56 protein-coding genes (1 of these 56 running past the window's edge) are annotated in these 55,139 nt (G+C 69.1%); 29 read left to right on the forward strand and 27 right to left on the reverse strand.

The window, feature by feature from the left end:
• A partial coding sequence (locus Pth03_RS35160) for an HNH endonuclease signature motif containing protein (protein WP_203948799.1) occupies positions 1–1,093 on the forward strand: 1,093 nt, incomplete at its 5' end.
• A gap of 213 nt (positions 1,094–1,306) precedes the next feature.
• Here Pth03_RS35160 and Pth03_RS35165 read toward each other — a convergent pair.
• Both Pth03_RS35165 and Pth03_RS35170 read right to left on the reverse strand, forming a co-directional pair.
• Positions 1,307–1,837 (reverse strand): hemerythrin domain-containing protein, encoded by a 531-nt coding sequence (locus Pth03_RS35165; protein ID WP_203948800.1) that lies wholly within the window; start codon positions 1,835–1,837, stop codon positions 1,307–1,309.
• A 115-nt stretch (positions 1,838–1,952) separates the two neighbouring features.
• Positions 1,953–3,152 (reverse strand): cysteine desulfurase-like protein, encoded by a 1,200-nt coding sequence (locus Pth03_RS35170; protein ID WP_203948801.1) that lies wholly within the window; start codon positions 3,150–3,152, stop codon positions 1,953–1,955.
• Positions 3,153–3,238: 86 nt separating this feature from the next.
• On the opposite strand from Pth03_RS35170, the gene Pth03_RS35175 reads away from it, so the two are divergent.
• The 3 genes from Pth03_RS35175 (at position 3,239) to Pth03_RS35185 (ending at position 5,704) form a co-directional block, all read left to right on the forward strand.
• Positions 3,239–3,985 carry an SDR family NAD(P)-dependent oxidoreductase gene (locus Pth03_RS35175; RefSeq protein WP_203948802.1) on the forward strand — a complete coding sequence of 249 codons (747 nt, stop codon included), beginning with the start codon at positions 3,239–3,241 and terminating at the stop codon, positions 3,983–3,985.
• Between the two features lie 235 nt (positions 3,986–4,220).
• The gene (gene nicT, locus Pth03_RS35180; protein WP_203948803.1) at positions 4,221–5,324 is read left to right on the forward strand and encodes a Nickel transporter NicT; all 1,104 of its coding nucleotides are present in this window, start codon (positions 4,221–4,223) and stop codon (positions 5,322–5,324) included.
• Positions 5,324–5,704: a DUF302 domain-containing protein gene (locus tag Pth03_RS35185; protein ID WP_203948804.1), complete on the forward strand. Its 381-nt coding sequence runs from the start codon at positions 5,324–5,326 to the stop codon at positions 5,702–5,704. The genes nicT and Pth03_RS35185 overlap by 1 nt, the downstream gene beginning before the upstream one ends.
• Here the strand turns inward: Pth03_RS35185 and Pth03_RS35190 are convergent.
• The 4 genes from Pth03_RS35190 to Pth03_RS35205 all read right to left on the reverse strand — a co-directional run bounded on the left by Pth03_RS35190 (position 5,694) and on the right by Pth03_RS35205 (position 8,980).
• Positions 5,694–6,695 carry a DUF2278 family protein gene (locus Pth03_RS35190; protein WP_203948805.1) on the reverse strand — a complete coding sequence of 334 codons (1,002 nt, stop codon included), beginning with the start codon at positions 6,693–6,695 and terminating at the stop codon, positions 5,694–5,696. The genes Pth03_RS35185 and Pth03_RS35190 overlap by 11 nt on opposite strands.
• A 190-nt stretch (positions 6,696–6,885) precedes the next feature.
• Positions 6,886–7,401, reverse strand: coding sequence for a winged helix-turn-helix transcriptional regulator (locus Pth03_RS35195; protein WP_203948806.1), 516 nt, complete (start codon positions 7,399–7,401; stop codon positions 6,886–6,888).
• A gap of 4 nt (positions 7,402–7,405) precedes the next feature.
• Positions 7,406–8,461, reverse strand: a complete 1,056-nt coding sequence (locus Pth03_RS35200; protein ID WP_203948807.1) for an aldo/keto reductase — start codon at positions 8,459–8,461, stop codon at positions 7,406–7,408.
• A 117-nt stretch (positions 8,462–8,578) separates the two neighbouring features.
• Positions 8,579–8,980: a VOC family protein gene (locus Pth03_RS35205; RefSeq protein WP_203948808.1), complete on the reverse strand. Its 402-nt coding sequence runs from the start codon at positions 8,978–8,980 to the stop codon at positions 8,579–8,581.
• A gap of 219 nt (positions 8,981–9,199) precedes the next feature.
• Here Pth03_RS35205 and Pth03_RS35210 point away from each other — a divergent pair, with 219 nt between their 5' ends.
• The 7 genes from Pth03_RS35210 (at position 9,200) to Pth03_RS35240 (ending at position 16,452) form a co-directional block, all read left to right on the forward strand.
• Positions 9,200–10,366 carry an EfeM/EfeO family lipoprotein gene (locus Pth03_RS35210; RefSeq protein WP_203948809.1) on the forward strand — a complete coding sequence of 389 codons (1,167 nt, stop codon included), beginning with the start codon at positions 9,200–9,202 and terminating at the stop codon, positions 10,364–10,366.
• A complete protein-coding gene (locus Pth03_RS35215; protein WP_203948810.1) occupies positions 10,363–11,583 on the forward strand; it encodes a Dyp-type peroxidase in 1,221 nt (406 codons plus the stop codon). Before Pth03_RS35210 ends, Pth03_RS35215 begins: the two co-directional genes overlap by 4 nt.
• Before the next feature lie 155 nt (positions 11,584–11,738).
• Entirely contained in the window at positions 11,739–13,391 is a 1,653-nt protein-coding gene (locus Pth03_RS35220; RefSeq protein WP_239119612.1) for a phospholipase C, read from the forward strand.
• Positions 13,392–13,543: 152 nt separating this feature from the next.
• Positions 13,544–14,788 (forward strand): sensor histidine kinase, encoded by a 1,245-nt coding sequence (locus Pth03_RS35225; protein WP_203948812.1) that lies wholly within the window; start codon positions 13,544–13,546, stop codon positions 14,786–14,788.
• The gene (locus tag Pth03_RS35230) at positions 14,779–15,420 is read left to right on the forward strand and encodes a response regulator (RefSeq protein WP_203948813.1); all 642 of its coding nucleotides are present in this window, start codon (positions 14,779–14,781) and stop codon (positions 15,418–15,420) included. Before Pth03_RS35225 ends, Pth03_RS35230 begins: the two co-directional genes overlap by 10 nt.
• A gap of 10 nt (positions 15,421–15,430) precedes the next feature.
• Positions 15,431–15,943 carry a hypothetical protein gene (locus Pth03_RS35235; protein ID WP_203948814.1) on the forward strand — a complete coding sequence of 171 codons (513 nt, stop codon included), beginning with the start codon at positions 15,431–15,433 and terminating at the stop codon, positions 15,941–15,943.
• Positions 15,944–16,047: 104 nt separating this feature from the next.
• Complete coding sequence (locus Pth03_RS35240; protein ID WP_203948815.1) at positions 16,048–16,452, forward strand: SRPBCC family protein; 405 nt, start codon at positions 16,048–16,050, stop codon at positions 16,450–16,452.
• Positions 16,453–16,486: 34 nt separating this feature from the next.
• On the opposite strand, the gene Pth03_RS35245 is transcribed toward Pth03_RS35240, so the two are convergent.
• The 3 genes from Pth03_RS35245 to Pth03_RS35255 form a co-directional block, all read right to left on the reverse strand.
• Complete coding sequence (locus Pth03_RS35245) at positions 16,487–16,705, reverse strand: hypothetical protein (RefSeq protein ID WP_203948816.1); 219 nt, start codon at positions 16,703–16,705, stop codon at positions 16,487–16,489.
• Positions 16,706–16,709: 4 nt separating this feature from the next.
• Positions 16,710–17,627, reverse strand: coding sequence for a TIGR03620 family F420-dependent LLM class oxidoreductase (locus Pth03_RS35250; protein WP_203948817.1), 918 nt, complete (start codon positions 17,625–17,627; stop codon positions 16,710–16,712).
• A 180-nt stretch (positions 17,628–17,807) separates the two neighbouring features.
• Entirely contained in the window at positions 17,808–18,674 is an 867-nt protein-coding gene (locus Pth03_RS35255; RefSeq protein WP_308442407.1) for an aldo/keto reductase, read from the reverse strand.
• Positions 18,675–18,838: 164 nt separating this feature from the next.
• On the opposite strand from Pth03_RS35255, the gene Pth03_RS35260 reads away from it, so the two are divergent.
• From Pth03_RS35260 to Pth03_RS35290, 7 genes are all read left to right on the forward strand, one after another.
• Complete coding sequence (locus Pth03_RS35260; protein ID WP_203948818.1) at positions 18,839–19,411, forward strand: COG4315 family predicted lipoprotein; 573 nt, start codon at positions 18,839–18,841, stop codon at positions 19,409–19,411.
• Between the two features lie 236 nt (positions 19,412–19,647).
• Positions 19,648–19,968 carry a GAF domain-containing protein gene (locus tag Pth03_RS35265; RefSeq protein ID WP_203948819.1) on the forward strand — a complete coding sequence of 107 codons (321 nt, stop codon included), beginning with the start codon at positions 19,648–19,650 and terminating at the stop codon, positions 19,966–19,968.
• Positions 19,969–20,033: 65 nt separating this feature from the next.
• The gene (locus Pth03_RS35270; protein ID WP_203948820.1) at positions 20,034–20,762 is read left to right on the forward strand and encodes a GAF and ANTAR domain-containing protein; all 729 of its coding nucleotides are present in this window, start codon (positions 20,034–20,036) and stop codon (positions 20,760–20,762) included.
• Positions 20,734–21,108 carry an STAS domain-containing protein gene (locus Pth03_RS35275; protein ID WP_203948821.1) on the forward strand — a complete coding sequence of 125 codons (375 nt, stop codon included), beginning with the start codon at positions 20,734–20,736 and terminating at the stop codon, positions 21,106–21,108. The genes Pth03_RS35270 and Pth03_RS35275 overlap by 29 nt, the downstream gene beginning before the upstream one ends.
• 10 nt (positions 21,109–21,118) lie before the next feature.
• Positions 21,119–22,171 (forward strand): quinone-dependent dihydroorotate dehydrogenase, encoded by a 1,053-nt coding sequence (locus Pth03_RS35280; RefSeq protein WP_203948822.1) that lies wholly within the window; start codon positions 21,119–21,121, stop codon positions 22,169–22,171.
• A gap of 43 nt (positions 22,172–22,214) precedes the next feature.
• Positions 22,215–22,421 carry a heavy-metal-associated domain-containing protein gene (locus Pth03_RS35285; RefSeq protein ID WP_203948823.1) on the forward strand — a complete coding sequence of 69 codons (207 nt, stop codon included), beginning with the start codon at positions 22,215–22,217 and terminating at the stop codon, positions 22,419–22,421.
• On the forward strand, positions 22,418–24,550 hold the full coding sequence (locus Pth03_RS35290) for a heavy metal translocating P-type ATPase (RefSeq protein ID WP_373318652.1): 2,133 nt from the start codon (positions 22,418–22,420) through the stop codon (positions 24,548–24,550). The genes Pth03_RS35285 and Pth03_RS35290 overlap by 4 nt, the downstream gene beginning before the upstream one ends.
• A 270-nt stretch (positions 24,551–24,820) precedes the next feature.
• Here the strand turns inward: Pth03_RS35290 and Pth03_RS35295 are convergent, their stop codons facing one another.
• The 4 genes from Pth03_RS35295 to Pth03_RS35310 all read right to left on the reverse strand — a co-directional run bounded on the left by Pth03_RS35295 (position 24,821) and on the right by Pth03_RS35310 (position 29,125).
• The gene (locus tag Pth03_RS35295) at positions 24,821–26,455 is read right to left on the reverse strand and encodes a beta-N-acetylhexosaminidase (protein ID WP_203948824.1); all 1,635 of its coding nucleotides are present in this window, start codon (positions 26,453–26,455) and stop codon (positions 24,821–24,823) included.
• A gap of 252 nt (positions 26,456–26,707) precedes the next feature.
• The gene (locus Pth03_RS35300) at positions 26,708–27,457 is read right to left on the reverse strand and encodes an N-acetylmuramoyl-L-alanine amidase (protein ID WP_239119605.1); all 750 of its coding nucleotides are present in this window, start codon (positions 27,455–27,457) and stop codon (positions 26,708–26,710) included.
• A gap of 187 nt (positions 27,458–27,644) precedes the next feature.
• Positions 27,645–27,893 (reverse strand): hypothetical protein, encoded by a 249-nt coding sequence (locus tag Pth03_RS35305; RefSeq protein WP_203948825.1) that lies wholly within the window; start codon positions 27,891–27,893, stop codon positions 27,645–27,647.
• Between the two features lie 128 nt (positions 27,894–28,021).
• Positions 28,022–29,125 (reverse strand): LacI family DNA-binding transcriptional regulator, encoded by a 1,104-nt coding sequence (locus tag Pth03_RS35310; protein WP_203948826.1) that lies wholly within the window; start codon positions 29,123–29,125, stop codon positions 28,022–28,024.
• A 239-nt stretch (positions 29,126–29,364) separates the two neighbouring features.
• Here Pth03_RS35310 and Pth03_RS35315 point away from each other — a divergent pair, with 239 nt between their 5' ends.
• The gene (locus Pth03_RS35315) at positions 29,365–30,033 is read left to right on the forward strand and encodes a TetR/AcrR family transcriptional regulator (protein WP_203948827.1); all 669 of its coding nucleotides are present in this window, start codon (positions 29,365–29,367) and stop codon (positions 30,031–30,033) included.
• A gap of 194 nt (positions 30,034–30,227) precedes the next feature.
• On the opposite strand, the gene bldC is transcribed toward Pth03_RS35315, so the two are convergent.
• Together bldC and Pth03_RS35325 are read right to left on the reverse strand one after the other, a co-directional pair.
• Entirely contained in the window at positions 30,228–30,431 is a 204-nt protein-coding gene (gene bldC / locus Pth03_RS35320; protein WP_013133571.1) for a developmental transcriptional regulator BldC, read from the reverse strand.
• 319 nt (positions 30,432–30,750) lie between these two features.
• Positions 30,751–31,623 carry a DUF8083 family protein gene (locus Pth03_RS35325; protein WP_203948828.1) on the reverse strand — a complete coding sequence of 291 codons (873 nt, stop codon included), beginning with the start codon at positions 31,621–31,623 and terminating at the stop codon, positions 30,751–30,753.
• A 135-nt stretch (positions 31,624–31,758) separates the two neighbouring features.
• On the opposite strand from Pth03_RS35325, the gene Pth03_RS35330 reads away from it, so the two are divergent.
• Both Pth03_RS35330 and Pth03_RS35335 read left to right on the forward strand, forming a co-directional pair.
• A complete protein-coding gene (locus tag Pth03_RS35330; RefSeq protein WP_203948829.1) occupies positions 31,759–32,862 on the forward strand; it encodes a Leu/Phe/Val dehydrogenase in 1,104 nt (367 codons plus the stop codon).
• A 151-nt stretch (positions 32,863–33,013) separates the two neighbouring features.
• Positions 33,014–33,250 (forward strand): DUF3073 domain-containing protein, encoded by a 237-nt coding sequence (locus Pth03_RS35335; protein WP_203948830.1) that lies wholly within the window; start codon positions 33,014–33,016, stop codon positions 33,248–33,250.
• Positions 33,251–33,385: 135 nt separating this feature from the next.
• Here the strand turns inward: Pth03_RS35335 and purM are convergent, their stop codons facing one another.
• Positions 33,386–34,411, reverse strand: coding sequence for a phosphoribosylformylglycinamidine cyclo-ligase (purM, locus tag Pth03_RS35340; protein ID WP_203948831.1), 1,026 nt, complete (start codon positions 34,409–34,411; stop codon positions 33,386–33,388).
• Complete coding sequence (gene purF / locus Pth03_RS35345; RefSeq protein ID WP_203948832.1) at positions 34,408–35,886, reverse strand: amidophosphoribosyltransferase; 1,479 nt, start codon at positions 35,884–35,886, stop codon at positions 34,408–34,410. The genes purM and purF overlap by 4 nt, the downstream gene beginning before the upstream one ends.
• A 167-nt stretch (positions 35,887–36,053) precedes the next feature.
• On the opposite strand from purF, the gene Pth03_RS35350 reads away from it, so the two are divergent.
• Positions 36,054–36,734, forward strand: coding sequence for a hypothetical protein (locus tag Pth03_RS35350; RefSeq protein WP_203948833.1), 681 nt, complete (start codon positions 36,054–36,056; stop codon positions 36,732–36,734).
• Positions 36,735–36,741: 7 nt separating this feature from the next.
• Here Pth03_RS35350 and Pth03_RS35355 read toward each other — a convergent pair whose 3' ends face one another.
• Positions 36,742–37,179: a sterol carrier family protein gene (locus tag Pth03_RS35355; protein ID WP_203948834.1), complete on the reverse strand. Its 438-nt coding sequence runs from the start codon at positions 37,177–37,179 to the stop codon at positions 36,742–36,744.
• Positions 37,180–37,212: 33 nt separating this feature from the next.
• On the reverse strand, positions 37,213–38,628 hold the full coding sequence (locus Pth03_RS35360; RefSeq protein ID WP_203948835.1) for an MFS transporter: 1,416 nt from the start codon (positions 38,626–38,628) through the stop codon (positions 37,213–37,215).
• Positions 38,629–38,730: 102 nt separating this feature from the next.
• On the opposite strand from Pth03_RS35360, the gene Pth03_RS35365 reads away from it, so the two are divergent.
• Entirely contained in the window at positions 38,731–39,426 is a 696-nt protein-coding gene (locus tag Pth03_RS35365) for a TetR/AcrR family transcriptional regulator (protein WP_203948836.1), read from the forward strand.
• Here the strand turns inward: Pth03_RS35365 and Pth03_RS35370 are convergent.
• Complete coding sequence (locus Pth03_RS35370) at positions 39,333–40,784, reverse strand: MFS transporter (protein ID WP_203948837.1); 1,452 nt, start codon at positions 40,782–40,784, stop codon at positions 39,333–39,335. The genes Pth03_RS35365 and Pth03_RS35370 overlap by 94 nt on opposite strands.
• Positions 40,785–40,800: 16 nt before the next feature.
• On the reverse strand, positions 40,801–41,943 hold the full coding sequence (locus Pth03_RS35375; RefSeq protein ID WP_203948838.1) for a PucR family transcriptional regulator: 1,143 nt from the start codon (positions 41,941–41,943) through the stop codon (positions 40,801–40,803).
• A gap of 105 nt (positions 41,944–42,048) precedes the next feature.
• Here Pth03_RS35375 and Pth03_RS35380 point away from each other — a divergent pair, with 105 nt between their 5' ends.
• A complete protein-coding gene (locus tag Pth03_RS35380) occupies positions 42,049–44,157 on the forward strand; it encodes a M6 family metalloprotease domain-containing protein (RefSeq protein ID WP_239119606.1) in 2,109 nt (702 codons plus the stop codon).
• Positions 44,158–44,216: 59 nt separating this feature from the next.
• Here Pth03_RS35380 and purL read toward each other — a convergent pair whose 3' ends face one another.
• From purL to purS, 4 genes are all read right to left on the reverse strand, one after another.
• Positions 44,217–46,472 (reverse strand): phosphoribosylformylglycinamidine synthase subunit PurL, encoded by a 2,256-nt coding sequence (purL, locus tag Pth03_RS35385; protein WP_203948840.1) that lies wholly within the window; start codon positions 46,470–46,472, stop codon positions 44,217–44,219.
• Positions 46,469–47,152 (reverse strand): phosphoribosylformylglycinamidine synthase subunit PurQ, encoded by a 684-nt coding sequence (purQ, locus tag Pth03_RS35390; protein ID WP_203948841.1) that lies wholly within the window; start codon positions 47,150–47,152, stop codon positions 46,469–46,471. Before purQ ends, purL begins: the two co-directional genes overlap by 4 nt.
• Before the next feature lie 136 nt (positions 47,153–47,288).
• Positions 47,289–47,738: an ATP-binding protein gene (locus Pth03_RS35395; protein WP_239119607.1), complete on the reverse strand. Its 450-nt coding sequence runs from the start codon at positions 47,736–47,738 to the stop codon at positions 47,289–47,291.
• 172 nt (positions 47,739–47,910) lie between these two features.
• The gene (purS, locus tag Pth03_RS35400) at positions 47,911–48,156 is read right to left on the reverse strand and encodes a phosphoribosylformylglycinamidine synthase subunit PurS (protein WP_203948842.1); all 246 of its coding nucleotides are present in this window, start codon (positions 48,154–48,156) and stop codon (positions 47,911–47,913) included.
• A 293-nt stretch (positions 48,157–48,449) separates the two neighbouring features.
• Here purS and pdhA point away from each other — a divergent pair, with 293 nt between their 5' ends.
• From pdhA to Pth03_RS35420, 4 genes are all read left to right on the forward strand, one after another.
• A complete protein-coding gene (pdhA, locus tag Pth03_RS35405) occupies positions 48,450–49,541 on the forward strand; it encodes a pyruvate dehydrogenase (acetyl-transferring) E1 component subunit alpha (RefSeq protein WP_239119608.1) in 1,092 nt (363 codons plus the stop codon).
• On the forward strand, positions 49,538–50,512 hold the full coding sequence (locus tag Pth03_RS35410) for an alpha-ketoacid dehydrogenase subunit beta (protein ID WP_203948844.1): 975 nt from the start codon (positions 49,538–49,540) through the stop codon (positions 50,510–50,512). The genes pdhA and Pth03_RS35410 overlap by 4 nt, the downstream gene beginning before the upstream one ends.
• Positions 50,513–50,527: 15 nt before the next feature.
• Positions 50,528–51,877 carry a dihydrolipoamide acetyltransferase family protein gene (locus Pth03_RS35415; protein ID WP_203948845.1) on the forward strand — a complete coding sequence of 450 codons (1,350 nt, stop codon included), beginning with the start codon at positions 50,528–50,530 and terminating at the stop codon, positions 51,875–51,877.
• Positions 51,878–52,026: 149 nt separating this feature from the next.
• The gene (locus tag Pth03_RS35420; RefSeq protein ID WP_203948846.1) at positions 52,027–52,320 is read left to right on the forward strand and encodes a Dabb family protein; all 294 of its coding nucleotides are present in this window, start codon (positions 52,027–52,029) and stop codon (positions 52,318–52,320) included.
• On the opposite strand, the gene Pth03_RS35425 is transcribed toward Pth03_RS35420, so the two are convergent.
• Positions 52,317–52,538, reverse strand: a complete 222-nt coding sequence (locus Pth03_RS35425; protein WP_203948847.1) for a hypothetical protein — start codon at positions 52,536–52,538, stop codon at positions 52,317–52,319. The genes Pth03_RS35420 and Pth03_RS35425 overlap by 4 nt on opposite strands.
• 125 nt (positions 52,539–52,663) lie before the next feature.
• Positions 52,664–54,487 carry an acyl-CoA dehydrogenase gene (locus tag Pth03_RS35430; RefSeq protein WP_203948848.1) on the reverse strand — a complete coding sequence of 608 codons (1,824 nt, stop codon included), beginning with the start codon at positions 54,485–54,487 and terminating at the stop codon, positions 52,664–52,666.
• A gap of 146 nt (positions 54,488–54,633) precedes the next feature.
• Between Pth03_RS35430 and Pth03_RS35435 the strand changes: the two genes are divergently transcribed.
• On the forward strand, positions 54,634–55,139 hold the 5' portion of the coding sequence (locus tag Pth03_RS35435) for a class I SAM-dependent methyltransferase (RefSeq protein WP_239119609.1). It continues 286 nt past the right edge of the window; the window shows 506 of its 792 coding nt (coding positions 1–506); its start codon is at positions 54,634–54,636; the stop codon falls past the right edge of the window.

A 55,139-nucleotide genomic window follows, 5' to 3' on the forward strand; every position in this document is an offset into this window, starting at 1 on the left:
AGCGCGGTTGAAGGCCTTGCTGGACGCCTACGCCAAACCCCGGAGTGAGAACGACGACCGGCCACGGCGGCAGCGCAATGCGGACGCGTTCGCGGAACTGCTGGCCAACAAGATCACCACCGAGCTGGTCGTCCTGGTCAACGCCGAATCGCTCCCCACCGACCACCCCACCACCGACCACCCCACCACCGACGACGGCACGGCCAACGACGTGGCCGACGACGCTGCCGACCACGACGGCGGCGACATCGACGGCGGCCCAGACGACGCTGTCGACCCGGACGATGCCGACTGCGCGGACGACCTCATTGACCGTCCCTTTGCCGAGCACGCGGGCGACGCCACCGAGGACGTCGACGCACAGGCCGACAAGACGAACGAGGCTGCTCAAACCGGAGAGGCTGGCCAGGCTGATGAGGCGGACATCGCCGCGACACACGCCGGCGGCATGGACGGTGACGACAACCGCCGGTTCAGCCTGCGTGCTACCGGGAAGCCCAGCGCGAACGGCGGCGACAACAGCGCACGCCGCACCCGGGAGCGATCCGCGCAGGCCACCTCCGCATCACGGACCCACGGGAGGACGGGCACGGGAGAACAGGCGCGAGATCGGTTGTTGCGGTGGAAGGTGCCGGGATTGTTGCTGGCCACCGGCCAACTCCTGTCCCCGACCGACATAGCGCGGCTGGCCCGGACCTCCACGTTGATGCGTCTGGTCATGGACGCCGACGGCCAAGTCCTCGACATGGGCCGTGCCGTACGGTTGGCCACCGGCGCCCAGCGCAAAGCCGTCTTCGCCCGGTACGGCACCTGCTGGATCGACGGCTGCCCGCTCCCGGCCACCTTGTGTCAGATCGACCACGCCGACAACTGGGTAGAAGGCGGGCTCACCAACCTCAAACTCCTCGGCCCCGCCTGCCAGCACCACAACCGCGACCGCTACCGGCACCCCGAACGCTACCTACGCCGCCGGGAAGGCAAAGACCGCTGGGCCTACACCTACACCGGCCCCCGCTACCGAACCCGACGCCGCCGAACACCCACCACCGGAACGACCACCACAGGACCGCCCCGCAGCGGAGACCCACCCTGACAACCACGCGTCTTCCGAAAGAAGACTCCTTGACAAAGGCCACCGCACTCAGCACCGGCGGGTTGCAGGCATGGGCGGGAGCGGCGGAGCGCCAGCACGCACATCCTCGATGGCACGACCGATCAGGTCACCTGTCGTCGTGGCATGATCGCGCACGCGAGCCCAGGCGAGCCGTGATGCCCCACCGCGCGACCTCGTGACGTGCCCAGTGACCTACTGACTCGGATGTGCTTCGCTCGATGGCGGCGTGGTCAGCAGGAAGTCGGGGCGGGAGCCGTCCCACTCAGGCACGATCAGCGAGTTGAGCGCGGCGACGACGCGTTTCTCCTCATAGGTGAAATGCGATTCCAGCAGGGCGGCGAGACCTTCCAGCTCGTTCCGCGTGTCCTTGGTGGCGGCGCGGTCTCCGGTTCCGAAGCGGTCGGCCAGGTCTTCCAGGCGGCGAAGCATCTCGGCCACCAGCCGGTGGTCGCGTTCCAGTTCCTCCAGCACCGGGCGCAGTTGCGGGAACTGCTCCGCCAGCGTGGGGAAGGCCACGCCGTCCTCGCCGTTGTGATGCCGGTCCAGGGCCGAACAGAAGGTCAGGCAATGTGCCCGCAGGTTCCGCGTCCGCTCTCCACCGTCAAGGTGGGAGTCGACGTTCGCGCGGAGCCGGTCGAGCTCCTCGCGGAGCCACATGTGCACTTCGATCAGTTGATTGCCGAACGCCCTCAGGCGGCCGTCCGGCTCGACTGGCGTATCCATGGTGATCCCATGTTCTGGCGCCTCCATGCCCGCGGTCTCCTGGCCGGGTGCACTGCGACGTTGAATGAGAATTCATCATGATCCGGAGACGCCCGTCAAGCCGGACGGTGGTTGCCTACAGGTCTTCGAGGGCGTTGAGCAGGCGGTCGACGTCCGACCGGTCGTTGTAGTGCACGAGCCCCGCACGTACGGCCGAGCCAGAGTCACGGATGCCGAGGGCCTGCGTGAGCTCCCAGGCGTAGCAGTGCCCGTCCCACACGTTGATCTTGCGGGCCGCAAGGTGTTCGGCCACCTCCCGCGGCGTGTGCCCGGCGACGTTGAAGAAGGCGGTGGCCGTACGGCGGGTGGGGGAGCCGATCAGGCTGACACGGGGCAAGGACGACAGGCCCTTCAGCAGGTGGGCGAACTCGGCCTGCTCATGCGCTTCGACGGCCGCCATCGAGGAGAGCAGACGCTCCCGCCGGGTTCCGGTCGCGCGTGGGTTCAGGCCGGCGAGGTGGTCGACCGCCGCCGTCACACCGGCCAGATCGGCGAAGGGGGAGGTGCCGGTCTCGAACCGGTCGGGCACGTCGTCGGAAGAGGAGGCCAGCTTGTCGGGCGAGAGCCGTACGAGCAGGTCGGGCCGGGAGATGACGGCCCCGATGTGGGGACCCGACCACTTGTACGCGCTGGTGGCGTAGAAGTCGGCGCCGAGGGCCGCGACGTCGATCGAGGTGTGGGGGGTGGCGTGCACGCCGTCGACGTAGGTGAGGGCGCCCACGGCGTGGGCCCGCTCGGTGACGCGGGGGACGTCGGGCATGGTGCCCAGGATGTTGCTCGCCGCGGTGACGGCGACGAGCTTCGTGCGGTCGGTGAGGAGTTCGTCGTATTGCGCGGCGGGAAGTTCGCCGCTCGGCACGTCGACGTCCGCCCACTTGATCTGGGCTCCGCCCCGGGTGGCGGCCTGCACCCAGGGCCGCACGTTCGCGTCGTGGTCGAGCCGCGACACCACGATCTCGTCGCCGGGCCCCCAGTCTTTGGCGAGGGCGGTGGCGAACCGGTAGGTCAGGGTGGTCATGTTGGGCCCGAGGACGACGCCGTCGGGGTCGCCGCCCACGAGGTCGGCGACGGCCTGCCTGGCCTGGGAGACGATGGCGTCGGACCGCGCGCTGGCCGGGAACGCTCCGTGGGTGTTGCCGATGCCCTCGGTGTATGCGGCGGAGATGGCATCGATCACGGGCTGGGGCACCTGGGTGCCCGCGGCCGCGTCCAACCAGGCATATCCGTCAGAAAGGGCAGGGTACAGAGCGCGGATTCGCGCGATGTCGAGGCTCATGTCTCCCGAGTTTCGCCGGTCGCGCGGGTGGAGGGAAGGGCGGGCCCCGGGCAGATGGGGCGATTCGGACCTGTTAGTCTCCGCCGGTGAGCGGACGAGCGGTATTGATCACTGGGGCCTCGCGGGGCATCGGACGGGCGATCGCGACGGCGTTCGCGGCCGAGGGCGACCGGGTCGTCATCCACCATCGATCTTCGCCTGAGCTGGCCGAGGCGCTGCGCGCCGAATTGCCGGGCGACGGCCACGCCGTGGTCCAGGCCGACCTCGCCGATCCCGATGAGGTGCGCCTGATGGTCGACGCGGCGGCCGAGGCCCTAGGCGGCATCGACGTGCTGGTCAACAACGCCGGCATCTTTCTGGCCCACCCCATCATGGACGTGTCGTACGAGGAGTGGCAGGCCGCCTGGCACCAGACCCTCGGCGTCAACCTGCTCGGCGCGGCCAACGCCACGTGGTGCGCCGTGCGGCACATGGGCCGGGGCGGAAGGATCGTGAACGTCTCGTCCCGCGGTGCTTTCCGCGGCGAACCGGACAGCCCTGCCTACGGCGCCAGCAAGGCCGGCATGAACGCCCTGGGACAGTCGCTCGCCATCGCGCTCGCTCCGCGCGGCATCACTGTAGGAACGGTTGCGCCGGGCTTCGTGGAGACCGACATGACCAACGAGCACCTGAAGGCGCCGCGCGGCGACGCGATCCGGGCCCAGAGCCCGTTCGGGCGGATCGCCATGCCGGAGGAGATCGCGGCGGCCGTGCTCTATCTGGCCTCGCCCGAGGCCGAATGGGCCAGCGGCACGATCATCGACCTCAACGGAGCGTCCTACCTCCGCTCCTGACCACCCCCCCTTGCGCGTGATCATGCAGAAGTTCGTGATCACGCGCGTCCACCTGCCACGATCCCATTCGTGATCATGCAGAAGTTCGCGGCCATCTGCCCTGACCAGCCGCGATTCCATTCGTGATCATGCAGTGCGCGACTCGCGACTGCCTCGAATACCGGACACCTCTCTGAGAGAGGAGCAGATCTCCCGCGTCGACCACGGCCGGCTCCTCCAGAAAGGGACATACGGCATGCCTTCTCAATCAGCCATCCCTCATGCCCGGCAACGAGGCAGAAGAGAGATCGTGGCCCTGCTCGTCGCGATCGTGCTGATGAACGTCGTCGCGTGGGGTGTCCTGGCCCTCCTGGTCGTGCCGAAGCACCTGCGGATCGGCACCGAGATCTTCGGCCTCGGGCTCGGCGTCACCGCGTACACGCTCGGCGTGCGGCACGCCTTCGACGCCGACCACATCGCCGCGATCGACAACACCACCCGCAAGCTGATCGCCGACGGCAGGCAGCCGGTCTCCGTGGGGTTCTGGTTCGCCCTCGGCCACTCGGGCATCGTGGTCCTCCTCGCGGCGGGCGTCGCGGCGGGAGCCAAGTTCGTCGCCGGGCTCACCCACGACGGGTCGCCCGCCCGGCAGGACCTCGGGGTCGTCAGCACCAGCGCGTCCGGCCTGTTCCTCTACCTCATCGGCATCCTCAACCTGGTGGCCCTGGTGGGCATCGCCCGCGTGTACCGCGGCGCCCGTGCCGGCAGATTCGACCCGCGCCGGCTCGACGAGGCGCTGGCCAAGCGCGGTGTCGTCACCCGGCTGCTGCTCCCGCTGATGCGCACGATCAGCCGGCCGTGGCAGATGCTCCTGGTCGGCCTGCTGTTCGGCATCGGGTTCGACACGGCCACCGAGGTGACGCTGCTCATCCTGGCGGGCAGCGGCGCCTCATCCGGGCTCCCGTGGTACGCCGTGCTCGTCCTCCCGCTGCTGTTCGCCGCCGGGATGAGCCTGTTCGACACCCTCGACGGCGCGTTCATGAACGTCGCCTACCGCTGGGCGTTCGCCCATCCCGTACGGAAGATCTACTACAACCTCACGATCACCGGCCTGTCGGTCGCGGTGGCCCTGCTGATCGGCACGATCGAGCTGGTCGGGGTGTTGCACGACCAGCTGCGCTGGCACGACGGCCTCAGCACGTGGATCTCGGGCCTCGACCTGAACAACGTCGGCTTCCTCATCGTCGGCGTGTTTCTCCTGGTGTGGGCCCTCGCGGTGGCTTACTGGAAGATCGGCAGAGTGGAGCACCGCTGGCCGGCCGACCTGGCCACGGCTTCGACGGACGGAAAGGACATGTGATGTTCGACCTGGAGACACGACCGAGTCCGTACGGCCATGCCGAAACGGTCGCACGGGTGGAGCGCGAGATCGAGCAGCGTGGCGCGACGGTCTATTCCCGGGTCGACCACGCCCGCAACGCCGCCGACGCGGGACTTCAGATGCCGCCCACAGTGGTGCTGACCTTCGGCAATCCGCGTGGCGGCACCCTCGTCATGCTGGAAGCGCCTGAGGCGGCCTACCTCCTGCCCCTGCACGTCCTGATCCGCGAGCACGAGGGGCAGACCCTGGTCCAGTACCGCAGGCCTGACCTGTTCGCCGCCGATTTCGGCATCCAGGATCAGACCGTGGCCCCGCTCCAGGTGATCGACGACATCGTGGCCGCGGCCGTCAGAACGTGATGGTCCAGCCCTCACGGCGGGCCTGATCCTTGGTGTAGGAGACGCCGTGGACCTTGAGGCCGTCGGGGTCGAGCAGGGTGATGGACCCGCCGCCGTTTCCGAGCTGGAGACCGTCGACCGGGAGACGGACGGCGGCTCCCGGCTCGACCGGCCCTGACAGGGTCAGCGTGCGCGAGCCCTGGCCGGCCAGCCGCCACCCGGTGAGGTCGACGGAATGGGGCGAGGCGTTGAGGAGGGTGACGGTCTCCCGTTCGGGGGCCGGGCCCTCGGGGTTGACCAGGGCGGCGACGATGCGCAACGCCTCGACGCCCGGCTGGGAACGCGGCGGCGCGGCGTCGATGGTGTGCCCGGTGGCATCGTCGGTGTGCCAGGCCTGCGACTGGAAGGCCAGGAACACCGCGACCCACCGCTGCTCGCCCGGCAGGTGGACGAGCAGCCCGCCGTCCTGCCAGACGCCGTCGTCCGCACGGAAGCTCTTGCTGTTGCCCTGGTTCATGTGCACGTCGTGCACGCCGTTGCCCGGCAGGAAGCCGAAGACCTTGTCGCGGGTCTTCTTCTCCGGCCCCCACCGCTCCCCGAAGACGTACACCGAGGCGGCAGGGTCGGCGATGGCGCGCTCGACGTAGTGGTCGAGCTTGTCGGCGAGATCGTTGTCCTGGCCGTCCAGGTCGGGTGGGAGCGCCCGCATGAGCGCCGGGTCGAACAGGTTGCCGCGGATGAAGTCGAGGCTCGCTCCGCCCGGGTGGGAGGGCAGCGCCGTCCAGCCGCTCCCAGCCTCGGGCAGCGTCTCGGTCAGCGGGTGCCGGAAGTCCTCGTCGGCGACGTACAGGAGTTCGGAAGGCTCCTGCTGTGACCGGACGTTGACCGCGGCGCGGTAGGCGGTGCCGCCCGAGTCGACCAGGTGGATCTGGTAGTGAGGGGTGTCGGTCGAGCCCTCGCGACGCCGGTCGACAACCCGTCCCGCCAGCACCCCATATGACCGCAACGGCATGGTTCCCCCCATATCTGCGTCGGGCCCTCCGAGCATCACCCACCCCGATAAGTCGCGCAATATCAGGTGAAAATCGGTATGGCCGACAACATCGGCGACACTGGAACTCCCGATTGCGCACACTAGCCGTCACGCGGGCTGATGCCGTGGAGGCGACCGCCGCGCGGCCCCAGATCGCCTGGTGAACGCCCTAGCGCTTGCGTCCGCCGAGCGCCTTGAGGCGTTCCGCCACCCCCGCGAACCGGTGTCGCATCCTCTCCCCGGCCCCCGGACCTGCGGCGAACCGGACGCGGGACGGGTCGATCGGCTCGCCGGTCGTACGGTCGACCAAGACCGGGTCGATCTCGCGCCCGGTCTCCGCGTCGACCACCACGACCGTGCGCTCCCCGGGATCCTTCGCGGCGTTGCCCCAGGAATTCAGGGCCAGCAGCACCGGCAGGAACTGCTCACCGCGCGGGGTGAGCACGTACTCGTACCGCACGGGCCGTTCCTGGTACGGCCGGCGCTCCAGCACGCCCACCGCCACGAGGGCCTTGAGCCGGCGCGTCAACATGTTCGGGACGATGCCCAGGCTGCGCTCGAACTGGTCGAAGCGGCTGAAGCCGTCGAACGCGTCCCGCAGGATGAGCATGCTCCACCAGTCGCCCACCTGGTCCAGGCTTGCGGCCATCGGGCAGTCGGCCCCCGAGAAGCTGGTGCGCTGCATCCGATCACGCTACCGGTACGGCCGGCAGGTCGAAGCGGGCGCGGTCGCCGCCGAGCACCACGTCGAGCATGCTCTCGTCGGTCTCGTACGGAACTCCGAGCGGCACCGCGCTGACCGTGTCGAGCCGGGTGAACTGCTCGTCCGACAGCCGCACGTCGAGCGCGCCGAGGTAGTCGTCGAGCTGCTTCACGGAACGCGGGCCGATGACGGGCACATAGGCGGTCGTTGAACGGCGGCCACGCTCCAGCATCCACGCCACCGACACCTGGGCGGGCGTCGCGCCCGTCTCGCCGGCGATCGCCAGCACCTCGTCGATGACGGCGGTCTTCTGGGCGGTGTCCTCGGCGTGGATGAGCCGCTGCCAGTCGGTCAGCCGGCCTTCGGCGCTCGTGCGGTACTTACCGGTCAGCAGGCCGCCACCGAGCGGAGACCACTGGGCGACGCCGAGCCCGAGCGCATCGGCCATCGGCAGGAGCTCCCGCTCGGGGGTGCGCTGCACCAGGCTGTACTCGATCTGGATTCCGGCGACGGGCGCCCATCCACGCAGTTCGGCGATGGCCGCCGCGTGCGACACCCGCCACGCCGGGAAGTTCGACAGACCCGCGTGCAGAATCTTGCCCTCGGCGACCAGGTCGTCCAGGCCGCGCAGGATCTCCTCGATCGGGGTGACCGCGTCGGGGAAGTGCACCCAGTAGAGGTCGAGGTAGTCGGTGCCGAGCCGCCGCAGGCTCTGCTCGACCGACCGGAACATGTTCTTGCGGTTGTTGCCGGTGAGCGAGACGCCGCCCGCCGCGCCCGCGCCGGAGGTGTACTTCGACGCGACGACGAAGTGCTCCCTGTCGCTCTTGAGGAACTCGCCGAGCATCCGCTCCGATTCCCCCATCTGGTAGCCGTCCGCGGTGTCGAGCAACGTGCCCCCGGCCTCGGCGAACCGGTCGAACATCGCCTTGGCCTCGTCCTGCTCCGCCCCGGTGCCCCATTTGGTGCCGAAGTTGCCGGTCCCCAGGCCGTACTCCGAGACGCGGAGCCCGATTCTCCGGCCGAACGTGGTGTACCTCATCTGGTCCTCCCACCCGAAGTAACTTTCATGATGAAAGTAACCCATGATGCGGAACCTTCATTCCCCGGGGTCCGCGGGTGATGGGCGAACCGACCTACGTGGTCGCGCGGTGACGGGTCAGTCGGAAGGACGTTCCTGGAGCACCCAGCCGTTGCCGTCGGGGTCGCTGAAGAAGGCGAACACGTTCCAGCGATCCCCGGGCCCGTCGGCCAGCACGCCGCCGGAGCCGTAGTGCTGGACGCGGCTGACCTCCACGCCGCGCCCGGCCAGCTCGCCGCGGGCCGCTTCGATGTCGGGCACGACCAGTTGCAGGCCCTGGACGCACCCGGGAGGGGTGCCGACCTCGGCGCCGATGACGATCGAGCACGCCGAGCCAGGCGGCGTCAGCTGGACGATGCGGACGTCGTCGCTCACCCGGGTGTCGTGGTCGACCACGAAGCCGCACTGCTCGCCGTAGAACGCCTTAGCCTTGTCCACGTCGGACACGGGGACGGGGATGACTTCGAGCTTCCAGTCCATCGGTGACCCGCTTCTGCCTCGGGGATCGTGAGATTCACCCTCGCACGCGATCGCCGCCGAGGGAGGCGTTTCCCGGCGGCCCAACCGTGGAGCTGGGGGAACGCCAGATGATGACTCCGTGAACAAAACGGCACCTAAGGCGATATAAGGCCATCTATCGCCTTAGGTGACCCTAAGCTGACTTTGCCCTTTTTGCGCAATTTGATAAGGGGACGATCAGTGCACGTCAGGCGGCTGGGCGTGATGCTTCCGGCATCGCTCCTCCTGGTGGCCGGATGCTCGAGCGCCGCGGTGGTCAAGCCCGCTTCCCCGGGGCAGGACTCCGGCGAAGGCATCCAAATCTCCACCAGTCACTGTGGTCAGGGCTGGACCGATCCGCACGCGGGGCCGCAGGACCTGCGGTTCACCAACACCGACACCGTGTCAGCCGAGGCCTACGTCGTCGATGTGCCGCGCGGCGCGGTCTACGGCGAGATGGAGGGCCTGGCGCCCGGCGTGACCCGCTCCCTGCCGATCACGCTCGGCTCGGGCACCTACGCCATCAAGTGCGCGGTCGAGGACAACGACCCCATCGTCGGACCGTCCGTCCACATCACCGGTTCGTCCCCCGGCGGTCCCGCGCTGGTGCCGGTCAACTACAACGACCTGTACGGCCCTGCCCGCGAGTACCAGAAATACGTCGCCGGGGGCCTGAAGACGCTGGTCGCGAAGACCGCGACTCTGGCGGCCGACGTGGACAGGGGCGACCTCAAGGCCGCGAAGAAGTCGTGGCTGCCCGCGCACCTCGCCTACGAGAGGCTGGGCGCCGCCTACGGCACCTTCGGCGACTTCGACGGCGCGATCGACGGGCGACCGGCAGGGCTGCCGGGGGGTGTGCACGACCCCGACTTCACCGGCTTCCACCGGGTCGAATACGGCCTCTGGCACGGCGAGTCCGCCAAATCGGTGCGCTCGGCCGCCGACCGCCTCCTCAAGGACGTCAAGGCGCTGAAGGCCGACTTCCCCAACGAGGACCTGCCGCCGGAGGATCTGCCCCTGCGCGCCCACGAGATCTTGGAGAACACCCTCCAGTTCGAGCTCACCGGGAAGTCCGACGAGGGCAGCGGCACCAGCCTGGCCACGGCCGAGGCCAACCTGGAGGGCACGCGTCACACCCTCGACGTGCTGCGGGCGCTTTTGAAGCCCCGCTACGCCGCGCTTCCCCAGACCGACGTGCAGCTCGACCGCGTGCAGTCGCTGCTCGACGCACAGAACCACGGGGGCACGTGGACGCCCCTCCAGGACCTCAGCGGCACAGACCGCGAATCCATCGACGGCGCGGTGGGCGACCTGCTCGAGCGCCTCGCCCCCATCGCCACCACCCTTTTCCCCAGGGGGAGCCAATGAGCGGCTACGACCGCAGGTCCTTCCTTCGCGGTGCCCTCGCCGCAGGCATCGCCGGCGCGACCGTGGGCGGGATGGCGGGCGCCGCGTCGGCGGCGCCGCAGGACACGGCCACGCCGCCCGCCCCGCCCTTCCACGGCCGCCATCAGGCGGGAATCCTGGAGACCCCGCGGCGTCGTACGATCATGAGCTCCTTCGACGTCGTCGCGGACGACAAGAACGGCCTCGTCGATCTGCTGCACACCTTGACCGACCGGGCGCGCGTCCTCACCGCGGGCGGGACGCCCCCGCAGAACGGCGTCACCACGCCGCCGTCCGACTCCGGCATCCTGGGGCCGAGCGTTCCGTCCGGCGGGCTGATGGTCACGGTCGGCGTGGGCGCATCCCTCTTCGACGACCGGTACGGCCTGGCCTCGCGCAAGCCGTCCGGGCTGACCGCGATGCCGACGTTCCCCAACGACGACCTCGACCCCGCGTGGTGCCACGGCGACCTCAGCCTGCAACTGTCGGCCGACGACGACGACATCCTGCTGCACGCGCTGCGTGACATCGCCCGCCACACCCGGGGCGGCATGCAGGTCCGCTGGCGGATGAACGGGTTCACCAATCCGCCTCGCCCGACCGGCACGCAGCGCAACTTCCTGGGCTTCAAGGACGGCATCTCCAACCCCGATGTCACGAACGCCGCCGAAATGGACCGGCTCGTCTGGGCGTCCGGCAAGGCGCCCGACCCGGCCTGGACGGCAGGCGGCAGCTATCTGGTCGTGCGGCTGATCCGGATGCTGGTGGAGTTCTGGGATCGGGTCGGCCTCAGTGAGCAGGAGCAGATGTTCGGCCGGTCCAAGGACACCGGAGCACCGCTCGACGGCATGCGTGAGCAGGACGCGCCGAAGTTCCATCTCGACCCCGAGGGCAGGGTCATCCCGCTCACCAGCCACATCCGGGTGGCCAATCCCCGGACGCCGCAGACCGACGCCAGCCGCATCCTGCGGCGGGGCTTCAACTACGACAGGGGCATGGACGAGGTCGGCAACCTCGACGTCGGCCTGATCTTCACCTGCTACCAGCAGAACATCGCGCGCCAGTTCGAGGCGACGCAGAAGCGACTGATAGATGAACCCCTCGTCGACTACATTTCACCGTTCGGCGGGGGATACTTCTTCACACTGCCTGGCGTACAGGATTCATCCAGGACTTATGCAGATTTTATACAGGTTTGACGGTTTTTAAACGCTGTTTATGTCGATGTCACCTTTTCGCGGGTTTCGTGTCCCTCGACATCGATGAGATCTCCTGGGCACCGTGTGGCCTCTTGCCACGGGTGCGCGTTCCGGGCCGAAACTGGCCCGGCATCGTCAGAGGAGGCATCGTGGGCATGCGCCCAGACAAGAAGAAGGCACTTCGCTGGTCCGCGGTCGGTACCAGCGTGGTGGCGGCCGGAGTTCTGGCCATCACGACCATGTCGCCCGGCTCGGCGGCGCCCTTCCACCAGGCTCCCCAGCCCACCACGGCCAAGGGGATCGTCTACACGAACGACGCCAAGACGGCGACCCCGATCAAGCACGTGGTCGTCCTGTTCGACGAGAACGTGTCGTTCGACCACTACTTCGGTACGTACCCGAACGCCACGAACGCGGACGGCACCCCGTTCAAGGCCGCGAAGGGCACTCCGTCGGTCGACGGGCTGACCACCAAGCTGCTCACCAAGAACCCGAACCTGTACCAGCCGAAGCGGCTGACCCCGGCACAGGCCCTCACCTGCAGCCAGGACCACAGCTACGGTCACGAGCAGCTCGCCTACAACGGCGGCAAGATGGACCAGTTCGTCCAGCACACCGAGCACAGCACGTGTGGCGGCGCCAACACGTACCAGGCTCCGGGCCTGGTCATGGACTACTACGACGGCAACACCGTCACCGGTATGTGGAACTACGCTCAGCACTACGCGATGAGCGACAACTCCTACAACACCAACTTCGGTCCGTCGACCCCGGGTGCGCTCAACCTCATCTCGGGCCAGACGCACGGCGTCTACCCGGTCGACCCGGTGACGCACACGGTCGTCAGCGACGCGAGCGTCGTGTCCTCCCCGGACGCCCTGGGCATCGGCACGGTCATCAACGACCCCGACCCCGCGTTCGACGACTGCTCGGACAACAACCACACCTCGAAGAACAACCTCGCGCAGGCGACCGGCCCCAACGTCGGTGACCTGCTCAACCGGAACCACGTCACGTGGGGCTGGTTCCAGGGCGGCTTCCGGCCGACCGACACCTCCGGGACGTACTCGATCTGCGGTGCGACGCACCAGAACGTCGGCGGCAACGCGGTCGTCGACTACAGCCCGCACCACTCGCCGTTCCAGTACTACGCGTCGACCTCGAACCCGAAGCACCTTCCGCCGTCCTCGACCGCGGCCATCGGGCACACCGACCAGGCGAACCACAACTACGACCTGACCGACTTCGACGCCGCCCTGGCTGCGGGCAACCTGCCGGCTGTCAGCTTCCTCAAGGCCGGCGCCTACCAGGACGGTCACCCGGGTAACTCCGACCCGCTGGACGAGCAGACCTTCCTGGTCAACACGATCAACAAGATCCAGAAGTCGAAGGACTGGGCGTCGACGGCGATCGTCATCGCCTACGACGACTCCGACGGTTGGTACGACCACAAGGCTGCCCCGATCGTGAACGGCTCCGCCGACGCGACCCAGGACAGCTCCGCGCTCTGCGGCAAGGCCAAGATCGCCGGCGGTTACGACGACCGCTGCGGCTACGGCCCCCGCACCCCGCTGCTGGTGATCTCGCCCTACAGCAAGGTCAACCACGTCGACCACACCCTGACCGACCAGACCTCGGTTCTGCGCTTCATCGAGGACAACTGGAACCTGGGCCGGATCGGCGACCAGTCCTACGACTCGCGCGCGGGTTCGCTCAAGGGCATGTTCGACTTCCACAAGCCGCAGGCGGAGACCGTCATCCTCAACCCGACCACGGGTGCGGTCGTCTCGGCCTCCCACACCAAGTGATCTTCTAAAGAAGCCCGCTTGTAAAGAGGGCCCGCGCCGTCCCGGCGCGGGCCCTCCTGCATTCGGCAGCCGACATGGTGGGGTTTACCCCACCTCGTTTCCGGATGGACGCGTCATTCCGCCACGCGCGGCCGGTCAATACGGTGGTCGGCATGACGGTCACCGAGCTGAGCACCCCCTGGGACAGGGTCCGTGTGCACTGGTCCGCGCCGACGTGGCTCCGCACCATCCATGTGGCCACCGGGCTGCCGATCACCCTGGCCGGCGGCTTCGTCATCGGCGGGCTGGCGGTCGTCTCCGTGACCTTCTCCTGGACCGTGGTGGCCCCGCTGGCCGGGCTGCCACTGCTCTTCATGTTCGCGCAGGTCTTCACCGGCCTGCAGCGCAGACGATTCGCCGCCTACCTCGGCGTCGAGATCCCCCCGGTTCTTCGCCCGGCCGAGAGAAACCCCCTCAAACGCCTCGTACGGGACGCCCGCTCGAAGGCGGTCTGGCGGCAGGTCGCCTACCACGTCATCGCGCCCGTGATCGGCGTCGCGGGGTTCTTCGCGGTCGTCGTCGCCTGGGCCGCCTGCCTGGTCGCCGGCGTGCTGGCCGTACGGACCTGGGCGGAGGGGGCCAGCGGGTGGCCCGGGCTTTTGCTGGTGCTGCTCGCCTTCGGCCTCTTCGTGGTCGTGCCCTGGGTGGTGCAGGGGGTGACCACCCTCGACGTCATGGTGGCCGAGGCGCTGCTCGGGCCGAGCGTCAACGAGCAGCTCGTCCAGCGGGTCGAGACGCTCCAGGAGAGCCGCGCCGAAGTCGTGGAGGCCGCCGACGCCGAGCGCCGCCGCATCGAGCGCGACCTCCACGACGGAACCCAGCAGCGCCTGCTGGGACTCGCGATGAACCTGGGCATGGCACGTGCGGCCCTCACCGACGTCCCCGAATCGGCCAGGGAGGTGATCGCCCAGGCGCACGAGGAGTCCAAGCTCATCCTCAAGGAGTTGCGCGACGTGGTCCGCGGCATCCACCCCGCCGTGCTCAGCGAGCAGGGCCTCGACGCCGCCCTGTCCGGACTGGCCACCCGGGCCCCCTTCCCCGTACGGCTCAGCGTCGACGTGACCGAGCGGGCCACGCCCACGGTGGAGGCGGTCGCGTTCTTCGTGGTTTCGGAGGCCCTGACCAACGTCGCCAAGCACGCGGAGGCGACCGGCGCCGAGCTCACGGTCGGGCGTGAGGGCGACAGGCTCCGCATCATCGTCAGGGACGACGGGCGCGGGGGAGCGGCTCCCGGCGCGGCCGGCGGCACGGGGCTGCGCGGCCTGGTTCAGCGGGTCGGCTCGGTCGACGGGACCCTCCGCATCGACAGCCCTCCCGGCGGCCCGACGACGATCGAGGCGGAGCTCCCGTGCGCGTAGTCCTGGCGGAGGATTCCGTACTGCTCCGCGAAGGGCTGGTCCGGCTGCTCGCGGCGGGCGGGATGGAGGTCGCGGCGGCGGTCGGCGACGCGGAGGGGCTGCTGCGCGCGGCCGACGAGCACGAGCCCAACCTGGTCGTCACCGACGTCCGCATGCCGCCGTCGCACACCGACGAGGGCCTGCGCGCGGCGCTCGTGTTGCGCCGCCAGCGGCCGGAGCTGGCGATCGTGGTGCTCTCCCAGTGGGTCGAGGAGCGGTACGCGAGCCAGCTGCTGTCCACGGCGACCAGCGGCATCGGCTACCTGCTGAAGGACCGCGTGGCCGACGTCACCGAGTTCCTGGAGGCGCTGCGCCGGGTGGCGGCCGGAGGCACGGCCCTCGATCCCGAGGTGGTCGCCCAGCTTCTGCTGCGTCGCAATAGCGATCCGCTGGAGCGCCTGACCCCGAGGGAGCACCAGGTGCTCGCCCTGATCGCCGAGGGCCGGTCCAACGCGGGGATCGCCGAGGCCCTGGTCGTGACCGAGAGCGCCGTCGGCAAGCACATCAACAACATCTTCACCAAGCTCGACCTGCCCAGCGCCGACAAGGACCACCGTCGCGTCCTGGCCGTCCTCCGCTTTCTGAAGGTCTGAAGGGATGCCGATGCGAAGCAGGGTCAGGGCTGTCTGGATCGCCGTGGGCGGCGTGTTCACCGCCGTCCTGGTGGCCGTCATGGCGATCGCGGCGCTGGCGGAGATCCCTGTGCCGGGCGACTGGAGATCTTCCCGGTCCTACGGGTCGTCGATCATCGGCGCGACGACGGAGACCACCACGGTCACCTACGCGATCACGACACCCCGGATCGTCGTGGACGTCTCGGCGGGCATCGGCGTGCGTGTGTCCACCGGCGAGCCGGGGCGGCTGACGGTGCGCCGCACGCTCGTCTGGGACGGGAGGGGCCGGCGTTTCGACGAGAGCTGGAAGGACGGCGGCACGCTCCAGGCCACGATGACCTGCGGGCCGAGTGTTCCGGGCGCGAGCGGCGGCTGCCAGGCCGAATACTTCCTGACCGTGCCGCCGGACGTCGAGGTGCTGATGGCGACCCACTCCGGGCCGGTGACCTGCCGCCCGTCCGCGGCGGGCGAGGTGACGTGCGTCAGGCCCGGAACAGGCTGATCACCAGCCGTGCGTTTAGGGCAAGTATGGATTCGCTGAGGGCGTGGCTGCCCGGCTTATGGGGGTAAAGGCGGATTAGGGATCCAGCTTAAGGAGGGGAGCCCATGAGCGAGTTCGAGCAATCGAGACGGATGCCCGCCTCTGCCGAGGTGGTTTTCGACGCGGCGTCCGACCTGGAGCGGCTCGACGCCTGGATTCCACGCGACCTGCACGTCCAGGCCGACCGCCTGCCGGCCGTGACCGTGCACGAGGACCGCACCGGGCAGGACGCCCGCGCCCTGCTTCGCAGAAACCGGGACCAGCTCAGAATCGAGTGGGGCACCCGCGACGACAACAGGTACGCCGGATGGCTCCAGGTCGCCGGCATCGGCGAGGAGGGCAGCGAGGCGACGGTGCACCTGTCGTTCTTCGGCCACGTGCCTCCCGCGAGCCTCGTGGAGAAGTCCCTCGATGAGAGCCTTTCCCGGCTGGAGGAGCAGGTCCGCGGCCGGGTGGGCCGGGCCGGCTGAGAATCCGCCCGCCACAGCGGGGAGACGGCGCCGGTCAGGAGGCCGGCGGCCCGTCCTCCTCGCCGGCGGGTTCGGGCGGCGGCATGAAGGACGAGACCCTCGGACCGGCCAGCCGTAACACCTGGCGGATCCAGGCCTCCAGACTCGTCGGATCAGGCGGGATGAGGGTCGGCGCCCCGTCCTGATCGACGTGCGCGTCCAGGCGCGCACTTTGATCGAGGCACGGCGCCGGCCCCTGCTTGGCCGTACTCACCGGGTCAGCCGACGAGGACGGGCGCCAGCAGCCGCAGGTGCTCCAGCTGCTCGGCGAGAGTGCCCGCGAGCGGCTGCACGCAGACGTGGTCGGCCCCCGCCTCGTGGTGTGCCCGGACGTGCGCGCCGATGGTCTCAGGATCGCCCCAGGGGATGATCGCGTCGATGAGGGCGTCGCTGCCGCCGCCTTCGAAGTCGCGGTCGGAGAACCCGAGTTCGCGCAGGTTGTTGACGTAGTTGGGCAGGCCCAGATACAGGGAGGCGTACCTCCTCGCGATCGCCCTGGCCTGCGCCGGGTCGGTGTTCACCACGACGGCCTGCTCGGGGGCGAGCACGGGGTCGGGGCCGAGCACCTCGCGCGCCATGGCGGTGTGCTCTGGCGTGGTGAAGTACGGGTGCGCCCCCTGGGCCTGGGTGGCCGCCAGTTCCAGCATTTTGCGGCGCAGCGCAGCGAGCAGCCGCGGTGGCTCCTCGGCGATGGGCGCGGCGAACGAGGTGGCGTCCATGGCGTCCAGGTAGGCCCGCATGGTGGCGACGGGCTTGCTGTAGTCGTGGCCCCGGGTGGTCACGAGGGGCGCGTGGCTGACCCCGAGACCGAGCGTGAATCGGCCACCCCACGCCTCCGCCAGCGTCCTGGCCCCGTTGGCCGCCGCCACCGCGTCGCGCGCGTAGATGTTGGCGATGCCGGTGGCGACCTGAAGCCGCTGCGTGGCCGACAGCAGGAGGGCGGCGTGGGCCAGAGACTCCCGGCTGGTCGGGGTCTCTCCGAACCACAACGTGGTGTAGCCGAGGCGCTCGATCTCGACCGCGGCCGCCCGCGCCTCGTCCGCGGGCGCAGGAGACAGCGAGCCCAGCCACGCGCCCGCCCTGCCCAGGCGCTGCTTGACTATTGACGGTTCCGGCGGTCGCGGTGCCGTACGCATGCGAAGTGCTCCTCTACCTGGGTGTTCGCCCGTGCGCCCGGCATGGCCCCGCGTCGTGCGAGGTCCCCTTGTCGATGGTGGGACTCAGCCGGTCATCCCATCAACACCGGGCACTCCAGCATCGCACCGTCGCCGCCACTGGCGCGGGGAGGGGTGCCCCATCGAGCCGCGTGTCGGATCTCAGAGCATCTCCAGCGGCCGCCGGGCCGCAGGGGGAGGGAACGCCGCGTCCAACGCCAGCAGGTCCTCCTCGGTCAGCCGGATGCCGAGGGCGGCGTGGTTCTCCCGCACGTGGGAGGGGCTGCCGGCCTTGGGGATGGCGATCACTCCGTCCTCCCTGATCGTCCATGCGAGCGCCACCTGCGCCGGGGTCGCCTCGTGCCGGCGCGCCACGTCCAGCAGCGCCGGCTGCCCCAGCAGGCGACCCTGCTCGATCGGCGAATACGCCATGATCGGGATGCCGTGGTCGTGGCACCAGGGCGCGAGGTCGAACTCCGGTCCGCGGCGGGCGAGGTTGTAGAGCACCTGGTCGGTCTGTACGGCCTGGCCGCCGGTCAGGGACACCAGGTCGCTCATGTCGTTCACGTCGAAGTTGCTCACGCCCCATGCTCGGATCAGCCCCGACTGGACGAGCCTCTCGAAGGCCGCGACGGTCTCCTCCAGCGGGACGCGGCCCCGCCAGTGGAGCAGGTAGAGGTCGATCCAGCCGGTCCCGAGCCGGCGCAGGCTGTCCTCGCAGGCGGCCACGGTGCCCTTGGCCGTGGCGTGGTGCGGCAACACCTTGCCGACCACGAAGACCTCGTTCCGGCGCCCCGCGACGGCCTCCCCGGTCACCCGCTCGGCCTCGCCGTGGGCGTACATCTCGGCGGTGTCGACCAGCGTCATGCCCAGGTCGAAGCCCGCGCGCAGCGCCGCGATCTCCTCGTCCCGCGACGTACGGCTCTCGCCCATGTGCCAGGTGCCTTGGCCCAGAACAGGGACCTGTTCGCCTGAGGGAAACCTGGCCATCCGCATGGTGCCTCTATTGCCGGTTCCGTGGCGCTTCATGCGTTCACGTGTTCCGCACGGTTCCCGTTCAGGACGGTGATTGGGCCAGGCGTGTGCCAAGACCGCGCAAAACTCCGTCGCGACGGTCCGTGTCGGGACGACTCTCTATCGTCGCCGCGTGTCTTCTTGGACGCGGTGCCGCCTACTTCCCTGGAGACCGAAAGATGAAGAAACTGCTGTGTGCCGGCGCGATCATGGCCGGTCTGCTGGCGAGCGGATGCGGAAGCACTGACAACTCCGCCAGCCCCGTCGCCGCGGACGAGTACAACGCCTCGCCGACCTCTCCGGCGACGCCGACGGAGGGCGCGTCCGGCATGATGTCGCCGGGCTACTCCCCGTCCCCGACCTCGCCCATCATGATGGCGCCGACGGGACCGGCGACGATCGACGCGGCGGACACCTCGCTCGGCAAGGTCCTGGTGGGCCTGGAGGGCCGCACCCTCTACCTCTTCAGCAAGGACGACAAGTCGGGTCAGTCCCTGTGCACGGGCGCCTGCGCGACGGCATGGCCTCCGGTCCTCACGCTCGGCAAGCCCGTCGCCGGCGCCGGGGCCAAGGCCGAAATGCTCGGAACGATCAAGCGCGAAGACGGCATGACGCAGGTGACCTACAACAAGCACCCCCTGTACTACTACGCCAAGGACGAGAAGGCCGGCGACGTCAAGGGACAGGACGTCAAGGACTTCGGCGGCGAGTGGTACGCCGTCACGCCGGAAGGCAAGAAGGCCAAGCACTAGCCGGCCGCCCGCACGACCCACGGGCCGATCGGCCGCCAGGCCGTACTGCTCGTGCCGTACCACGGTGGGCAGCCACCATGACCGCCCCGGAGCGCACCGCGCTCCGGGGCGGTCGCGCATGAAACGAAGTCGGGTTCGTCTGGCCTGAGCTGTCGGCGGGCCACTACGCTTGTCCATGAGCCGCCCTGTGTCCGCGGCCGTTTCCACGTGGTTTTCATTGATGGAGATGGCACGCCATGGCAGCGCAGGCGCCGCTTGTTCTCGAAAACGTTCTTGTCGGCATGGCCGACCTCATCGCGATCAACGACCTGCACGCGGCGACCCCGCAGGGATTCCCGCACGTCGCGGCACACGCTCTGCCGGTGCGGGCCGTCATGTCCGTGCCGCTCGTCGAGGGCACGGAACTCATCGGTGTCCTCGATTTCTATGCCCGGATGGGGCGGAACTGGGACCGCACCGAGGTCGAGACGGGTTCGCGTCTCGGAGAGCTCATGGTCATCGTTCTGCGGGTCCTCGCGGACAGCAGGACTGATTCCTCCCCGTCTGGGCAGATGTGATGGCCGAGTCGCTGTCTCTCTGCGACCGCGCCGGCGCTGAGGTGAGGTTCACGAGAGGATACGGAATGACCCATATCGATCCGGAGGCGCTTGTCGCCAGCCTGCGTCGTCTGCAGAAGAACACGGAGGCAACCGGGATCGTGCAGCACCTGGAGCGCATCGTGCAGGTGGTCGATTGGATCTTCGGATATTCCGGGGCCGGTCTGATGTTCGCCGAGGAGGACCGCACGTTGCGGTACCTCTTCGCCACCGACGAGCGCGGCAGGAGTTTGGAACACGCGCAGGCGGTCACGGCCCAGGGGCCCTGTGTCGCCGCCTACGCCGATGACACCGCTGTGACGACGGTCGACGTGCGGGCCGATCCCCGCTGGCCGGCCCTGCCCGAGTTGCTGCACCCGGAGGTGAGGGCGGTCGCGGGCGTCCCCATACGGCTCGGCGGTTCGCCGGTGGGCACGTTGAACGTCTACCAGGACACCCCGCACGACTGGGAGGATTCCGATGTCCAGGCGCTGCACGCCTACGCGCATGTGATCGAGCAGGTCCTGGTCGCCTCGATCGAGGCGGACGAGAAGGCCGTGCTGGCCGATCAGTTGCAGTACGCGCTGGACTACCGCGTGGTCATCGAGCGTGCCATCGGCTACCTCATGGGCAAGCACGACCTGACGGCGTCGCAGGCGTTCACCGGCCTGCGCAAGCAGGCCAGGGACAGCAGGCGGAAGGTCTCCGACCTGGCCGCCGAACTGCTGGGCGAGCAGGGTCCTCGGGATGTTGCAAATACAGATCACGCCGTCTGAGGACGGAATCGTGATGGTGGTGCGCGGCGATCTCGACGTGGAAGGGTCGGGAGAGCTGCGCACCAGCGTGTCCGAGGCCCTGCGGACCTATTCGCCCGCCCATGTCGATCTCGAACTGTCCGGGGTCGGCTTCATCGACTGCTCGGGCTGCAGGGCGTTGCTCTGGGCCCGGCGCCGGGCGCGGGGGAAGGGCGGGTCGATGACAGTGGTGCGCCCGTCCTCCCTGGTCCTGCGCCTCCTGCGGCTGCTCGAGTTCGACCGCGAGCTCGAGATCCGCGGCACGCCCGAGGACACGACACCGCTGACCCTGGAGGCGAATCCGGGCCTGAACTGCCGTGGGCGATAGTCTGGCGGCGATGTATCGACTCGTGTTCTCGCTGGTCCTGAGCCGCTTCGACGCGGAGACCGTCCACCACCTCACGATCAGGGCGCTCCGCCTGCTCGCGGTGCTGCCCGTCGTCAAACATGTCCTGCACCGTCTGCTCGCGCCGCGTGACGAGGCCTTGCAGGTCGAGGCCTTCGGCGTGCGCTTCCCCGGGCCCTTCGGGCTGGCGGCCGGATTCGACAAGGACGCCCGATGCGTCGAGTCGCTGTCCGCCTTCGGCTTCGGCCATGTCGAGGTCGGCACGATCACCGCCCGGCCCCAGCCCGGCAACCCCCGTCCCCGGCTTTTCCGCCTGGTGGAGCACCGCGCCATCATCAACCGGATGGGGTTCAACAACGAGGGAGCCTCCGCGGCCTCCGCGCAGCTGCGCAGGCCCCGGAGCGTGCCCGCCGTCGTCGGCGTCAACATCGGCAAGACCAAGGTGGTGCCGGAGGCGGAAGCCGTACAGGACTATGTGGCCTCGGCGACGCTGCTGGCCCCGCTGGCGGACTATCTCGTGGTCAACGTGAGCTCCCCCAACACGCCGGGGCTGCGTGACCTCCAGGCCGTCGAGCTGCTGCGGCCCCTCCTCGCCGCGGTCAAGGACGTGGCCGGCCGTACACCCCTGCTGGTCAAGATCGCGCCTGACCTGGCCGACGAGGACGTCGACGCGGTCGCCGAACTCGCGTGCGAGCTCAGCCTCGCGGGGATCATCGCCACGAACACGACGATCAGCCGGGACGGCGTCTCCAGCACCGAGACCGGGGGCCTGTCCGGGCGGCCTCTCAAGGAGCGTTCGATCGAGGTGTTGCGCCGGCTCCACAAGAAGGCCGGCGACCGGCTCACGCTCGTGTCCGTCGGGGGCGTCGAGACCGCCGACGACGTCTGGGAACGGCTGCTCGCGGGCGCGACCCTCGTGCAGGGCTACACCGGCATGATCTACGAGGGTCCGTTGTGGGCGTCGCGGATTCACCGCGGTCTCGCCCGCCGCCTGCGGCGACACGGCTGCAAATCCGTCCGCGAGGTGATCGGGACATCCGCCTGAGTCGTGCCATACCCTTAGGGGGTACCCCTATGAGGAGGATGCGATGAGCGTGAAGACCTACACCGTCACCGGCATGACCTGCGGCCACTGCGTCAGCTCCGTCAAGGAGGAGGTCGGCGAGGTGGCCGGAGTCGCCGGCGTCGATGTCGACCTGGCCACCGGGCGGCTGGACGTCACCGGCGACGGCGTCTCCGACGACGCCGTACGGCAGGCCGTCGAAGAGGCCGGATACAAGATCGCCGCGACGTGACGGCACGGATCGAGCTTGAGATCGGGGGCATGACCTGTGCCTCCTGTGCCGGCCGCATCGAGCGCAAGCTCAACAAGCTCGACGGCGTGAGCGCGGCGGTCAACTACGCCACCGAGAAGGCCAGCGTGCTCGTGTCGGAGCACCGCGACCACCACGAGATGGTCCGCGAACTGGTCGAGCAGATCGAGAAGGCCGGATATTCGGCCGCGCTGCCCGAGCCCGCGCCGCCCGCGCTGCGCGACGTGCTGGAGGACCGGCTGGTCCTGTCCATCGCACTGGCCGTACCCGTCGTGGCGGTCGGCATGGTTCCTGCGTTGCGCTTCCCCGGGTGGGAGTGGTTCTCCCTGGTGCTCGCCACGCCCGTCGTCGCGTACGGGGGCAAGCCGTTCCACCGCGCCGCCTGGACCAATCTCCGGCACGGCACGGCCACGATGGACACCCTGATCTCCCTGGGCACGCTCGCGGCGTACGCCTGGTCGTTGTGGGCGCTGCTCGCTCCCGCGGCCGGGCACACCTACCTCGAGGTGGCGGCGGGGGTCACGGTGTTCATCCTGGCCGGGCGCCATTTCGAGGCGAGATCAAGACGCATGGCCGGGGCCGCGCTGCGCGAGCTGATGGAGCTGGGCGCCAAGGATGCCGCCGTGATCCGGCAGGGCGTGGAGACCCGCGTGCCCATCGCCCGGCTGCGGGTCGGCGACGAGTTCGTCGTACGGCCAGGCGAGAAGATCGCCACCGACGGCGTGGTCGTCGATGGCATGTCGGCCGTCGACGCGGGCCTGCTGACGGGGGAGTCGATGCCCGTGGAGGTCGGGCCGGGCGACACCGTCACCGGGGCCACGATCAACGCGAGCGGGCGGCTGCTGGTCCGGGCCACCCGCGTGGGCGCCGACACCCAGCTCGCTCGCATCGCCACGCTCGTCCAGGAGGCACAGGCGGGCAAGGCCGCCATTCAGCGCCTGGCCGACCGCGTGGCCGCCGTCTTCGTGCCCGTCGTGATCGTGCTGGCGGTCGCCACACTCGCGGCCTGGCTGGCGGCGGGAGGCGCCGCGGTGCACGCGTTCACCGCGGCGGTGGCCGTGCTGATCATCGCGTGCCCGTGCGCGCTCGGCCTGGCCACGCCGACCGCGCTGCTCGTCGGGACGGGCAGGGGAGCCCGGCTCGGCATCCTGATCAGAGGGCCTGAGGCGCTGGAGCGGGCCCGCAGGATCGACACGGTGGTGCTGGACAAGACCGGCACCGTCACCACAGGCCGGATGTCGCTCACGGCTGTCGTCCCCGCCGAGGGGGAGTCGGCCGACGACGTGCTGCGCACTGCTGGATCTGTCGAGCACGCCTCGGCGCATCCCGTCGCCATGGCCGTCGCACAGGCGGCTCTCGAGCGCGGCACGCTGTCCGAGGCCGGAGAATTCCGGAGCATTCCCGGGCTCGGCGTTCACGGCGTCGTGGACGGCCGTGCCGTGCTGGCAGGAAGACGCGCACTGGTCGTCGGGGCGCAGGAGTTGCCGCCTTCGCTGGAGGAGGCGCTCGTCTCGGCGGAGACCGCGGGCGCGACGGCCGTCGTCGTCGGCTGGGACGGCAAGGCGCGCGGAGTGCTCGTCGTGTCCGACACGATCAGGGCGACGTCGGCGAGAGCCGTACAAGATCTGCGGGATCTCGGGCTCACTCCGGTTCTGCTGACGGGGGACAACCCGGCCGCCGCCGAGACGGTGGCCGCGGCCGCCGGCATCGACCAGGTGGTCGCCGGGGTGTTGCCGTCGGGCAAGGTCGACGTGGTCAAGCGGCTCCAGGCCGAAGGGCGCGTGGTGGCCATGATCGGTGACGGCGTGAACGACGCCGCGGCGCTGGCCCAGGCCGACCTGGGCATGGCGATGGGCACCGGGGCCGACGCCGCGATCGAGGCGGCCGACATCACCCTGGTCAGGGGAGATCTCATGGTCGCCGTGGACGCGATCAGGCTCTCCCGCAGGACGCTCGGGATCATCCGCGGCAACCTCTTCTGGGCCTTCGCCTACAACGTGGCGGCGATTCCCATGGCGGCCGCCGGCCTGCTCAACCCCATGATCGCTGGAGCCGCCATGGCCTTGTCCAGCGCCTTCGTCGTCGCCAACAGCCTCCGCCTCCGCCACTGACCCAAAGGAAAGGGACCCTCCCTGCCCCCCACTCCCCTTGGGCGTGATCATGCAGAAGTTCGGGCGAGGCGGTTCCGACCTGCAAGAACGCGAACCGTGATCATGCAGGAGTTCGGATGAAGTGGCCCTGGCCTGCGAAGACGCGATTCGTGATCATGCAGAAGTTCGAGTGAAGCGGCTCCGACCTGCGGAGACGTGAACCGTGATCATGCACAAGTTCGGGCATGTCCCGCCTGAGCTGCGCGAACGCCACCCGTGATCATGCGCGTGTCACATGCTGGGCCGTGTCGAATCGGCCGAATGGGTCATCTCGTCCAGATGCCTCATGACGTCATGGACGGCGACGACCCCCGGCCGGTGCCTCCGCCACCCCGTCCCGCCCCGCTGCCACGGCTGGGGCCCCGCGAGCGGGCGATACTCCACGCCGGCCGCGTCCAGCCGTACCAGATGGGCCTCCAGGCGCTTCCTGAACTCGTCCGGTACGGCAGGCCCACCGGTCCACGTGATCTCGGCCGCCGCACATCCACGAGGCCATGCGCGGTAATCGAGTGTCCGGCTGTCCGGAATGCGCTCGCTCCAGAGTTGGAACTGCGCTCCGATGACCCGGGCACGCTCGTCGGGCGACCAGTCCGCGGGGGCCGGGTCGAAGGTCGCGACGTCCTCCACGGTGATCGCGTCGCCGATGCCCACGGGCTCCTCGGTCGAAGAGGCCTCCGCGTAGTCGAAATACAGGGGAAAAACGGGCGTCGCCACCACGTCGTGACCGGCTGCCGCGGCGCGGCGGCCGACGCCGTGCCCTCGCCACGGCATCACGATCGTGTCCTCCCGCAGCATGCCGCTGACGAACGCCTCGTCCCAGACGACGGCCCGGCTGCCACGCTCGGCCAGCATGTCGGCGAGTCGGCGCAGGAACCATGCGTGCAGGTCACCGGGGGTCTCCAGGCCCAGTTCCGCCTGGTAAGCCGCGATCTCGGGCGAGGCCGCCCATTCGTCCAGCACGCACTCGTCCCCGCCGATGTGGAAATACGGCACCGTTCCGAGCGCCCCGATGATCTCGTCGAACACGGTGCCGAGGAACTCGACGGTGGCCGGCAGCGGGGAGAGGATGGCCGACGATATGCCCCACCGTTCGAGCACTTGGTACGGCTCGCCGGGCTTGGCGCCGAGGGACGGATATGCCGCCAAGATGGCCGAGGCGTGCCCCGGCACGTCGATCTCCGGCACCACGGTGATCGCCCGCGCTCGCGCATACGCCGAAATTTCCGCTAGGTCGGACAGCGTGTAGAAACCCCCATGTGGCACGCCGTCGAAGGTCGGCTCCTCGCCGAAGTAGCTCGTGACCGTTTGGGTGCGATGTGATCCGATCTCATGCAGCCGCGGAAACGCCCGACTCTCGACCCGCCACCCCTGGTCGTCGGCGAGGTGCAGATGAAGCCGGTTCAGCTTGTGTACGGCCAGCAGATCGATCAACCGCAACACTTCGCGCTTCGGCAGGAAATTTCGTGCGATGTCCATGTGCGCCCCGCGCCACGAGAAGCTCGGCGCGTCCTCGATGCGGCCCGCGGGCAACGTCCACGGCAACTCGGAGATCATGACGGACCGATACGCGTCCGCCGGCAGCAACTGCCTCAGCGTCTGCCCCGCGTAGAACGCCCCCGCCGGGTCTGCGGCGCCGATTCGCACCGACTCCGGCGTGATCGTAATCTCGTACCCCTCGGCGGCCAGGCCGGGGACCTGCTCCACCGTCACCGCCGCCGTCTCCGCCGGCCGCAGGTCCAGTACGGCCAGGGCCTGCCGTACCGAGTCGACCAGGTGGGCGGGTCCGGCGATGGCCGTGCCTGGGGCGAGCTCGAAGGAACCCGACGCCGGCTCGGTCGTCTTCGGGCGGGGAAGCAGGTAATCCATATCGCAGATCATGCCAAACGGCCGGAAATGTCCGGCAGCGGGTCATGCATGATCACGTTCGGCGTCGCCCCAGGTCAGAGGCAATTTGCTCGAACTTCTGCATGATCACGATATGCATATCCCCAGCTCAACGGGGAAGCTCCCGAACTTCTGCATGATCACGCCCAAGGGGTTGGGGGGTCACCACCATTAGGTGTGAGTCACCCCAAGGCGTGATCACCCCAAGGGGTGTGGGGGACCGCCCAAGGGGGGTCAGGTGAGATACGTGCTGATGCCTTTGGCGAGGGCTTCGGCGATGCGCTGGCGGAATGCGGCGCTCTTGAACTTGGCGGCCTCGCTCGCATTGCGCATGTTCCCGCACTCGATGAAGATCTTCGGCACCGTCGACAGGTTGAGGCCGCCCAGGTCGCTGCGGTAGTCGAGCGCGTTCTTGCCGATATACGTCGAGTACGGCAGGCCGGTCCCGGCGTGGAAGGCGTTGCGGACGTCGAGGCCGAGTTGCTTGGAGGCACCCACGACCGGGTCGACGGGCCCCTTGATCTTCTTCGGCATGATGATGTGGAAGCCGTGCGCCTTCGCAGGGGCGCCGTCGCCGTGGATGGAGATCGCGGCGTTCGCCTTGGCCTTGTTGCCGATGGCCGCCCGCTGCGTGACACATGGCCCCACACCGGTGTTGCTCGTGCGGGTGAGCTTGACGGTGGCGCCCTTACTCCGGAGGATGCGCGCCAGTCGGTTGGAGACGTCCCAGGTGAAGGCGGCCTCGCTGTACCCGTCGTTGGTCGCGGTGCCGGTGGTGTCGCACGCCTTCCACTGCGTGAGCACGTCCACCTGCTTGTTGATGATCTCCGGATGCCGGAAGTTGCCGCCGTTGTGGCCGGGGTCGATCACCACGACCTTGCCCTTCAGGGCAAGCTTCGGCTTCGCGAGAGCCGGCGTGTGTGGAGTTATCGCAGGCAGGGGCGCCTTCGTCTTCTGGGTGGCGGCCGCCGGCGTCGCTGTCACAGTCTGCGGCGTGGTCGTTTCCGAGTGCGCCGTGCCGCCGCAGGCGGCAGATCCCAGCCCGCACATAGCGAGCGCTGCGGCGGCAAGTAGTCGACTGGTCACGACGATTTCCCTCCACGGAAAGTCTGTACGCCCCCAACTTACGTGTATTGGGAGCGTAATCAGACCGTTATGTCGTGAAAGGGAATTACCAAACAGGCTCGGCGACCTCTTGCTTGTGCAAGAGGGCGGCAAGCTCTCGGGCATCCTCGGCGTCGAGCCCGAGAACCACGCGAGGACGTCCCCACGGGTGGTCGATCGAATGGGCGACGTAGCTCGCCACAGACTCGGCGATGTCCTCGCCGGTCAGCCCGCGGGCCTCGCGCCAGTAAGCCCAGGCCCGCTCGAGTTCGCCCGCCGCTCGCTGGGCGCACGAGACCAACTCTGGATCACGCATGAATCCCCCCGATTCTCGCGGAAATCAGTCGCCGACCTGGCGGGTCCCCCCGATGTCTGCGACCCGCCGGGGGTCGGCGTCACGGCCCGAGTCAACACCCTCGGCGACGCGACACGTCGGCGGTTGACCTAGCTTTGAGAATCGCTTGGAGGCGGGCAGGTGCTGCGGCGCATGATGAGTTGGGGTTTCACCTGGCGCAGCCTGGCCGCCTTGCCGGGTTCGGTGATGCGGTCGCTCAGCAGTGCGGCGGCCGAACGGCCCATCGCCCTGCGGGGCTGGTCGACGCTGGTCAGGGATATGTGGTTGACCGCGGCGAGGTGGGTGTTGTCGTAGCCCACGACGGACAGGTCCTCGGGCACCCGCAGTCCCAGCTCGCTCGCCGCCGTGAGGACGCCCATGGCCACGATGTCGTTCGCCGCGAAGATCGCTGTCGGCCGCGGGTCCCTGTTCAGCAGGGCCAGCGCGGCACGTCGTCCGCCTTCCTCGGTGAAGTCGCCGTGCTCGACCATGATGTACGGCGCAAGCGCGTGGCGGCGCATCGCCACCAGGTAACCCTCACAGCGATAGCGTGCGGCCGACGACGGTGTGCCCTCGATGTGGGCGATACGCCGGTGGCCGAGCTCAACCAGGTGGTCGACCGCGTAGCGGGCGCCCAGCTGGTCGTCGTCCACGACGATGTCGACGCCGTCGAGGGAGACGTCACGCTCGCCCACCACGACTGTTGGGGTGTAGGCCGCGGCCTCCGCGAGCGTCGAACTGGACGGCGCCACGCCGAGCAGCACGAGACCGTCGACCCGGAGCTCGAGGAACGCTTCGACCGCCTCATCCTCGAACGCGGGGTCCCACCGGCCGCTGCCGATGAGTAACCGCAGACCGTCGCCGTGCAGGCTCTCCTGCAGGCCGTCAAGGAATTCGGCGTAAAAGGGATTGTGGAGGTCGGCGACCAAAGCGCCCACGAGGTGGGTGCGGCCCTCGACCAAGCTGCGGGCCACGGCGTTGGGCCGGTACCCGAGCTCTCTCGCGGCCTGGAGAACCGCTTCCCTGCGATGTTCGCTGACGTGTGACGAACCCCTGAGCACGAGGGATACCAGCGACTTCGAGACGCCGGCGCGCTCGGCCACATTCCGGATCGTCGGCCGTGGCCGCGGACTGAACCCCTCGGAGAGCCCGCCGTCGGGTAGCGAAACCGCGGCGTCGTTCCGGGCAGTGGTCTGCATGGACGGTCCTGACATGGTTCTCCCCACGATGCGTGGACGTGCACCTGACACAACAAACGATCGAGTTGCCCGTAGGGTACGGGCCGCTCACAGTTGTGTTGCTTCTTTCGTGTGGGATCGCGCACTCATATGGGCTGTTTCAGTGCGACTAATCGCCGCTGACCGGCTAAAACGCCCGTCCTAAGAAAATCCGGATCCCTTCCTCCAGAAATCTTGATCAACTACTGCGGAGGGGAGCCGATAGTGTGCGATGCGTGGGTGCCACATCTCGGGCGGACGGCGAACGGGATTCAGCCGAGGGCGGGCGGCGGGCGCGACGCAGGCTCAGCGTCGATCGCAGGCGAGAGGAACTGATCGCGGCCGCGCTGGATCTGTTCAGCAGGCACGACACAGAAAGTGTCTCCATCGACGACGTCGCCGCGGCGGCGGGAGCGTCGCGGGCGCTCGTCTATCACTATTTCGGCGGCAAGCAGGAACTCTACGTCGCCGCATTACGCAGCGCCGCGGAGGAACTTGAGACACGGCTGCGGCCCGGGAACGGCGGCGAACCCCTCGACGAGCTCGCGCACGGGCTGACGCGCTATTTCGACTTCGTGGAAGAGCATGCGGCGGGATTCGCCGCCCTGCTCAGAGGTGGCCCGGCGAATCGCGCGGGCGAGGTCGGTGAGATCGTCGACGGTGTACGGCGACGCCTGTTCGGGCTGGTCGTGAACCAGTTAGGAGTGGGGGTTCCGGGCCCCGTTCTCCGGATCACACTCAGATCGTGGATCGCCTCAGTGGAGACGGCGGGCTTGGACTGGCTGGAGCATCGTGACATCGCCCGATCCGAGCTGGAACGGCTGCTCATGGAGCAGATGACCGCTCTCCTGGGTGTCGCGGCGGGTCGCGATCACAGTGTCGGGAGGCTCCTGCAGGCCCGGTGAGGATCGAAGCGCCGGACGTCTGGGGAAGGCGCGGTGACTGCGGGTGGTCGGTCGCGGGGAGGCGCCGGGCGGGCGGCGCCGGGCCCACACCTTCCCGTGACCCATGGTGGTCACGGGTGTGTGGTCGACGCGCTCACATTCTCGACACGAGCGCGTCCATCTTTCCCCCCTGCTTTGGCGACGACCCCGTTCGCCTACTCCGACCGCTGCTGCGGTATGCCGGCGAGCAGCGCCCGGACTTCGGTCTCCCGGTAGCGCCTGTGTCCGCCGAGCGTGCGGATGGATGTCAACTTGCCCGCCTTCGCCCACCGGGTGACGGTCTTGGGGTCGACGCGGAACATGGTTGCGACCTCCGCCGGGGTGAGCAGCGGCTCGGCCTCGGGTGTACGAGCTGACATTTGTGCGGCCTCTCCTCCGTGTGGACCGGCGACAGCGATCCTGCGACTTATCTGACGCTTGTCACGGATGTCCCCCAATGATCCTTTAGGTGCGGTTTCTAGGATCATTTGCGGCATCACCCGATGTGACCATACAGCCACGTAGTGCGATTGGCGAGCCCTCTGGGCGAACGTATCGACTACGCGTTGATGTCACGCTCGGTGATTCTAGCGACACGTTTCGTGGTATCGCAGTGAAAACGGCAAACTACTCAGTTCGTAGATGTGAGATCGACCATTCTGTGACCAGATTTGGCAGGTCGCGGCCCTGTCGTTACCTTCAGTTTGCGAACTGCAGGGCTTGTACTGATCTCCAGCGTGCGATCACGCGCTGATACATCGCGAAAGCAAGTTCTTCCTGACCGTTGTCCAAACCGCCGAGAGCGGTCGCGATCTCGGCGACGGACTGGTCGTTCTGCAACATCTCGTCGCTCATGAGGTGAACGAGCCCGCCGTAGTCGAGCTCCACCAGCGAGTGGGGGTGGAACTCCTCCAGCCACCGGCCGACGTCCTCGACCTCGCCCAGCGTGGGGACGTACCCGACATGCCGCCGGATCACCACCAGTGCCCGGGCGACCCTGCGCCGCGCCTGCGCCATCGACGTGACGTACAGCATGTTCCGCGGCGGCGCCGTGGTCGTCGGCGCGGAATGCTCGGTGCTCTCGGTCTGCTCGGCCCCCAGGACGAGCCAGCGCTCGGCCGAGTCGAAGGGCACGAACCACGGCGTCGGGACGTGCCAGGTGCTCGAGCGGATGTTCGTGCGCAGAGAATGCTCATAGCGCTTGAACCGGTCGAACGCGTCGGCCGTGCGCTCGGCCACGGTCTGAGGGACGAACCGGTCCGACAGCTTGAGCGACATGGTCCCGCGGAACGACGTGAACGCCAGCCACGACCTGAGCCTGCTCTGCCACGGGCAGACGTACAGCGTGTCGCCCAGCCGGCGAAGGTAGGCGTTCGGGCTCTCCTGCTCGGGCGCGGGCATGGGGGGCACGCGCATGAGCCTCCGTACGGCCTCGCCGTGCTCCACTTCCAGCGCGTGGGCCCGGCGCGGCCGGTCACGGGACTCGGCGTAGCCGGTCCACATTTCCTGATCGCGTGGGGCGAAGGCCGTCAGCGGTTCGTACACACGGAGGTAGGCGGCGTAGGGGAGCACACCAGAATCGTGCCATGTCGACGGGAAGATGTGGCGCACTGTCCTGATTTTCCATGATCGTTTTGCTGTGCCCTCGGTAGTCTGGAGGAGAAATGCCGCAACGGGGCGGCGCATGTGCGATCAGGAGTCACCACCGTGACCGACGTCTTCGGGCTTTCTCACAAGGACCCCAGCCCGGTCGTCCACCCAGGCAGGCACGAACAGGTCGTGTTCTGCTCCGACGAGAGAAGCGGCCTGTACGCGATCATCGCGATCTACAGCACCGCGCTCGGCCCTGGCCTGGGGGGTACAAGGTTCTATCCGTACGAGAGCGAGCAGGCGGCGCTGGCCGATGTGCTCAATCTCTCACGCGCCATGGCGTACAAGAATTCCCTCGCCGGTCTGGATCACGGCGGCGCCAAGGCAGTGATCATCGGAGACCCGTCGACCGACAAGAGCGAAGCGCTCCTGCGGGCTTACGGGCGGTTCATCGAGTCACTGGGCGGCCGCTACTACACCGCCTGTGACGTGGGCACTTACAGCGAGGACATGGACGTCGTCGCCAGGGAGAGCTCCTACGTCACCGGGCGCACCGAGGCGCACGGCGGCGCCGGGGACTCGTCGGTCCTCACCGCCTTCGGCGTCTTCCAGGGCATGCGGGCCGCCGCCGAGCACGCGTACGGCACGCCGTCGCTGACCGGCAGGCGCGTCGGGGTCGAGGGCGTCGGGAAGGTCGGTCACCGGCTTGTCGACCACCTGATCGAGGAGGGCGCCGAAGTCGTGATCTGCGACGTGGACGAGCGGGCCGTCGACCGGGTACGGCAACGCCACCCTGCGGTCCGGGTCGTGGCCGACGCAACGGCTCTGACCTCGGAGGACATCGACATCTACGCGCCCTGCGCGCTGGGCGGCGCGATCGACGACGACACCGTGGCCCGCCTGAACGCCAAGATCATCTGCGGTGGGGCCAACAACCAGCTGGCGCACCCCGGCGTGGACAAGCAGCTCGCCGAGCGTGGGATCTTCTACGCTCCCGACTACGTGGTGAACTCCGGAGGGGTCATCCAGGTCGCGGACGAGATCGAGGGCTTCAACATGGCGCGGGCGCGGGCCCGGGCCGCCAAGATCTTCGACACCACGGCGAAGATCTTCCGGCTGGCCGACGAGGAAGGCGTCCCTCCGGGCGCCGCAGCGGATAGGCTGGCGGAGCGCAGAATGTCCGAAGTGGGGCGTCTGAGGGGTATTTGGCTCCGGCGCTGACCGGTGACGCCCGTACGGCGTACCGAGCAGCGCGCAAAACAGGTACGGTAATAGGCGAACGAGAGACTGGCGCCTGAAGTCAGGTGGCGTCGGTGCGCGGTGCGTTAGCGACGAGGGGTCGGGCACGACCCCGCATGAGGGGGTCGAGCCAATGGGGCGCGGCCGAGCCAAGGCCAAGCAGGTCAAGGTCGCCCGCCAGCTGAAGTACAACAGCGGCGGCACGGATCTTGAGCGCCTGCGCGCGGAGCTCGGAGTCGTGGGTGATGACGATTCCGGCCGCAGTGACGAGCATGACCCTTACGACGAGCTGGCTGATCGGTACGCCGATTATGCGGACGTCGACGACGATGAGGATGATGGCGACAGCGGCCGTTCCGGCCGTCGTTGAGCCCTTCCTGCATGCCAGGTGAGTCACCCGGCGGGATCACATCCCGCCGGGTGCCTTCATCCTGTCCGCACTCATCGCGCATCCCGGAACCGGGATGCGCTTTCGGTGTGCTCATGACCTGCCGTCGTTCGGCGATCAGCTGAATCGGGCCTCTCCGGAGCCGCTCACGATCTCGCCGAGCACCCATGCAGGCACGCCACGCCCGGAAAGCAGAGCCGTCGCCCGGTCGGCCTCTTCCGCGGGGACGATCGCGCACATGCCCACACCGAGGTTGAACGTCTTGTCCATCTCGGCCTGGGGCACCGAGCCGTGGCCGGCCAGCACCTCGAAGATCGCCGGCGGGGTCCACGACGCCCGGTCCAGCAGGGCGTCGGCGTCCGCGGGAAGGGACCTGGCCAGGTTGGCGGCCAGCCCGCCCCCGGTGATGTGGGCGAAGGCGTGCACCTCGACTTCGCGCGTGAGCGCCAGGCAGTCGAGGGAGTAGACGCGGGTCGGCTCGAGCAGCTCCTCGCCGAGCGTACGGGACAGTTCGGGGAGCACCTGCTCCAGGCCGAGTCCGGCGGTCGCGATGATGTGCCTGACCAGCGAATATCCGTTCGAATGAATGCCGCTGGAGGCCAGCCCGAGCACGACGTCTCCGGGCTTGACCCGGTCGGGGCCGAGCATCTCCGACGCCTCGACGACGCCCGTCCCCGCGCCCGCGAGGTCGTATTCGTCGGCTCCCATGGCGCCCGGATGCTCGGCGGTCTCCCCGCCGATGAGGGCGCAGCCGGCCAGGCGGCAGCCTTCGGCGACACCTCCGACGATCTCGGCGATGCGCTCGGGCACCACCTTGCCGCAGGCGATGTAGTCGGTCATGAACAGGGGCTCGGCGCCGCAGACCACCAGGTCGTCGACGACCATCCCGACCAGGTCGATGCCGATCGTGTCGTGCTTGCCGAGCCGCTGGGCCAGCATGACCTTGGTCCCGACGCCGTCGGTCGAGGTGGCCAGCAGGGGCCTGCGGTAGCGGAGGAACGCCGAGGCGTCGAAAAGACCCGCGAAACCGCTCACGTCGGTGACCACCTCGGGCCGGTGCGAGCGGGCGACCCGGGACTTCATCAGCTCGACGGCACGGTCACCTGCGTCGATGTCGACGCCGGCGGCGGCGTAGCTCGTCATCGCTGAGCCTCCAGCACGTATTTGCCGATCCTGTCCTGATCGATCGGGATGGGGTAGCGGCCGTCGAAGCAGGCGCGGCAGAGCCGGTCGGCCGGAATGGTGGTCGCTTGGGTCAGGCCGTCGAGCGAGATGTAGCCGAGGGAGTCGGCGCCCAGGGAGGCGCGGATCTCCTCCACCGACAACGATCCCGCGATCAGCTCGGCCCGGGTGGCGAAGTCGATGCCGTAGAAGCACGGCCAGGCCACAGGCGGCGAGGAGATGCGCACGTGGACCTCGGTGGCGCCCGCCTCCCTGAGCATCTTGACGATGGCGCGCTGGGTGTTGCCGCGGACGATCGAGTCGTCCACGACCACCAGGCGCTTGCCCTCGATGACCTCGCGCAGCGGGTTGAGCTTGAGCCGGATGCCGAGCTGGCGGATCGTCTGCGAAGGCTGGATGAAGGTCCGGCCGACGTAGGAGTTCTTCACCAGGCCCTGGCCGTACGGGATGCCGCTCTGCTCGGCGTAGCCGATGGCGGCGGGCGTGCCGGACTCGGGGGTCGGGATCACGAGGTCGGCCTCGACCGGGTGCTCCCTCGCGAGGGCGCGGCCCACCTCGACCCGGGTGGCCTGGACGCCGCGGCCGGCGATCGTGGTGTCGGGACGGGCGAGGTAGACGTATTCGAAGAGGCAGCCCTTGGGCTCAGGGGTGGCGAACCGGAGGGATCGGACCCCGCGCTCGTCGATCGTCAACAGCTCGCCGGGCTCGATCTCGCGGACGAAGCTCGCGCCGACGATGTCGAGCGCGGCGGTCTCGGAGGCGACCACCCAGCCGGTCTTCTCGTTGCCGGCGCGGTCCTGGCCGACGTTCGCCGTGCCGGGCAGCCGGCCGAGCACCAGGGGACGGATGCCCTGGGGGTCGCGGGCCGCGAACAGCGTGGTCTCGTTCATCCAGACGAGGGAGTAGGCGCCCTTGACCTCGGGGAACAGCTCTGCCGCGGCCTCCTCGACCGGGCGGGAGCCGTCCTGCGCGAGGAGGGCGGTCAGCACCTCGGTGTCGGTGGTCGCCTTGATCGCCCCGGCGGGAAGCCGCTCCATGAGCTCGGCGGTGTTGATCAGGTTGCCGTTGTGGGCCAGCGCGAGCCCGCCGCCCTCGGAGGAGCTCAGCGTGGGCTGCGCGTTCTCCCAGACGCTCGATCCCGTCGTGGAGTAGCGGCAGTGGCCGATGGCGAGGTGGCCACGCAGGGTCCCGAGGATCGACTCGTCGAAGACCTGGGCCACTAAGCCCATGTCCTTGTAGATGAGAATGCGGCTGCCCTCGCTCACGGCGATGCCCGCGGACTCCTGTCCTCGGTGCTGCAGCGCGTACAGGCCGTAATAGGTCAGTTTGGAGACGTCCTCCCCAGGAGCCCACACTCCGAATACGCCGCAGGCGTCCTGTGGTGCACGGTCCCCGGGGTCGAGGTCATGGCCGAGACGGCCGTCGCCCTTCAACACGTACCTGAGTCTAGGTCGGCGGAGGTGCTGCTCGGACACATGGGGGGCGGAGAGGACGCAGGGCGAGCGATCACGAACATCCGTGTCAGTCCTGGTTGTTCCTGTGTTTATGGGGGACCCTAGGCTTTCCGGCAGGCTCAGATATTGAGGCACGGGAGAGAACGACTTTGGCCACACCCGACGACCCCGACAAGACCCCGGCCTTCCCCGGCCGCTACGAACCGGAGAAGGCCCAGAACATCCCCCAGGGTCCGAAAGAGGGCGGAGAGCCCGCTGGAGGGGAGGGTGGACAGCCGTTCCCCGGTCCGCCCGGATCGCAGGGAGGACCGTCATGGCAGCCGCCGGCGGGCGGAGGGCCGTGGGGTGCTCCTCCCCCCGGCGGCGCGCCCGGGCAGCCCGGAGAGGGCAGCGGATGGCCGCCTGCGGGCGGCGGCGGGTGGCCCCCGCCCCTGGGTGGCGGCGGCCCCTGGCAGGCACCTCCCCCCGGCGGCCCCTGGCAGGCCCCGCCGCCCAGCGGGGGATTGGGCACCGCCGCCCTCGTGCTCGGCATCCTCAGCCTCGTCCTGCTGATCGCCTGCGGCCTGGGGATTCTCCTCGCGATCGTCGGGATCATCATCGGCATCGTGGCGATCGCCAAGGGGTCGGGCAAGACGAGGGCCATCGTCGGCGTGGTCCTGAGCGGGCTCACGCTCGTCATCGCCCTGGTCGGCGGCATCGTGGCCTACAACTGGCTCGAGCGCACCGGCGTTCTCGAATGTCTCGACCGCAGCCGCTACCCCACCCAGGAGGCGGCCCAGCAGTGCGTCCAGGACAAGTTCAACCAGATACAACCCACGACAGGCGTCTGACGAGGCCTCACATCAGCGGCAGATAGTCCGACACGTCGGCCCTGGAGCCGCTGGCCGCGATCTTCCCGGTCGCGAGGGCGTCGGCCCAGGACATCCCGCCGGTGGCGAGCTCCAGCCAGGTGGCCGGGTCGGTCTCGATGACGTTGGGAGGGGTCCCGCGCGTGTGGCGGGGCCCCTCCACGCATTGCACCGCCGCGTACGGCGGCACCCGGACCTCCACCGTCCGCCCGGGTGCGCGCGCCGCCAGCCGGTCCAGCAGATCCCGTACGGCGAAGCGCGCGGCCTCCTTGAGGGGCGTCAGCCCCGCCCGGTAGGCGTCGAGCACCACCCGCACGCAGGCGTCGGCCACGAGGCCGTCGGGCCCGTCGAACGGCGGCCTCCCCAGGTCGGCGAGTTGGGCGTCGAGTGCCTGCCTGGCCTTGTCCGGATCGATTCTGCGCGGCATCCGCCCATTGTCGTGCAACCGTTGTGCAACCGGTCAGCCGACCGTTTCCGGGACGGGCTCGGCGGCCACCGCCGCGGCCGCCCGGCGCGCCCGCAACGAGAACAGGCTGACCGGCACGCCCACGATCACGATCACGGCCGCGATCAGCAGGGTGAACTGGTAGGCGTCCAGGAACCTGTGCAGGGCCGTTCCTGTGGCGGCGCTCTGCCGAGCGCTGAGGATGGCGCCGAGGATCGTCACACCAAGGAGGCCGAAGACCTCACGTGAGACGTTGAGCACCCCGGACGCGACGCCCGCCCTCTCGGTGGGCATCGTGTCGAGCACCAGGCTGGTCAGCGGCACGAGCATTCCCGCGCCCGCGCCGTAGATGAGGAACCAGGGCAGCAGGTCGAGGTAGGCGCTCGACTCTCCCACACGGGACAGGCCGCCGATGGCGACGGCCATCAGGGCCAGGCCCGTGGCGACCGTGAGGGCGCTGCCGAAACGCTCGGCGAGCCGGGGGGACATGGTGGCCACGATCGCCATCAGCAAGGCCATCGGAACGAAGCCCGCCCCGGCCTGGATGGGGGTGAAACCGAGCGCGCTCTGCAGGTACAACGCGGTGTAGAAGTAGATGCCGAACACGCCGAACGCCCACAGGCCCATCGAGAGCAGGCCCCCGCTGAAGATCCGCTCCCGGAAGAGGGTGAGGTCGATCATCGGCTTCGCCGTACGGGCCTCGACGACGAGGAAGGCGACGGCCGCGAGGGCCGCGACGGCGAAGGCGCCGAGGATGAGGCCGGACGTCCAGCCCCGCGACTCTCCTTCGATCAGCGCGTAGGTCAGGGCGAACAGTGCCACCGTGGATGCCGCCAGGCCCGGCAGGTCGAGCCCGGCGCCGGCGGTCGCGGAGCGCGGCACGCGGATCGAGCGCCATCCGAGCACGGCCGTCACCACGCCGACGGGCCCGTTGAGGAGGAAGATCCACCCCCAGTCGGCGTTCTCGCTGAGGAAACCGCCGGTCAGCGGGCCGACCGCGAGCGCCAGCGCCCCCACCGCGCTCCAGACGCCGACGGCCGTGGCCCGCTCACGCGGGTCGGGGAAGACCGCGGCGAGGAGGGCGAGCGACGTCGGGGTGAGCAGTGCGGCGCCCACACCCTGGACGGCTCGTGCCGCGATCAACGCCTCCTGGTTGCCGGCGAGACCGGCCGCGACGGAGGCGAGGGTGAAGACGGCGAGCCCCGCGAAGAACATCGTGCGCGTGCCGACGAGGTCGGCCAGGCGTCCGCCCACGAGCAGGAGCCCGGCGAACACCAGGATGTAGGCGCTCACGATCCATTCCAGGCCCGACATGGTCAACCCGAGATCACGCTGGATCGTCGGCAGGGCCACGTTGACCACGTTGTTGTCGAGGTAGGTCATGAACGTCGCGAGCGACACGGCGACGAGCGCCCACCATCTTCCAGTCATGAGGGGTCCTCCTTATACGAGGTACATGTACGTCGTACATGTACGGTGCATAGGAGACCTTGTACGCCGTATAGTTGTCAAGTCGCACAAGGAGGGACGGCCATGGCACCAGCAGAGAAGCTCACGCGTCTCGCCGTGGTGGAGAAGGCGCTCGAGCTCGCCGACGCCGAGGGGGTCGAGGCGGCCACCATCAGGCGCCTGGCCCAGGAGCTGGGCGTCACGCCGATGGCGCTCTACTGGCACTTCAAGAACAAGGAGCTCCTGCTCCTCGGGATGCTCGACCACGTGCTGGCGGAGGTGACCCCGGAGTTCGATCCGGCGGACCCGTGGAACGTGCGGCTGCGGGCGATGGTCGAGGCGCTGACCCGTGTCCTGCGGCGGCATCCGTCGATCGTCGGGGTGTTCCCCATGGTCGCCAAGCACGACTCGGCCAACTTCACCCGCGCGACGGAGACCGCCCTCGCGCTGCTCAGCTCGGTGGGGTTCTCCCTCGACGAAGCCTTCCTGATCTCGTCGTATCTGCTCCACGGCGTGCTCGCGCTCGTGGAGGACGAGCCGGCCTGCCCGCGTCACATGAGCTCGAAAGAGGCCGCCGAATGGCGCAGGCAGAAGCGGCTCACACTGGAGGCGCTTCCGGCGGACCGCTTTCCCAACATGGTGGAGTTCGCCAAGACCTACGACGGCGAGCCCGACGTCGACCGCTACTACGCCTTCGGTGTGGGCCTGCTGATGTCCGGTGTGGAGGCCATGGCCGCGCACAGGGCGCCGAGCACGGCGACGCCGAGCAGCACCAGGTAGGTCTGCTGGAAGCCGGTCATCAACTGCTGAACGGCGACGGGCGACAGGGCCGACAGCGTGCCGGCGTAGACCTGGCCGCGAAGCTCCGGCGTCACCGAGCCGGTGAGCACGCTCAGCGTGGTGGCCACGCTGAGCACGATGCCCACGTTCATGATCGTGAGCCGGAATCCGTTGACGACGCCCAGGCTTCCCAGCGGGAGGGTGCTCATCACCTGGGTGGTGTTGCCCGTGAGGAAGGCCCCGCTGCCGCATCCGGCGAGGAAGAGCCCCGCCCCGATCACCCAGTACGGCGTGGCCGTACCGGCGGACAGGACCAGCACGAGCAGCCCGGCGGCGGACAGGGCGCATCCGGCGAGCGACAACGTGTACGCGCTCACTCTGCGGCCGAGGGCGCCCACCACAGGTGAGGCCAGGGCCATCCCGATCGGCAGGGGCAGCACGCCGAGACCGGCCGTCAGCGCGTCCACCCCTCGAGCGGCCTGGAAGTACAGGCCCGTGAGCAGGATCAGGGACGCGCGGGCCAGCGCGTTGCAGAACGAGGCGAGGTTGGCGAAGGCCAGCATCCGCCCGCCGAACAACGACAGGGCGATCACGGGGTTGCGCACGCGCCGCTCGACGAGCACCAGCACGGGCACGAGGACGACCGCCGCCAGGCCGGGGAGCAGATCACCCTGGCTGATCGCGATCAGGGCGGCCGACAGCGCGGCGAACACGATCAGGTTGCCGAGCACGTCCACCGGCTCTCTGCGGCCTCTCGGCACCTTGCGCAGCGTCAGCGCGCCCCACACCAGCGCGACGATTCCCGCCGGGACGTTGATCCAGAAGATCCAGCGCCAGCCGAGCGTGTCGGCGATCAGGCCGCCGACCGTGGGCCCGGCGAGCTGGGCGACCGACAAGGTGCCGATGTAGACGCCCATACCCTGGCTCAGCCGGTCGGGAGGGAAGGCGGCCGTGATGATGACGGTGCCGTTGGCGAGGATCATCGCCGCGCCCAGACCCTGTACGGCACGCACGGCGATGAGGATGCCCGCGCTGGGAGCCAGCCCGGCGAGCAGGGACGCCCCGGTGAACAGGGCGAACCCGAGCAGGTAGACCTCCCGCCTGCCCACGAGGTCGGCCACCCTGCCGAAGAAGACGAGTGTGGCGGTGCTGACCAGCAGGTAGGCCAGCAGGATCCAGCTCGACGCGAGCGGGCTCGCGTCGAAGTGCCGCACGACCTCGGGCAGCGCGACGTTGAGCGTGCTCGCGCCGATGCCGATGAGCACGAGGCCGAGCCCGGTGACCGAGCAGACCCGCCACGCGTAGCGCAGCGCGTCGGCGTGTTCGGGGGAGCCGGGACGCAGGGGGACGTCGATCATGTGGTTCTGGCCCGCCTCATGCCCGTGGGCGGTAACGCCCGGACAGCCGGGCCAGTTTGAGGCTGAGATGCAGGCTCAGCCGCTCGCTGCCGTCGCTGAGGTCGGTCTCCGCCAGTTCCTCCACCCGCTGCAGCCGGTAGTAGAGCGAGGTGCGGTGCAGCCGCAGCCGGTGTGAGGCGGCCGCCGCGCTGCCCGCCAGGTCGAGGTAGGTCTCCAGGGTCTCCAGCAGCGGCAGGTGCTGATCGTGGCCGAGCAGCCGTTCCAGGCCGGGATGCAGGTCGTCCTGGGGCACGCGGGTCAGCATCCGGTAGACGCCGAGCCTGGCCCATTCCGCCGAACGACCGAGCTCGGGCACCCGGGCGGCGACCTCCGCCGCGTGCAGGGCCTCGGCATACGACTCGGCCGCGCCGGAGAGCGAGGGACGCGGCCTGCCGATGCCGACCAGCACCGGAACGTCCATCGCCGCGTGCATCTCCTCGGCGAACGCCGACGTGCCCGCGGTGAGGAGCACGGCGTGGTCGTAACGCACGAGATGCAGGGGCTGGTGTGCGGCCAGGCGCCGCCGTACGGCCAGCAGACCGCGTTCCAGCGTCAGTCGCAGGGCCTCGTCCGCCTCCGCCGCCGCGGGCTTGGCGACCGTCACCGTGACCGGCATCGTCTGGGGGAAGGCGCCGGCCTCGATGAGCGCGCGGGCCGCTTCGGCCTCGCCGAGCAGCAGCCCGCTGATTGCTTCGAGCTCCCGGTGGGAGGCGAGGCCGGACGCCAGGCTCTCGTGGAAGAGAGCCAGGGCGAGCGTGGGGACGGCGGCGGCCGCCACGTCGACCTCGGCCTGGTTCATCGGAGGGCCGGCGTCGATGAACCAGAGGAAGCCCAGCAGCCGGCCGTCATGCCGTACGGGGACGCAGACCCGCGGCAGCAGGCCGAGGTCGGGGGCGGCGGGTGTGCGCAGCGGCCCTTCCGCGCCGAGGATTCCGGCGGAGCGGAGGAACGCGCGGACCTCCGGCGTCGTATGGCGGTGCAGGATGGAGTCGCGGCGGATGTCGTCGAGCTGGCCGTTCTGCTCGGTGTAGGCGACCACGCGCTGGCGGGCGTCATCCAGCAGCAGGGGGCGGTCGAGGCGCGCGGCGAGATCCTCCACGATCCGCTGAAGGTCCGCCACGCGGTCTCCCATCTGGGTTTTTCTACGGTTGTCGGACAACCGGCTTTCGATCTTCTCTACAACTGAACGATGATTTGGGTCAAGGCCGTATATACCGTCCGAATCGTGAAAGCCCTCTCCAAGCTCACAAAGATCCTCGTGGCGACCGCCTTGGTCGTCCCGGCGGCCCTCGCGGCCGTCCCCGCATCCGCAGCCCCCGCCGACGATCCCGAGTACCCCTGGCGGCTGAACCAGTGGCCGCAGACCCAGCCCTGGCAGCGTGACGAACCGGACGCGACGCAGACCCTGCGCACGCTCAGCTCGTCGGCTCCCGCGGTCAAGCCCATCGACCCGCAGAACTGGAAGAACCCCGACCACATGACGTGGGCGGACTACAAGAAGGTCCCGGGCACCAACTGGGCCGACCCGGCGGTCAAGGGGTCCACGCGCACCTTCAAGGGCGCGCTGGTGCTGCTCGACTACTCCAACCAGCCGTTCGTGGTGACCCAGCCCCAGGGCTCGACGGTCTTCGGCAACCCCAGCGCCCAGGCCCACGACATCCCCAGGGACCAGGTCGCGAAGTTCTACCAGGACTTCCTCAACACGCCCGGCAAGCTCAACAACGGCCACACCCTCCACGAGTACTGGATGGAGGACTCCCAGGGCCGGTACGGCGTCGACCTCACCGGCTTCGGCCCTTACTCCATGCCGGGCAAGTCCTACGAGTACGGGCTGGAATACCAGCGCAACGCCTGCCCGGCCGGGGACACCTGCAACAGGAACCTGCGCACGGACGGCAACGCGGCCTGGGTCGCGTCCGTCGGCCCCGAGGTGGCCGCGCAGTACGACTTCGTCTTCTATGTGACCGCCGGCCAGGACGAGTCGTCCACCTGGCAGGAGTTCGGCATGATGAAGTTCCCCAACAAGGAGGACGTCACCGACGAGTTCGGGCCGCCGGACCCGGCCCTGCCGAACTGGTCGACCACCCGCTACGTCGACTGGACCTCCTGGGCCGCGGGCTCGACGTTCTGGCCCAACGCCCGCTTCGGCGTCGACTCGGTCCAGGCCGAGAGCTCGGGCATGGGGACCTACGCCCACGAGTTCAGCCACATCATGGGCGTCGGCGACAACTACAACAATCCGTACGGCACGCCCGCCCGCCGGGCCTACACCGGAATCTGGGAGATGCTCAGCCGGGGCAGCTTCAACGGCCCGGGCGGCCCGCACAGCCGCTGGCTGATCCCGCCCACGGCGGGGGCGTCGATGGGCGCCCAGCACATGCTGCGCAACAAGATCAAGCTCGGCATGGTGGATGAGCAGAACGTGCTGCGCCTGTCGCGTGACGCGCTCGCCCAGTCCGGCGTCGTCGTCGCCAAGGTGACCGCCCGCGAGGTCCAGCCCGGGAAGAACGAGCTGACCGGCGTCAACATCGTGCTCGACGGCGGCGACAAGTCGAATGGTTCGTGTTCCACGCAGACCGATCCGCTCTGCGACGGCGGCAACTACAACAACTACACGGTCGAGGTCGTCGACCGGATGGGCTCCGACTCCTTCACCTCGGACTCGGGCGTGCTCCTGGCCAAGACCAAGAACACCGACAACGCCCCGTTCGAGTGGGTGATCGACGCCAACCCGCAGGACATCGGGATGACCGACTACGTCCTGCCCGACGGCACCGAGGTGCCGATCACGATCGGCGACTACCGTCAGCTGGCCGACGCCCTCTTCCACGCGGGCACGAACTCCGGCAGCGAGTACGAGTACGTCGACGGGGTCAACCGGCTGCACTTCTACGTCACCGATGTGAAGCGTGACAAGAAGGGCATCCTCTCCTACACCGTGGCAATCCGCTCCCTGGACGGCGCGGGGCCGCAGAAGCGCGGCGTCAAGCTCCTCCCGGCGGGGGGCGCACCCGGCAAGAACGGCGCGTCGACCTGCAGCTTCCCGCTGTTCAACACCGGCAAGGCCGCTCCGGTCCAGGGGCAGCCCGAGGACGTGAGTACCTATGTCGGCAGTGACGTCTACCGGCTGAAGGCGGAGGTTCAGGGCAAGGGCTGGACCGTCACCACGCCCAACGCGCTCGCCACTGTCAAGTTCGGCGACCACGACTCGGTCGAGGTCGCCGCGCAGCGGGCCGCCGGCGGCAGCCACCTGGCCACCGTCAAGCTGACCGCGACGTCCGAGAGCGACCCGAGCAAGAAGGCGACCGCGACCTGCATCGCGATCGGCCTCTAAGGGTCATGTGACGAAGGGCCCTTCCGGAGACATCCGGAAGGGCCCTTTCGTGAACCGGGTCAGCCGAAGATGGCCGGCAGGGCTCCGGAGTGCACCTCGCGCAGATCGCCGACGGGAATCTCGAAGGCGTCCTCCACGACCAGAGACGTGCCGCCGGTGGTGCCCAGGCCGTAGCAGGGTACGTCGTGGCGGCCACAGAGCTCGGCCAGCGCATCGAAGGCCTCGGGCCTCACGCACACCAGCGCCCGCGCGGCCGTCTCGCTGAACAGGGCGACGAAGGCGTCCTCGACGGGCAGGCTCACCGAGGCGCCAACGCCCTGGGCGATGCACGACTCGGCCAGGGCGATCGCCAGGCCGCCGTCGGACAGGTCGTGGGATCCCTCGATCAGGCCCTCGGCCGCGGCGGCCACCAGCACCGACGCGAGGCCCCGCTCGGCGTCCAGGTTCGCCCGCGGCGGCAGGCCGCCGAGGTGGCCGTGGACGACGTGCGCCCACTCCGACCCGCCGAACTCCTCGTGCGTCTCGCCCAGCAGAGCCACCCGCAGGCCGGAGGCGGTGAAGCCCGACCTGACCCGCCGTGAGACGTCGTCGATCACGCCGAGCACGCCGACCACCGGCGTGGGGTGGATCGCGTCGGAGCCGGTCTGGTTGTAGAACGACACGTTGCCGCCGGTCACCGGCACCCCGAGGATCTGACACGCGTCCGCGAGGCCGCGGGTGGCCTCGGCGAACTGCCACATGACCTCGGGGTCCTCCGGCGAGCCGAAGTTGAGGCAGTTGGTCACCGCAAGGGGCTTGGCGCCCGTGACCGCCACGTTCCTGTAGGCCTCGGCCAGCGCCAGCTGGGCCCCGGCGTAGGGGTCCAGCTTGGCGTAACGGCCGTTGCCGTCGGTGGACAGCGCGATGCCCCGAGTGGTCTCCTCAGCCCCCGGCATGACCTCGGAGATCCGCAACATCCCGGCGTCGGCGGGCTGGGCCAGGACGGTGTTGCCCCGGACGTACCGGTCGTACTGGGAGGTCACCCACTCCTTGGAGGCCAGGTTGGGCGAGCCCAGCAGCGTCAGCAGCGTCTCACGCAGGTCGGAGGAGCGCGGCAGCCGCTCCGGGCCGTCGCCGTTGAGGGCGGCCTGGCCGGCGGGCTCGTGGAACGGGCGCTCGTAGACCGGGCCGTCGTCGGCCGCCGTGCCCGGCGGGATGTCGACGATCGTCTCGCCGTCCCAGGTCATGACGAGCCTGCCCGTGTCGGTGACCTCGCCGATGACGGTCGCCGGGACGTCCCACTTCTCGCAGATCCGCATGAAGGCGTCGATGTCACCGGGGGTGACGACGGCCATCATGCGCTCCTGCGACTCGCTCATAAGGATCTCCTCGGGCCGCAGCGACGGGTCGCGCAGCGGGACGAGGTTGAGGTCGACGTGCATGCCGCCCGTGCCCTTGGCGGCCAGCTCGGTCGTCGCGCAGGAGACGCCGGCCGCGCCGAGGTCCTGGATGCCGACCACCACGTCCGCCTGGTAGAGCTCCAGGCAGCACTCGATCAGCAGCTTCTCCATGAATGGGTCGCCGACCTGTACGGCCGGCCGCTTGGCCTGCGACTCGTCCTCGAACGTCGCCGAGGCCAGCACCGAGGCCCCGCCGATGCCGTCGGCGCCGGTCCGCGCACCGAAGAGCACGACCTTGTTGCCGGGCCCGGGGGCGGTGGCCAGCTTGATCTGGTCCTTGCGGAGCAGGCCGACGCACAGCGCGTTGACGAGCGGGTTGCCGATGTAGCAGGGGTCGAAGGCGACCTCGCCGCCGATGTTGGGCAGGCCCAGGCAGTTGCCGTAGTGGCTGATGCCGTCGACGACGCCGGGCAGCACACGCCGGGTGTCGGACTGCGTGGCGCCGCCGAAGCGCAGCGCGTCCATCACCGCGACCGGCCGGGCGCCCATGGACATGATGTCGCGCACGATGCCGCCGACGCCCGTGGCCGCACCCTGGTGGGGCTCGACGTACGACGGGTGGTTGTGCGACTCGATCTTGAAGGTCGCGGCCCAGCCGTCGCCGATGTCGACCACGCCGGCGTTCTCGCCCATGCCGACGAGCAGGGCCTCCGACTTGGGGGCCTTGGTCCCGAACTGGCGCAGGTGGACCTTGGAGGACTTGTAGGAGCAGTGCTCGCTCCACATGACCGAGTAGATCGCCAGCTCCGAGCTGGTCGGCCGCCGCCCGAGGATCTCGCGCACCCGCTGGTACTCGTCGTCCTTCATCCCCAGCTCGGTGTACGGCTGCCGCTCATCGGGAGTCTCGGCGGCCCGCTTGACGCTGTCGACGGTCATGCGTTCACCAGCTTCTTGAGGATGGAGGTGAAGAAGCCCCGCCCGTCGACGCTCGGGGCGCCGGTGAGCTCCTCGACCGCGTGTTCCGGGTGGGGCATGAGGCCGACGACGTTCCCGGCCTCGTTGGTGATGCCGGCGATCTCGTTGAGCGAGCCGTTGGGATTGCCGCCGAGGTAGCGGAAGACCACGCGGCCCTCGCCCTCCAGGGCTTCCAGGGTGTGGGCGTCGGCGACGAACCTGCCCTCCCCGTGCTTGACGGGCAGCACGATCTCCTGGCCGGCCTCGTATTCCGCGGTCCAGGCGGTGCCGGCGTTCTCGACGCGTACGCGCTGGTCACGGCAGACGTAGTGGAGCCCCTGGTTGCGGGTCAGCGCCCCGGGAAGCAGGTGGGCCTCGCAGAGGATCTGGAAGCCGTTGCACGTGCCGAGCACCGGCAGCCCGTCGCGGGCGGCGGGCACGAGCGCGTCCATGAGCGGGGCGAACCGGGAGATCGCGCCGCAGCGGAGGTAGTCGCCGTAGGAGAACCCGCCGGGGAGGAAGACCGCGTCCACTCCCTTGAGGTCGCGGTCCGCGTGCCACAGGGGCACCGCCTCCGCACCCGCCAGCCGTACGGCACGGGCGGCGTCCTGATCGTCGAGTGTTCCGGGGAAGGTGACGACGCCCACACGGGCAGCGCTCATGACAGTGTTCCCTCCAAGCCGTAACTGGGCACGGGCACGCGCGAGCCGCCGTCTCAAGACGAGACGGCGGTCAGTTGCGGTACACCTCAGATTATCGAAGGACCCAAATCGGCTGCTCGCCGGAGCAGCCGGCCGGTCAGACGCCGGCCAGCTGCCCCGCGAGGGTGAGGTGGTGGGCGATGGCGTCCTCGTCCCAGTCGAGCTCCTTGCGGAGGCGGACGGTGGTGCCACGGCCCGGAGTGATGTCGAAGGAGATCTCGTCGACGACGGCCCGCATGATCAGGATGCCGCGGCCATTCTCCACGTCGCCCGGAGGATACTGCTTGGGAATCGTGTCGAGGCCGTGCCCGCAGTCGACGACGCGCAGCTCACACCTGCCGCTGCCGATCGTGGCCATCACTTCGTAGCGGTTGGCCGGTCCTCCATGCCGCACGGCGTTGGTGCAGGCTTCCGAGGTCGCGAGCAGGATGTCCGAGACGCACTTCTCGGTGACGCCCAGTGATCTGAGGGCGTCACCCAGCACTCTGCGGACCATCGGAATGCCTATCGCGTCCCGCGGCATGGCGAGTGAGAACTCAATATCCACCGGACCCCTCCCCGGTGTCGAAGGTCACCAAGGTAGGCTTCCCCGGTGAATCAGGGCTAACCGCAAAATCACGTGCGTGTTATTTATGGTTGTACCAAGAACGGCTTTGCGTCCGGTAGATGTGCACTATAAAGAGGTTTGTCCTAATTTTCGTACTGTGAAATATCCCACTTCAGTCTTCGACGCGGACGGTGAAGTCCTCGATCACCGTGTTGGCGAGCAGTGTTTCGGCCATCTTCCGGACGTCCGAAATGGCCGCTTCGTCCGCTGGGCCGTCGAGTTCGACCTCGAATCGCTTGCCCTGCCGTACGTCGGCGACCCCGGAGAAGCCGAGGCGAGGCAGCGCCCTGGTGATCGCCTGGCCCTGCGGGTCGAGGATCTCCGGCTTGAGCATGACGTCGACGATGACGCGCGCCACGTTGTTCCTCCTGTAAGGGTGGGATCGCTTCGCGCCCAGCCTAGCGACAGGGCCGATGAGGCCGCCCGGGTGTCCGGCGACAGTGCGGTTAGTGGGAGTGTGGGCTTCGGCACCGCGGGAATCGGGGATGGTGTGGGCGCCGATGGCAGGTCTTGCGCAAGCGGGTATGACCTCTGCCACGATGTCCGCAGACGCGTGCGGCCTCCCACCCCAGCGGCCGTATGCCAGAAGATTCGGCCCGACCGCGGTGGCGACCCCGCCCAAGAACGGCCCACGACGCACAGGAGTGGCACGTGACAGCCGACGCCCCTCGTGGTGTTGACGCACCTCCGGAGCTCGTCCAACTGCTGACCCCCGAAGGGGAGCGAGTCGAGCACCCCGACTACGACATCGAGCTGACCACTGAAGAGGTCCGCTCTCTTTACCGGGACCTCGTCCTGGTCCGCCGCATCGACCTGGAGGCTGTCGCCCTCCAGCGGCAGGGAGAGCTCGGCCTGTGGGCGTCCCTGCTGGGACAGGAGGCCGCCCAGGTCGGTTCCGGGCGTGCGCTCACCGACGCCGACATGGCCTTCCCCACCTACCGGGAGCACGGCGTGGCCTGGTGCCGCGACGTCGACCCGGTCAAGCTGCTCGGACTGTTCCGGGGGGTGAACCACGGAGGGTGGGACCCCGCCGAGCACAACTTCCACCTCTACACGATCGTCATCGGCTCCCAGACGCTGCACGCCGTCGGGTACGCCATGGGGATCCAGCGCGACAGCGCCGAAGCGGCCACGATCGTCTACTTCGGCGACGGCGCCACCTCCCAGGGCGACGTCAACGAGTCGTTCATCTGGGCGTCGGTGTTCAACGCGCCAGTCGTGTTCTTCTGCCAGAACAACCAGTGGGCGATCTCCGAGCCCCTGGAGAAGCAGTCGAGGATCCCGCTCTACAAGAGGGCGTCCGGGTTCGGCTTCCCCGGCGTGCGCGTCGACGGCAACGACGTCTTCGCGTGCCTGGCCGTCACCCGCAAGGCCCTGCAGAACGCCCGCGAGGGTCAGGGGCCGACGCTGATCGAGGCCTTCACCTATCGCATGGGCGCGCACACGACCTCCGACGACCCCACCCGCTACCGGGTCGCCGACGAGCTCGAGGCGTGGAAGCTCAAGGACCCGATCGAGCGCCTGAAGGCGTACCTGTTCAAGAACCAGCTCGCCGACCAGGAGTTCTTCGACAAGGTCGAGGCTGAGGCGGACGCACTGGGCAGGGACATCAGGCGCAGGTGCCTGGAGTTGCCCAACCCCGGCCCCGAGGCGTTGTTCCAGCACGTCTACACGGCTCCCCACGCGCTGCTCGACGAGGAGCGCGAGCAGTTCTTCTCCTACCTGGCGGAGTTCGAACGATGACCACACTGACTCTCGCCAAGGCGATCAACGAGGGCCTGCGCCGCTCGATGGAGGACGACCCCAAGGTCCTCGTCATGGGTGAGGACGTCGGCAAGCTCGGCGGCGTGTTCCGGGTGACCGACGGCCTGCAGAAGGACTTCGGTGAAGACCGCGTGATCGACACGCCCCTCGCCGAGTCGGGGATCATCGGCACGGCCATCGGGCTGGCGCTGCGCGGATACCGGCCCGTCTGTGAGATCCAGTTCGACGGGTTCGTCTTCCCCTCCGCCAACCAGATCATCACCCAGCTCGCCAAGATGCCGTTGCGCTCGCTCGGGGCGCTCAGGCTGCCCGTCGTCGTGCGAATCCCGTGCGGCGGCGGCATCGGGGCGGTCGAGCACCACTCGGAGTCGCCCGAGGTGTACTTCACGCACACCGCCGGTCTGCGGGTCGTCGCGTGCTCCAACCCCGCCGACGCCTACACGATGATCCAGGACGCCATCCGCTCCGACGACCCGATCATCTTCTTCGAGCCCAAGCGCCGCTACTGGGACAAGGCCGAGGTCGACCTCGCCGCGGCCGGCATGCCCATCGACCGCGCCCGGGTCGTACGGCCCGGCTCCTCCGCCACGCTCCTCGCGTACGGGCCGATGGTGAAGACCTGCCTGGAGGCCGCGAACGCGGCCGAGGAGGACGGGCGCGACCTCGAGGTCATCGACCTGCGCTCGCTCAACCCGCTCGACATGGACGTGATCACCGAGTCGGTCCAGCGGACCGGCCGCTGCGTCGTCGTGCACGAGGCGCCGGTGTTCACCGGCTTCGGAGCGGAGCTGGCCGCGCGGATCAGCGAGAAGTGCTTCTACCACCTCGAGTCCCCGGTGCTGCGGGTCGGCGGGTTCTCCACGCCCTACCCGCCCTCGCGCCTGGAGGAGCACTACCTCCCTGACCTCGACAAGGTGCTCGACGCCGTCGACCGCTCGTTCGCCTACTGAGAGGGAGGGATCCTCATGCTTCGTGAGTTCAAGCTCCCCGACGTCGGCGAGGGCCTGCTCGAGGCCGAGATCGTCAAGTGGCATGTGGCCGCGGGCGACCCCGTCAAGATCAACCAGACGATCGTCGAAATCGAGACGGCCAAGGCCGTGGTCGAGCTGCCCTGCCCGTTCGAGGGCACCGTGTCCGCCCTGATGGTCGACGAGGGCCAGACGGTCGACGTTGGCACCCCCATCATCGCCGTGCAGACCGACGAGCCCGAAGCCGAGTCCCGTGTGGATGACATGGTGCCGAGGCCGCCGGCCGAGGGCGCGGTCGAGCCGGGTGTGCACGGCAGCCCGGCGCCCAAGCAGGAGCGCCAGCCGGTGCTCGTCGGCTACGGCGTCATGACCAGTTCGACCAAGCGGCGGGCGAGGAAGGCCGCTGAAGCGCCCACGGCGGCTGCCCCCGCTGCCACCCCGCCCGCCCCCACCCCGCCTGCCCCTGCCCCGGCCGCGCCGGCGGCCGGGCGTCCGGGTGTGCTGGCCAAGCCGCCGGTGCGCAAGCTGGCCCGGGACCTCGGCGTGGATCTGGCGGCCCTCACGGGAACCGGGCCCAAGGGCTCGATCACCCGCGAGGACGTCCAGGCCGCCGTCGCCGCGCCCGCCCCGGCGATCCGGCCGGCGGCGCCCGGCCGTGAGGAGCGCATTGCGGTCAAGGGGGTCAGGAGGGCCACCGCTCAGGCCATGGTCGCGAGCGCGTTCTCCGCTCCGCACGTGACCGAGTGGCTCCAGGTGGACGTGACCGAGACGATGGAGGCGGTGCGGCGGCTCCGGCAGCTGCCCGACTTCGCCGACGTGAAGGTCTCTCCGCTGCTGCTGGTCGCCAAGGCGCTGCTGACCGCCGTACGGCGCTACCCGATGGCCAACTCGACGTGGACCGACGACGAGATCATCGTCAAGCACTACGTCAACCTCGGCATCGCGGCGGCCACCGACCGCGGGCTGATCGTGCCGAACATCAAGGACGCACAGGCCCTCTCGCTGCCCGAGCTGGCCCAGGCCCTCGCGGGCTTGACCGAGCGGGCCCGCGCGGGGAAGGCCACGCCGTCCGAGCTGACCGGCGGGACGATCACGATCACCAACGTGGGCGTGTTCGGAGTGGACGCGGGCACGCCGATCCTGAACCCGGGCGAGGCCGCGATCCTGGCCGTCGGCCAGATCAGGGACATGCCCTGGGTGGTCGACGGGCAGCTCGCGGTCCGCAAGGTCACCACGCTGGCGTTGTCGTTCGACCACCGCCTGATCGACGGCGAGGTCGGCTCCTACGTGCTGCGGGATGTGGGCGCCATGCTGGAGGACCCACTGCGGATGCTCGCCTGGGGCTAAGACGCCGGGCTGAAGACGACGCGGCATCGAGCCGTACGGAAGATCGAGACGGGAGGCGGCGGGCCGGTGGGCGATCACCGGCCGCCGCTTCCTGCCGTTCGGGCGGGCTGTGAGAAGGTGGCGGCAAGGCCACAACGCAAGGGGAGACCATGTTCCGGCACGTCGTCATGTTCACCTGGACCGCAGACGCCACCGAGGAGCAGAAGGCCGAAGTGTCCAAGCGCCTGAGCGAGCTGCCCGGAGTCATCCCCGAGCTGAAGTCCTACCAGATCGGACCGGACGCGGGCATCAACGAGGGCAACTTCGACTTCGCGGTGGTCGCCGACTTCGACTCGCAGGACGACTACCTCGTCTACCGGGACCACCCGGTGCACCGCGCCGTCGTCGCCGAGTCCATCGCCCCGATCGCGGCGACCAGGGCGGCGGTCCAGTACGCCGTCTAGGCGTCCGGCTTGTTCTCGTGCTCCATGAGGTGGGTGTCGGAGGTCTGGCCGCGCCGGGAGGCGAAGACGATGCTCAGCAGCAGGCCGACCCCTCCGACGATCATGAAGATGACGCCGATCACATCGATGTGCACGGTGTCACCCAGCACGTCAGGCGCGATGGCGAACTTCAGGATCGCCCCGAGTGTGATGAAGAAGATGCTGACCCCGATGCCCATCGCGTGACCTCCGAGGACCCTGGTTGGGGCAAGGTAAACGGCCCGTGCGCAATCGGTAATACCCGGTCGTGGGCGATCACATTACTGGAAAGCCCCACGGATCTCCGGGCGCACGGGCCGTCGCCTCAGAAGGCCTCTTCGGGGAGCTCCATGAGGTCGTCGCCGGTCGCGGCGAGCACGCGGCGCTCGGCGGCCAGCCGCGGCAGCACGGTCTGGGCGAAGAACGTGGCGGCGGCCACCTTGCCCTCGTAGAAGGCACGGTCGGCGTCCGAACCGCCCATCGCCGCGAGCGCGACCTGGGCCTGCCGCAGGAGCAGCCAGCCGAGCACCAGGTCGCCCAGCGCCATCAGGAAGCGGGTGGTGTTGAGGCCGACCTTGTAGACCTCCCGCGGCGTCTCCAGCGACGAGATGGCCCAGCCGGCCATGGTGTCGGCCATCGCCTTGACCTCGTCGGCGGCCTCGTCGAGCAGGGCGCGCTCCACCTTCAGGCGGCCGTTGCCCGCATCCGAGCCGGCGAACGCCTTGACGTCGCCGAGCAGCGTGGTCAGGGCGGACCCCTGGTTGCGCAGGATCTTCCTGAAGAACAGGTCGAGCCCCTGGATCGCGGTGGTGCCCTCGTACAGCGAGTCGATCTTCGAGTCGCGGATGTACTGCTCGATCGGGTAGTCCTGCAGGAAGCCCGAGCCACCCAGCGTCTGGAGCGACCGGGCGAGCAGTTCGTACGACCTCTCGGAGCCGACGCCCTTGATGAGGGGGAGCAGGAGGTCGTTCATGGCCTCGGCGGCGGCGTCCTTACGGCCCTCGGCCTCGGCGATCTGGATGGTGTCCTGGAAGGTCGCCGTATAGAGGACCAGCGCCCGCATGGCCTCGGCGTACGACTTCTGCAGCATGAGCTCGCGGCGCACGTCAGGGTGGTGGGTGATGGCGACCCGCGGGGCGTTCTTGTCGGCCGAGCGGATGAGGTCGGCGCCCTGGACGCGGTTGCGCGCGTAGTCGAGGGCGTTGAGGTAGCCGGTGGACAGGGTGGCGATGGCCTTCGTGCCGACCATCATCCGGGCGTTTTCGATGATCATGAACATCTGCTTGATGCCCTCGTGCACGCCGCCCACAAGGTAGCCGACGGCCGGGTGCCGCTCGCCGAGGGTGAGCTCGCAGGTCGTGGAGACCTTCAGGCCCATCTTCTTCTCGACGTTGGTGACGTAGACCCCGTTGCGCTCGCCCAGCTCGCCGGTCTCGAGGTCGACGAGATATTTGGGCACGAGGAACATCGACAGGCCCTTGGTGCCCGCGCCGGCGCCCTCGGGACGGGCGAGCACGAGGTGGAAGATGTTCTCGGCCATGTCGTGCTCGGCGCTGGTGATGAAGCGCTTGACGCCCTCGATGTGCCAGGTGCCGTCGGGCTGCTCGACCGCCTTCGTACGGCCGGCCCCGACGTCGGAGCCGGCGTCGGGCTCGGTGAGGACCATGGTGGCCCCCCAGTTGCGGTCGACGGCCAGCTGGGCGAACCGCTTCTGGTCGGCGGTGCCCAGTCGGTACAGCTGGTGGCAGAAGGCCGGGCCGCAGCCGAACATCCACACGGCCGGGTTCGCTCCGAGCACCAGCTCGGCCATGGCCCACACCAGGCTGCGGGGCGCGACGGTGCCGCCGAGCTCGGGCTGCAGCTCCAGGCGCCACCATTCGGCGTCGACCCAGGCCTGGTAGGACTTCTTGAAGCTTTCCGGCATGGTCACGGTGCCGGTCGCGGGGTCGAAGACCGGCGGGTGGCGGTCGGCGTCCTCGAACGAGTCGGCGAGGGGGCCGGTGGCGAGGCGGTTGACCTCGTCGAGCACGCTGCGCGCGGTGTCCTCGTCGACGTCGGCGAATGGTCCGGTGCCGAGGATCTCCTTGCGGCCGAAGACCTCGAAGAGGTTGAACTCCAGGTCGCGGAGATTGCTCTTGTAGTGACCCATGTGTGCGACTCCTAGGACCAGACCCGGGGATTACATACTGGCCAGTAACTCTATCTGAATGCTACCCGCCAGTAACCACCTACATGCATCTTTTACGCGACACTTCCGGCACCTCAGAGCGCTGATCCCTGGCGTAGCGTTGCGGGATGGATGTCGACGACCTGGCGAAGCGATGGCGGGACGACCTGGAAGCATGGGCGATCCCCGAGGAGATCGTGGCGGCGGCCCCGGCGAACCCCTGGACGCACCAGGTCGAGCGCTTTGTCCGCAGAACCGGAGCGCTCCTCGCGGAACCGAAGGGACCCACCTTCGAGCGCGCCCGTGAGGCGCTGCCGCCCGGCGGGTCCGTGCTCGACGTCGGCGCGGGCACGGGAGCGGCCGGTCTGCCGCTTCGCCCTGCTCTGCTCGTGGCCGTCGACGAGAACCCGGCGATGCTCGCCGAGCTGACCCGCCAGGCCGGGGGGCTGCGCCTGGAGACCATTCAGGGGCGGTGGCCCGACGTCGCGGACCGCACGCCGGTGGCCGACGTCGTCGTGTGTGCGCACGTGGTGTTCAACGTGCCCGATCTGGCCGATTTCCTGGCCGCGCTCGACCGGCACGCCCGGAGCCGGGTGGTCGTCGAGTTGCCCGCTTTCCACCCGACGAGCTGGCT

The organism is Planotetraspora thailandica (assembly GCF_016863335.1).
GTDB classification, from domain to species: Bacteria; Actinomycetota; Actinomycetes; order Streptosporangiales; family Streptosporangiaceae; genus Planotetraspora; species Planotetraspora thailandica.

Bases quoted from the DNA above. Each gene is read 5' to 3' on its own strand.
- Pth03_RS35270 (WP_203948820.1), top strand. From the start codon at position 20,034: ATGACCCATATCGATCCGGAGGCGCTTGTCGCCAGCCTGCGTCGTCTG.
- Pth03_RS35250 (WP_203948817.1), bottom strand. From the start codon at position 17,627: ATGCGTACGGCACCGCGACCGCCGGAACCGTCAATAGTCAAGCAGCGC.
- Pth03_RS35205 (WP_203948808.1), bottom strand. From the start codon at position 8,980: ATGGACTGGAAGCTCGAAGTCATCCCCGTCCCCGTGTCCGACGTGGAC.
- Pth03_RS35170 (WP_203948801.1), bottom strand. From the start codon at position 3,152: ATGAGCCTCGACATCGCGCGAATCCGCGCTCTGTACCCTGCCCTTTCT.
- Pth03_RS35305 (WP_203948825.1), bottom strand. From the start codon at position 27,893: ATGCGTGATCCAGAGTTGGTCTCGTGCGCCCAGCGAGCGGCGGGCGAA.
- Pth03_RS35285 (WP_203948823.1), top strand. From the start codon at position 22,215: ATGAGCGTGAAGACCTACACCGTCACCGGCATGACCTGCGGCCACTGC.
- Pth03_RS35410 (WP_203948844.1), top strand. From the start codon at position 49,538: ATGACCACACTGACTCTCGCCAAGGCGATCAACGAGGGCCTGCGCCGC.
- nicT (WP_203948803.1), top strand. From the start codon at position 4,221: ATGCCTTCTCAATCAGCCATCCCTCATGCCCGGCAACGAGGCAGAAGA.
- Pth03_RS35280 (WP_203948822.1), top strand. From the start codon at position 21,119: ATGTATCGACTCGTGTTCTCGCTGGTCCTGAGCCGCTTCGACGCGGAG.
- Pth03_RS35260 (WP_203948818.1), top strand. From the start codon at position 18,839: ATGAAGAAACTGCTGTGTGCCGGCGCGATCATGGCCGGTCTGCTGGCG.
- Pth03_RS35310 (WP_203948826.1), bottom strand. From the start codon at position 29,125: ATGTCAGGACCGTCCATGCAGACCACTGCCCGGAACGACGCCGCGGTT.
- Pth03_RS35415 (WP_203948845.1), top strand. From the start codon at position 50,528: ATGCTTCGTGAGTTCAAGCTCCCCGACGTCGGCGAGGGCCTGCTCGAG.
- Pth03_RS35425 (WP_203948847.1), bottom strand. From the start codon at position 52,538: ATGGGCATCGGGGTCAGCATCTTCTTCATCACACTCGGGGCGATCCTG.
- Pth03_RS35195 (WP_203948806.1), bottom strand. From the start codon at position 7,401: ATGCAGCGCACCAGCTTCTCGGGGGCCGACTGCCCGATGGCCGCAAGC.
- Pth03_RS35225 (WP_203948812.1), top strand. From the start codon at position 13,544: ATGACGGTCACCGAGCTGAGCACCCCCTGGGACAGGGTCCGTGTGCAC.
- Pth03_RS35165 (WP_203948800.1), bottom strand. From the start codon at position 1,837: ATGGATACGCCAGTCGAGCCGGACGGCCGCCTGAGGGCGTTCGGCAAT.
- Pth03_RS35190 (WP_203948805.1), bottom strand. From the start codon at position 6,695: ATGCCGTTGCGGTCATATGGGGTGCTGGCGGGACGGGTTGTCGACCGG.
- Pth03_RS35360 (WP_203948835.1), bottom strand. From the start codon at position 38,628: ATGACTGGAAGATGGTGGGCGCTCGTCGCCGTGTCGCTCGCGACGTTC.
- Pth03_RS35420 (WP_203948846.1), top strand. From the start codon at position 52,027: ATGTTCCGGCACGTCGTCATGTTCACCTGGACCGCAGACGCCACCGAG.
- Pth03_RS35215 (WP_203948810.1), top strand. From the start codon at position 10,363: ATGAGCGGCTACGACCGCAGGTCCTTCCTTCGCGGTGCCCTCGCCGCA.
- Pth03_RS35200 (WP_203948807.1), bottom strand. From the start codon at position 8,461: ATGAGGTACACCACGTTCGGCCGGAGAATCGGGCTCCGCGTCTCGGAG.
- purL (WP_203948840.1), bottom strand. From the start codon at position 46,472: ATGACCGTCGACAGCGTCAAGCGGGCCGCCGAGACTCCCGATGAGCGG.
- Pth03_RS35265 (WP_203948819.1), top strand. From the start codon at position 19,648: ATGGCAGCGCAGGCGCCGCTTGTTCTCGAAAACGTTCTTGTCGGCATG.
- Pth03_RS35295 (WP_203948824.1), bottom strand. From the start codon at position 26,455: ATGGATTACCTGCTTCCCCGCCCGAAGACGACCGAGCCGGCGTCGGGT.
- Pth03_RS35220 (WP_239119612.1), top strand. From the start codon at position 11,739: ATGCGCCCAGACAAGAAGAAGGCACTTCGCTGGTCCGCGGTCGGTACC.
- Pth03_RS35335 (WP_203948830.1), top strand. From the start codon at position 33,014: ATGGGGCGCGGCCGAGCCAAGGCCAAGCAGGTCAAGGTCGCCCGCCAG.
- Pth03_RS35255 (WP_308442407.1), bottom strand. From the start codon at position 18,674: ATGAAGCGCCACGGAACCGGCAATAGAGGCACCATGCGGATGGCCAGG.
- Pth03_RS35430 (WP_203948848.1), bottom strand. From the start codon at position 54,487: ATGGGTCACTACAAGAGCAATCTCCGCGACCTGGAGTTCAACCTCTTC.
- Pth03_RS35275 (WP_203948821.1), top strand. From the start codon at position 20,734: ATGTTGCAAATACAGATCACGCCGTCTGAGGACGGAATCGTGATGGTG.
- purM (WP_203948831.1), bottom strand. From the start codon at position 34,411: ATGACGAGCTACGCCGCCGCCGGCGTCGACATCGACGCAGGTGACCGT.
- bldC (WP_013133571.1), bottom strand. From the start codon at position 30,431: ATGTCAGCTCGTACACCCGAGGCCGAGCCGCTGCTCACCCCGGCGGAG.
- Pth03_RS35355 (WP_203948834.1), bottom strand. From the start codon at position 37,179: ATGCCGCGCAGAATCGATCCGGACAAGGCCAGGCAGGCACTCGACGCC.
- purQ (WP_203948841.1), bottom strand. From the start codon at position 47,152: ATGAGCGCTGCCCGTGTGGGCGTCGTCACCTTCCCCGGAACACTCGAC.
- Pth03_RS35235 (WP_203948814.1), top strand. From the start codon at position 15,431: ATGCGAAGCAGGGTCAGGGCTGTCTGGATCGCCGTGGGCGGCGTGTTC.
- Pth03_RS35365 (WP_203948836.1), top strand. From the start codon at position 38,731: ATGGCACCAGCAGAGAAGCTCACGCGTCTCGCCGTGGTGGAGAAGGCG.
- Pth03_RS35185 (WP_203948804.1), top strand. From the start codon at position 5,324: ATGTTCGACCTGGAGACACGACCGAGTCCGTACGGCCATGCCGAAACG.
- Pth03_RS35370 (WP_203948837.1), bottom strand. From the start codon at position 40,784: ATGATCGACGTCCCCCTGCGTCCCGGCTCCCCCGAACACGCCGACGCG.
- Pth03_RS35240 (WP_203948815.1), top strand. From the start codon at position 16,048: ATGAGCGAGTTCGAGCAATCGAGACGGATGCCCGCCTCTGCCGAGGTG.